The following is a 56979-nucleotide window of genomic DNA, read 5'->3' on the forward strand; positions in this document are numbered from 1 at the left end:
ACCTGGTCCGGGTGGCGGAATGGCAGACGCGCTAGCTTGAGGTGCTAGTGCCCTTTATCGGGCGTGGGGGTTCAAGTCCCCCCTCGGACACCAAAACGGTCACGTTTGAACCCCGGTCCCGGTTGGGTCCGGGGTTCGTCGTATCGGCGGGAAGGGGGCCGTGGGGCCGCTGTATGGCGTCCCCGGGCCGCACCACTTCCAGGTTGGCGCGTTGCGTGCCAGTGGACCGCCCCCGGCCCCTGGCGGCGCGCGGGCGGGTTTCGATCTTCGCGGCTTCGTCCTCGCTCGGCTCTGCCAGCCCTGCGGCAATGCCAGGGTCGAGCAGGTGGGCGAAGCCCTCAGTGAGGTCCGCGCCCTGCACCTGGTCATCCATGATCCAGAAGCGGGCGAAGACGGCTTGGTTGAGCTGTCGGCGGACATCGGGCGGTGCGCTGAGGTACAGCCGGTGCGCGTTGGCGCAGAGCAGTAAGAGTTGTCCCGTAAATGATCTCCGGATCGTCTCGGGCATGGTTGGCCACAGTGTGGCCCGCTGATCTATCCGGCGAGGGCGAGGTTGTGCAGCCGGGCAATGCCAAGCATGGCGTGGTGGACGCCATCGCCTTTGAGACGGCAGTCGCGGAGGATCTTCCAGGTCTTCATGCGGGCGAAGACGTGCTCGACGCGGGCGCGGACCTGCTTGTGGGACTTGTTGTGTTCCTCTTTCCAGGCCGGGAGTTCGCTCTGGCCGCGCTCGCGGCGGTGCGGGATGACCAGCCCGGTGCCCGGGTAGCCGCCGTCGGCGATCGTGAGGGTATTGCCGACGGCGGCTTTGGCGCCGGATTCCTCCCACGCCTTGCAGTCGTTGCGGTTCCCGGCGAGCGGCCGGCCGACCACGACGACCAGACGGGTGTCGGCGTCGATGACGACCTGGTGGTTGGTGGAGTACCGGTAGTTCTTCGACCGCTCGGCGATGGTGTGGTCGCGGGTGGGGACCAGGGTGCCGTCGACGATGAGCACGGTGTCCTTGGCGAACCGCTTGCGGGGCTGGAGGGCGAGCATCGGCCCGAGGTGGTCGATGATCCGGTCTGCTGCCGACTTGGACACCCCGAACAGCGGGGCGAGCTGCCGCATGGTGAGGTTCGTGCGCCAGTACGCGGCGACCAGCAGTGTCCGGTCCTCCAGCGGAAGGCTCCACGGCCGGCCCCTGCGGACCGCGTCCGCACCCTGGCGCCGCAGCACGGTCACCAGCTTGCCGAACTGCCGCGGGCTCAGCCCGGTGAACGGGGCTATCCAAGACGGCTCCGACACCGTGATCACACCAGCCACACCAAGATCATCTCAGTTGCAGACGCTACCCGGCGTCCCCGATCCTGTGTGCTCGGCAAGCAGGGAGGGCACATGGGACTGGTTCTTTTCCCGGGCGACGGAGACAACAGCAGTCCGGATGTCTCCTGGCCCTACAGCGGCTTTGCCGCGTTCCGGCGGCGTCTGGCCGAGACCGAGGGGTTCGTCCTCTCCGAGATGCGAGGCTTCGGCGGCGAGCGCCCGTGGAGTGAAGTGTCCACCGCCCTGGAGCCACTCCTGGATCATCCGGATGCCGGAGGTAACGACCTCTCGCCTGACGAGTGCGCGTCGATCCTGGTCCGGCTGGAGGCCATCACCGACCAGTGGGCACGAGAGGGCGACGACCAGCTCCTCCGGCAGCAGATCGAGGACGCCCGCCAGCTGGCGGGCGTCCTGCGGCTCTGCATCGAGAAGGACGTCCCGCTGGCCTTCCTCTGAAGCCCCCGACTGCGGAACCCACTTAGACGTCGTCTCATTTGGGGTGCTGGGTAGTCTGCACTGTGTGGTGATGGTCGAGCGCATGGTGCCGGACGAGCTGTGGGAACTGTTCCAGCGGGTGGTCCCTCCCGCTCCAACACGGCCGCAGGGCGGCGGCCGACGCCGGTACGGGGATCGTGAGGTACTGGCCGCGATCATCTTCGTGGCCACAACAGGCTGCACTTGGCGGCAGTTGCCGCCGGTCTTCGGCCCGTCGGGGCCGACCGCGCACCGGCGTTTCACCGAGTGGACCGCCGCCCGGGTCTGGGCGAAGCTGCACCGCGTCATACTCGACGAGCTGGGTTCGCGCGGAGAGCTGGACTGGTCGCGTTGCGCGATCGACTCGGTGAACATGCGGGCCCTGAAAGGGGGGACCTGACAGGTCCGAATCCTGTAGACCGGGGCAAGAAGGGCTCGAAGATCCACTTGATCACTGAGCGGACCGGTTTACCCCTCTCCGTCGGGATCTCCGGCGCGAACCTGCACGACAGCCAGGCGCTCGAGCCGCTCGTGTGCGGCATTCCGCCGATCCGCTCCCGTCGCGGCCCGCGCAGACGACGGCCCGCCAAGCTCCACGCGGACAAAGGCTACGACTACGACCACCTGCGCCGATGGCTGCGCAAGCGAGGCATCCGGCACCGCATCGCCCGCAAGGGCATCGAGTCCTCCACCCGGCTGGGCCGGCATCGCTGGACCATCGAGCGCACGATGTCCTGGCTGGGCGGCTGCCGCCGTCTACACCGCCGCTACGAACGCAAGGCCGAACACTTCCTGGCCTTCACCGCCATCGCCTGCAGCCTCATCTGCTACCGCAGACTCACCAAATGAGACGACGTCTTACGGGACAACTCTTAGGCCGTGCTCAGTCAGTTCGTAGGCCGGTCGCTCCAGCTCGCACCACACCACGCGGCCGACGTTGGTTGGGTAGCAGTTCCACCGTGAACACAGTGAAGTTACGGCGTCGGGCCAAGTCGGCGGTTGGTTGTGACGGTCGGCCACTTCGACAATAACGCCGTGCTCAAACAGCACCAGGCGCACGCGGATGAGGGCGAGATCAGCCAGCTCTACCCAGTGCGGGGAAGGGTCGGGCACGCCGGTCAGGTTCACGGCCTGGCCGATCAGCTCGGTGAGTACAGCTTCGCCGTTGTCGTTCAGCTGGCCGTGCTCCCACTCGGCGAGGGTGTAGCGGAGAAACATCGTGCCGATGTTCGCAGCCGTGGCAGTAGCGGCCAAGGTGAGGTCGGCTACCGCCTTGGGATGGGGCCGCTCAGTCATCGACCGCGGGGCGAAGATTGCCGACCCGTTCTTTGGCGTGCTCGGCCACGTCGCACAGCTCAACCACTTGAGCAGCAGCGTCCAACTCCAGCCGCTGCACCATATGGGCCAGCAAGATCGGGTGAGTTGAGATGTGGCTCATGGACGGCACGACGACGTGATGCGCCTCGGTGCGCTTGAGTTCTTCGGTCAGCGCGTTGAAGGCCGCCTGTGATCCGTTCTGGCATTCGTAGAACGTGGTGGCGTAACAGAAGGCCTCGACCTCCGCGAAGCTCCGCATCTGCTGCTCGATGTCGTCAAGCTTGTCGTCCGTCGCATCACTGGCTACCCGCATGTAGCCGTAGATCAAGGGCTTCACCGTTGTTCTCCGTACGCTTGATGAGCAGACCGGCGACGGGTTCGTACCTGCGGTAGGCGTCCAGGCATCGCCGGTCTGCCCGGCTTCTTGGTGGTCGCGTCAGAGCGCGAGGTTGTGCTCCGCGAGCACCGCTCGCGCGCACGGGAAGGCACAGCCGCACACGGCACGCAGGCCGAGGTCGTTGGTGTGCCCGTTCAGAACCACGGTGGCGAGCTGGTGAAGCACGTCGACTCCGCTACTCGCCTCGACCATGCCCCTCACCCCGCAGCAGGAGCGAAGAAGGTCAGCAGCCGGTCACGGATTAGTGCCGCGGACTGCTCGGGAGGTCGTTTGTTCACGTCCACCCGCAGCACGTCGAAGTCCGCCTGGATCAACCGCTCGGTGGCCTGTCGGTAGAAGTGTGTCTCAGCGTGCGAGCTGCCTGGCGAGAGCTGGAAACGGTTGTGTGGCCCGCGCTCCTGGAGCCGTTCCGAGATGACCTCGGGGTCGGCTTCCAGGATGACGGCGAGGTCGGGCCGGTCAGCCTCGGCATTCAGTCGCCAGAGGAACGCCGGGTCGATGCCGTCGAAGCGCTGCATCACGAGACCTGACGGGATGTACCTGTCACTCAAGACGACACGGCCGGCCTCGGTGTTGGGCCGGACTTCCGCCTCAAGGTGGTGGTAGCGGTCAGCCGCGTACAGGCACGCAAGGGTGTGACCAGTGGTCGTCTCGGTCAGTTCGCGGCACAGCGCGCCGATGGGACCTTCGCTTGGCTCAGCCGTGACGTGGACCTCTTCGCCAGCAGCCACCAGAAGTTGCGCGAGGTGCTGGACGATCGTGGACTTCCCTGCGCCGCTCGGCCCGTCGACGCTGACGAAGAGGCCGCGCTGGTGATCAGAGAAGGGCCTGAGACTCATTCTGGCCCCCTTCCGGCTTCTGGCCGGTGGCCGCCAGTTCGATAGCGGTCATCGCTTCGGTGGTGAGGCTGATCTGTTCGGCCGCCAGGTTCTCGTAGAGGCGTGTGCTGCTACCGGTTCCGGGGATCGGCGCTGCCACGGGCGACCGGTGCAACAGCCACGCCAACGCGAGTTGAGCCGGTGTCGCGCCGTACTCGGCAGCCAGCTCGTGAAGCACGCTGCGGGGTTCTGCGAGCCGACCCGTTGCCAGCGGGGCGTAAGGCACGAAGGAGATGCCGGTCGCCTCGCAGTGCCGGAGCACGTCTTCTGACGTCTGGTTGGCGACGTTGTACTTGTTCTGTACGGCCGCGACGTCAACCAGCTCGCTGGCTGTGCGGAGCTGTTCCACGGTCACCTTGGACAACCCGACGTGGTGGATTTTCCCTTCGGCCTGCATGTCCCGCAGCACGCCGAGCTGGTCTTCCAGCGGAACCGCGGGGTCGATACGGTGCAGGTAGTAGAGGTCGATCCGTTCGACCTGGAGCCGTCGGAGACTCATCTCGACGCACTGGCGCAGGTAGTTCGGCTGGCCACAGGGCGACCACTGGTTGGGGCCTTGCCGTGTCAGGCCGCCCTTAGTGGCGATGACCAAGCCTTCGGGGTACGGACGCAACGCCTTGCGGATGTACTTCTCCGCAGTGAATGGGCCGTAGGCGTCGGCGGTGTCGATGTGTGTCACGCCCGCGTCGACAGCATCGCGGAGTACCTGCATGGCCTGTTCCGGGTTGTCCGGTGCTGCCCAATGGCCGGGGCCGGTGTGCTGCATGGAGCCGAAGCCGATGCGCCTGCCGCTAGAAGAGAACATCTTCATCGACCTTCTCGGGAGGCTGGCCGCGCAGCTCTTCCAGGCTGTGCGCCTTGGTGGCGAGCAGCACGAACAACCGGGCGGCAACCAGTGCGTCATACGTCGCCCGGTGGGGCGAGAGGTCTTCCGGCAGTCCCTCGGCCAGGCTGAACACCTCGACCAAGCTGCCGAGTCGGTAGCTGTCCATGCCGGGCATCAACCGACGCGCGAGCTTGAGGGTGTCGAACACCTCCGGCGGTTCCCAGCCGGTGAGCTTGCGCTGAAGCACGCCAACGTCAACGTGGGCATTGTGCGCCACGATCGCCGGGTGACTCAGCGCCGTGAGGACATCGACCTTGACCGCCTCGAACGAGGGGCAGTTGGCCACGTCCTTGCTGCTCAGGCCATGAATTCGGGTGGCGAAGTACTTGATGGGCGTCTCCGGCTTCACCAGCCAGCTCATCGGCTCTCCGATGACCCCGCCGACCACTGGCACGGCGGCCAGCTCCACCAGGTCGGGCGGCTGCTGGCCGTTGCCCTCCACGTCGACCACCACGAAGTTGAGGCTCGTCCAGTCAGTCACCTTGCTTCTCGCCCTTCCAGCCGATGTCGGCACGGCCGTGCCGACGTTCACGGTGCGGGTGGCGCACGTCGTGAACCTGGAAGCCGAGGGCGTGTTGCAGGTAGTAGCGCGGCTGCTCGGTCTCCAGGCCGGACACCACGGCCGCCCGCTCGGTGATGTCCACGACTACGAGACCACGCGCCTCGGACAGGCCGCCCGCGACCTCCCGCACCTGCTGAGCCGTCGGCACCCGGTGGGCGCCGGCGCACAGTTCAAGTTGACTCAACGGGCAGATGTCGCACAGTTCTGGAATCCCGTAGTGGCCGTTGTAGTCGGGAAGACCGTGCGTGTAGGCGACCGCGCAGCTGGTCTTGCGGAAGAGCGGCGTCGCAGCGTCGAACGTGGCCAGCACCCGCTGCTCCAGCGTCTCGGGCACGATCTTCCGGCGCGCGGTGTCCGTGTACGGCTCGGGCAAGCCGTTGGCCTTGTAGTACTCGGCGATCTGGTCGCGGTAGAACAGGCCGGTGAACACCGTGGCGTCGGCGTGCTGGGCGAGCTTGTACGCCTGGTCAAGGTGTTCGTCTGTGTCGTTGAGGCCTGGCACCAGCGGACGCCAGTAGAGGACTGTGCGGTACCGCCGGTGCTCCGGCCTGCTCATGAGCTTCAAGGAGTCGGCGGCCACGCTCGACGGGTACGGCTCGACTTCTCGATTGTCGATGCCGCTGTACGTGAACAGCAGCGTGAGCTTGATGTGCCGGAGCTGGTTCAGGCGCTCGATGTCCTCGGGCTTCATCTGGTGGCGCGTGATGACGAGGACGTGGTTGGTCAACTCGCGCTCGTCCAGGTCCTCCAGCACGGCCAGCGTGTGCGGCCGGACGACCGCGAGGAACGGGTCGGTAGCCCGGTTGAACACCTGCACCGGTGTGATGTGCGGCTGAAAGTATCGGTGAGTGACCAGCTCCTCGACGGCATGAGCGTCGCTCATGAGCGCCCGCGGCACGCGCTGGTCCCACAGGCCGTAGGTGTGCCGGATGCAGTACGCGCAGTCCAGCGGACACCCCTGGATGTGGTTCAGGCTGAGGCCGCTCTTGCGGTACTCCACGACTTCGCGGGCGCGTTCCGGCAGTTGGTCGATCTGATCCCTGCTCAGCAGGGCAACACGGGTCGCCACTGGCTACTCCCAAGTCCCTTGACGGCGGACGCGGTTCGGCGTCCCCAACGGGAGAGTAGGGAGGAAAGACGGTGCTGAATAGAAAGTTTCTTGGTATTTCTCGAAATGCCACGAACGAGTGAGCGCCCGCGAAACCATCAGAACGGTATGCGCGATTCGCTTACGAGTCGAGGAACCTTTCGTGATGGGCGTCCACCTCGCCAGCGCGCCTCACTAGGTCTCCGAGCAGTGGTTCGAGGAACCCAGCTGTGGCCTCATCAGGAGCCAGGCGCTCAATATTATCCAGAAGGACTGAGACCGAGAGCTTAACGAGCATCAAGGGGACTTGAGGCCGGACGTCATAGCTGCTGAGATTTGGTGAGAACTCGCCATCTTCAAACAGAAGATGGTTTCGGTAAATGTCGTTCCAGTCGCCGTGCGTTTCGACTGAACCCATGCGATAGCCAATGTAGACGCTGGGCCCGAGCAGCTTGATACGCTCCTCTGCCGATGGGTAGCCGATGCGCGCTCTTCCCGGCAGCTTCGACACGTCGTCGATGCCGGCCGCTTTTGCTGTGGCAGCGATTGAGCGCCTCATCCGTTCTTCGATGGGCCACGGCTCGCCGTTTCGATCCTTTATGTTTCTCTGAATGTCCTGAAGGAGTTCACGTTCCGCCACCAGGCTGTTCATGACGTACTTATCAAAGCGGTCTCCCGTGCCGTCGTCGCCGATCAAGTAGACCAATGTGGCTAGAGTTTCGATGGCGTCCCTTGACACGCTCAGCTGCTGGAACGTCTCTCTTTCGTTCAGCTCACGGAGCGTCAATCGGAGCAACTTGCACGTACGAACTAGTAGTCCGCGCAAGATCGCGTCGTTCCGCCCTAGCGGCGTCGTTGGCTTCAGTGCCCCAATAATGCTGAACCAATGCGTCGCTTCACGAAGAAGGTAGAACGCCGCCTCCATGTACGGTGACTCTGTAGTTGTCCTTTTTAGGGCTTCCATATCTGGCGAGTAGACTTGCGAGAGTTGGGCATCTCCAATTTCTGCATATTGCATGTGATTATTTTACCCTCAGGTCGATCTTGAAGCATCTGATTTTTCGACCGTCATTGACTATCGTCGGCGTCCTGGGGAGCAAGATCGTCAATCACGCGATTGATGATCGCCCGCGCACTACGACCGTAGCTGGCGACTCCGGCCAAGTTGTCGAAGATGCCGCTGTACAGCGCCAGCTCTTGCGGCTGCGCAAGGTTCAGCTCGGCCGAGAAGGTCTCAACCATCACGCGGTCGGCATCGAGAATCCAGAAGCCGTGAGCTGGGGCAACCACGTACGCCGTCTCAAATCCGATGATGCCAAGCTTCACGTTGGGGAGCTGCGAGAAAGAGACTAGACGGTCGAGCTGCCCAAGCATGATCTCCGGCGGGCAGAGCCGGTAGCGGAGGGCGGCCTCGGTCAGCACGAAGTGGAACCGCTTGTCCGGCCGGTACAGGATGTCTTGCCGCTGCACCCGAGCGGCCACCGCTTCGTCAATGTCGTTGCGCACCTTGAACACGGTGATGCTCTGCGCGAAGCGGTAACGGGCGTACTCGGCGGTCTGGAGCAGACCAGGGATAAACGTGGACTCGAACGCCCGGAACAGCCGGGTCTTAGCGTCGAGGTCGGCAATCTCCTGCTGATGTGGCTTCAGGCCCACGCGGAGCTGGCGTTGCCACTCGGCGTGCTGGACTTCAAGGGTGTGCAGGGAGGCGAGCAGCGCTTCCGTCTCGCCCTCGCTGTTCGTGGCTCGCGTCCAGTCCCGGATGTCGTCGTCGGTCGGTGTCTGCCTGCCGTTCTCCAGCTTGCTGACCTTGGACGGCGGCCACGACAAGGACTCCGCGAGCGCACGGCCGCTCAGCTTGACGGCCGTGCGTAGCTCGCGGAGTCGCTTGCCGAGTGCATCACGCGCTTCGTGAACGCTAGTGATGCCTGTCGTTCGCTTCGGTGGCAAAGTCATCCCGTCGTACGGCGCGGTGCCAGGCGGCATCCCGCCAGTAGTTGTGCTTCACGATCACGGCGGGGTCTTCGATGAGTTCACCGCCAAGGAAGTTCTCATCGTCATCGAAGTGCATCCGCACCAGCTTGGACGAGTCGAACAACCAGTAGTCGTAGTCCGGCAGTTCAGAGGCGTCGTCACGCCTCAAGTACCGGATGTCCTCGCCGGCCTCGTTGGTGTACTCCGAGCAGAAGACGCCGAACCGGCTGTAGTCGGTCAGAGGCGTGCTCACGACTCGAACACGTGCGAACCGCCGGCCCGCCGCGGTCGCCTCCCGGATCATGCTCAACCAGTTCTGGAACCAGCCCATGTCCACCGGCTCACCCGCGACGAACTGACGCAGTGCCGCCGACTCGTTCGCGGACTTGTAGTGGTCGCGCGTCTCCAGCCGGAAGGCGGTGTGCTCGAAGGTGCGGAAGAGCTGGCCGAACTCGGGGCCGGGTTCGATCATGCGGCTCAGCGCTGGCCCTCCTGCTCCAGGTAGCGACGGGCGTACATCTTGAGCACGTCTTCGGGGATCTCGATCAAGGTCTCGTGGTCGGGCACGTCACCGACGTCAGCGAGCGCCTGCGGGTCGGTGACCTTCCAGCCCTGTGCGATGTAGGTCACGCGGTCGGTGCGGTCGGTGGCGAACAGGGTGGGCGACTGGCCCTCCTGGGACTCTGGGTCTTTGCCGAGAAACGTGGCGCGCATGGTGGCCCCCATTGCGAGAAACTTGGCGAACCGTTCTCGACCATGGTCCCGCAGGTCGCGGCCTCCGGTCAACGATGCGGGCGCAACCGGGAAGCCGTACGTACCGGTGCCTACCCTCAGCTTTTGAGCACCCGCGCTACATGGATTGGGAAGCACGACATGGTTATCGAGCCCTATACAGGCGGTTCCGTCATAATGCGAGGGCATCAAGCACGTCCCGCACGGCCATGACAGCGAATGGTTGAGCCAGTTGCGCCGGGCGTGGCTGTAATCATCGCGTACTTTTAGCAGGAACTGAGGAGAGTGTCGTAATACTGCCGCATTATGACCCCGGGAGGGCAGCAGGGTCATTACACCACTATCCCGGACGTCTGGTCCGCTTGCCCTAGTACTCCAGCAGTACTTTGACGTTTTCCCTGTTCAGGGGCAGTTTGGGTGAGTGTAGAGGGCTGCGTGGCGGCCCGTGTTCTCTTTCCCGGGCTGCCCCTCGAACGAGTGCAGCCGCCGCTGATAGTGACAGCGGCGGGCGACGGCTTGGCGTCGTCTGCGCCAGTGTGACCACCTCAGTGCGCGTGCGCTGATGAGGGACTGATGAGCGCGTGCGGCGGGTGGGTGGCCAGTTGCCAGGAGCCGCCGAACTTCTGCCACGGTGAGGGGCGCGAGGCAGGAACCGTTTCTGCTGCCCCCTTTGCCGCAGCATCGGCTGCCATGACGGCCAGGAAGGCGTGCGCCAGCATGGCCAGGGTGACGTGCCGCATCCAGCCGGTGTAGCGGCGGACTTCGTACTGGTCGAGGCCGCATTCGTTCTTGGCAGCCTGGAAGGCTTCCTCGATGGCCCAGCGCGTCCCGGCGACGCGGACCAGGTGCTCGACCGTGGTGCCGAGCGGTGCGTGGGCGAGGTAGTAGGCGATCTCATCGGGCTTGCTGATGCTGCGGCGTGCCAGTGCCCACCGCTGGTGGGTGGGCATTTCTCCGTCGAAGTCCTCGATGGAGGTGATCTGCAGGGCGGCCCAGTGGTAGTTGCGCGGGCCTTTGGCGCCGTCACCGCACGAGTGTCTCTCCCACGCTTCGTCAGGTGCCTGGGAGAAGAGATGGTCGATGCGTCCGAAGTGGGGCACCAGCTGGGATTTGGGGACCGCGAGCACATAGCCCAGGCCGGTCTCCTCCAGCATGCGGCGCAGCCGGTATTCCTGGCCGTAGGCCGAGTCCGCGGTCACCCAGGCGATCGGCAGTGGCGAGGCGATCGCCCGCAGCACCATCGCCTTGGCCAGGTCGGGCTTGGTGGCGAAGGTCCGCTCGTCGGGGATGTGGGCGGCGCGGCAGCGGTCGCGGTCGTCGGTCCAGGACTTGGGCAGGTACAACTCCCGGTCCACCAGGGCGCGTCCTTTCCTGGTGGCGTAGGCGGCGAACACGCCGACCTGGCAGTTCTCGGTGCGGCCGGCGGTACCGGAGTACTGGCGCTGCACTCCGGCCGAGGTGGTGCCCTTCTTGAGGAAGCCGGTGTCGTCGAGGATGAGAATCCCGTCGGGTTCGCCGAGTCGTTCGGCTACGTAGTGCTGGAGGTCGTCGCGGAGCTCATCGGCGTTCCAGCGGGCGCCGTTGAGAAGCCGCTGGAGGCGGTCGGGTGTGCTGTGTCCGGCGTACTCGGCCAGCTGCCAGCCGTTTTTGCGGCCGACCGGGCCCAGTAGCCCACGGATATAGTCACGCATCCGGCGACGTGGCTCGACGCGCCTGAAGCGGTGGCCAGTACGCAGGAACAGTTCCTCGAGCTCGTCGTTCCAGATCTCAACTGCACGCTCGTCGATCACGCCGGGAGGCTGCCCGGACCGCTGTCACTATCAGCGGCGGCTGCACTCGTTCGAGGGGCAGCCCGGGAAAGAGGACCGGTAGCTCCTCTCCGTCGTACAGCACGGGCGCGTCCCAATCGTCGGGGGCGCTCACGCCCTCCCGGTCGACGATCACAGCGCGGGTCGGCACCGGCAGTGCCGTCGCCGCCGCGACCACGGCCGCCTCCACGGTGTCGGCCTGCTCCGTCGTGATGCCGTCGAGCCACAATGTCTGGCTCTCGCAGCCGAACGGCTGGTACGCGTACTGGTCGACCACGTCGATGTCGGCGGAGAACCACCGGTTCATGGTGATGGACGCGATACGCAGACCCAGGAGCCGGCCGAGTTCCTCCGGGTCCATCAGGACATCGTCCCCGCTTTCTCCGCCTGCTTGATGGCCGAGTCCGGATTCCATCGGCCCAGGAGTAGCTCGCTCGCCACGGCGGCCGCGCTCTCCGCTGTGAGTCGTCAGGAGGTGCGAGTGTCGTCGGAGTTCTCGCGGTTTGCGAGGACCTCGGCCATGTGTGTCTGCGCCCAGTTTCTGAGCCCGCGCGTCATGTGGTGGAGCGAGAGGCCGAGGTCGGTCAGCTCGTAGGAGACGGTGACAGGGACGGTTGGCGTCACGGTACGGGTGAGCAGACCATCGTGCTCCAGCGACCGTAGCGTCTGGGTCAGCATCTTCTGGCTGACCCCGGCCAGAAGACGAGAGAGCTCGGAGTAACGCATCGCTTTCGGAGTGTCTGCGTGTGCTGCACCCGGCCGGCCAGGGCTGTCGTCACCGCCCAGCGCACAAAGGATCAGCACGACCCACTTGTCCGAGATTCGGTCGAGCAGCTGCCGGCTGGGGCACCCTGCCAGGAACGCGTTGTACTCCACTTTGGCCTGAGCCCTCTTCTGGGCCGCCTTCGTCGTCACTGATCGCACCTCTCACCGATGGGTGGGTTACGCACTCCAAAGTGCCTACTTCCCCACAGGAAGTTTCTCTCCAATGCTGATGCAGGGAGGCAGCAGGCGCCACCCCCCGAGTGCACGACGAAAGGCAACAGGATGAGCACACCCTCCCTCTCTCTTCCCGGCGGCACCTGGACTCTGGGTGACCTGACCGTCACCCGGTTCGGCTACGGCGCCATGCAACTGGCCGGCCCGTGGGTCATGGGGCCGCCCAGCGATCACGAGGGCGCCCTGGCCGTTCTGCGTGAAGCTGTCGGCCTCGGCATCACCCACATCGACACCAGCGACGCCTACGGACCGCGCGTCACCAATGAGTTGATCCGCGATGCACTGCACCCCTATCCCGAGTCGCTGCACATCGTGACCAAGGTGGGTGCGACCCGCGACGAACAGGGTGGCTGGCCCACGGCCCGGCGACCCGAAGATATGCGCCGTCAGGTTCACGACAACCTCAAGTCCCTCCGGCTCGACGTACTCGACCTGGTCAACCTCCGACTGGGTAACGCCGAAGGTCCCCAGCCCGGCTCGCTCGCCGATGCCTTCGAGTCGCTCGTGGAACTCCAGCAGCAGGGCCTGATCCGCCACCTCGGGGTCAGCAACGCCACCGAGGAGCAGGTCACTGAGGCACAGAGCATCGCGCCGATCGTGTGTGTGCAGAACATGTACAACCTCGCCCACCGCCACGACGACAAACTCATCGACAGGCTCGCCGCCGACGGCGTCGCGTACGTGCCCTTCTTCCCCCTCGGGGGCTTTACCCCGCTTCAGTCCTCGGCGCTCTCGGCGGTCGCCGCTCGATCGAAGGCGACACAGATGTCCGTCGCACTGGCCTGGCTGCTGCAGCGATCACCGAACATCCTGCTCATCCCCGGCACGTCGTCGACAGCGCACCTGCGCGAGAACATCGCCGGCGCGGGACTCTCCCTCTCTCCTGAGGACTTGACCGAGCTGGACGGCATCGGCCGCTGAATGCCCCGTAGCTGAACGGCCCACGAGCCACGACCGAAGTACCGTTCAGGTTTCGGCCCCGGTCACCTTCGCGCGACCGGGGCCGGAGCAGGACGATTCGCCCTCACCTGGTCGACATCAGATCATCAACCGTCAGGAACCTGTGTCCACCGACGGTGGCAGCTCACCCCACGTCGGTGACCGGGTAGGCGTCGAGGGGCCGGGAGCTGATGGTGAAGTTGATCGAGTCGGTCAGCCAGGGCGTCCCGAGCGCGTTGAGCGAGATCATCACGCTCGGCCTGACACTGAAGAAGCGAGCCACCGACGTGCTCGGCCCCGCCACAGGGGGCATCTCCTCTTCCGGCGGCTCTTCGAGTTCGACGACAAAACGGTTCCCTGCACTGCCTGTTCCCGACAACACCGACCTCGCCGAGTACCCGGGACGTCTCGATCCACACCTGCACCGGCAGACCCGACCACTCCGGAGAGAGCACCGTCGGCCTGCACGGACTGACACCACCGGGCACTACGATGATCCGCCCATGCCGAGCTCCTGCTCGAAGGTACGGGCCGGCCGCCGCGTTGCATCCGTTCTCCATCCGCATCGGGAAGTGTGTGCAGTGTGACATCGACGAATCAGACCTGGCGGTAGGGACGACCCATGGTGCAAGCCCCTTCGTTGAGGCGCTCCGCCGGCCCGGTGGCCGCGTGGCGCTCGGTGATGCTGGTCCTCGCTCTGGGTCAGGTGGTCAGTTCCGTCCTCAGCCAGCTCTACGGCGGTGAGTTCACGACAGCCGACCGTCCAGGCGAGCCGCCCATCGTTCCGGTCGGCTGGGCATTCTCGATCTGGACACTGCTTGAGCTGCTCTGCGTCGTCTACGCCCTGTGGGCGCTGCCCGAACGTCGCCCGGATCCCGAGGTTCGAAATCGCTTGGCGGTCCCGCTCTCGGTGGTCTTCGCCGGATTCAGCTGCTGGCTCGTGGCGGCGGAGGTCGCACCGGTGTGGGGAACGGTCGCGGTGTTCACCGTCATGATCTTCGGTCTTGTGCGGGCCATGTCAGTGGCACTGGAGCACCGTTTCGCCATCGCCACCTGGCGGCCTGTGCCCAGAGGGCTCTTGTGGTGGATGCTCGGCTTGTACACCGGGTGGTCGACCATCGCGGTCTGGGTGAACCTCACCACCGCCGTGGCCGGTTCCGGGGCGCCCGTCAGTGGCGGGGCGGGCGTGGCGGGGCAGTTGGCGGTGTTGGCCGGCGCTACCGCGACCGCCGTGGTCATCGTGCGCCGGACTCGAGGTCTGCTCCCCTACGCCCTCGCCGCGGGATGGGGTCTGCTGACCGCCATGCTGGGAGCTGCGAGCGCCGGGCAGCCCGTCCTGGCAGGCGCCGCAGGCGCCGGATTCGCCGTCGTGACCGGGGCCACCGCCGTCACGCGACGGGAGCGAGCAGCCCGCGCACCGGAGTCTGAGCCGTGAGGCTGGGGAAGCGGAGCATACCGCTCGTCACCGGAGGCGCACGCCTCGGCATACGAGCAGAAGCATCCGGCAGCGACTGCGGAAACGGGGTGCACTCCCCCAGGACGGAGACTCTTGCGGCGGCTTCCCCGGCTCCCCGTCGCAAGGGATGCTCAGTCGAGGCAGAACTCGTTGCCCTCGATGTCCTGCATCACCATGCACGACTCGTTGTCGTCATCGGCGAGCAGCAGCCGCACGCGCACCGCGCCGAGGGCGACCAGTCGTGCGCACTCGGCCTCGAGCGCGGCCAGGCGCTCCTCCCCCACCAGCCCGGTGCCGACCCGTACGTCGAGATGGACCCGGTTCTTGACGACCTTGCCCTCCGGGACGCGCTGGAAGAACAGTCGCGGGCCCACACCTGAGGGATCGCTGCAGGCGAACCAGGAACCCTGCTTCTCAGGCGGCAGCGAACGGTCGAAATCGTCCCAGGTGGCGTACCCCTCCGGCGGCGACGGGACGTCGTATCCCAACACCTCGCACCAGAAGCGAGCGACGCGCTCAGGTTCCGCGCAGTCGAAGGTGACTTGGAACTGCCTGACCGATGCCATCGGGCCACAGTAGCAGGGCCTCCCGTTGCCCAATCGGCCACCGCTCGATCTTCGGGAGTCCACACACCACACCCGACGGTCAGGCGGTGGCCGGACCCGTTACCAACGGTTGCGGCCGTGTCGTCAATGCTCCACCCGGCCCCGGAGACCCGCTGCGACAACAAGGATTCGAGGACCGCGACCTCATGTGGTCGCGGTGCTCGTTGCGTTGTCCCGGCTGATGGTGCCGAGGGCCCCACAGGGCGGACACCCCTTCGTGTCGGCTCCGGCTGCCTGGTGCGCCGTGCGGCGTCCCCGAGATCGTCGCGTAGCCTTGCGGGTCGAGCCACCAGGAAGGGAACACGCTTCCTCATGTCCCACTCGCCCGTCCCGCCCCGACCCCAGGTTCCCCCGCCGAGCGGCGCTTCCGGTCCACCGTCAGAGCGGACCGGGCCCCATCCCGGCTTCGACGGCCGGGAGTTCCGGGGCAACGGTTCGGGACAGCCGCCGCAGATGCCACCGCGGCCTCCGGGCGGCGGGCCGCGAGCAGGTCGGGGCAGGGTCGCACTCCTGGCCGGATCGGCAGTCGCCGTACTCGCACTGATCGGTGCCGCTGCCGTGACGTTGCCGGAAGACGACCAAGCGGCAACCAGCGAGGCCAAGCCGGTCTCGACGTCTTCCGGACCGCAGAGCGTCGAGGGCGAGGAACTGCTGCGCGTCGCAGCGCCCAAGGGGTCCCTGGACCTGAACTCCCGGGCCGTCTCCGCCGCGGGCAGCTGGGTCACCGACAGCTACTACGCCTCCGGCGCCGCGGACGCGGTGAACGGCTACCACACGGCGACGGGGAAGCCGGCATGGACCGTTCCCCTCGACGGCAACATCTGCGAGGCGTCACGCGACATCACCAGCACCGGCAAGGTGGCGGTTGTCTGGGCGGCCGACAAGAAGGTGCGGTCCAGATGCACGCAGTTCGGTGTCATCGACGTGAACAAGGGCGCCGTCCTGTGGCGCACTTCCATCCCGGCAGGCAAGTCCGGGCTGGGGCTCGACCTCAACGTCGGGATCAGCGAGGACATCGCCGCCGTCGGCGGACCCGACGGCACTCTCGGATACCGGACCGGCACCGGCAGACAGATCTGGGACGCACCGCTCGAGGGTTGTCTGGCCGAGGAGCACACCGGCGGCGGGGAACTCTTCACCATGCTGAGCTGTCCGGGCGAGTTCCGGGTGGCGAAGCGCAGCCCGCAGACCGGGCTGGCGACTTGGCAGTACACGCTCCCGAAGGGCTACCGCGGCGCGTGGATCGTCTCGGGGGACCCCCTGGTCCTGGCCGTGATGACCAAAGAGGACCTGCTCGACGCCGACCGGCTGCTGACGGTCTCCGGGACGGGGAAGCCGCTGGGCACGATCGACCTCGGAGAGGACTACACGGCTGGGTGTGCGGACAACGACGGCACGTGCGATGCGACCGTGGCGACCGACGACACGGTGTACATCGCCAGCGATCCGCCCGGCCTCTCCGCACCCAACCACATCGCCGCCTTCGACATTCGGACCGCGAAGCGGAAGTGGACATCGGCCGCACCGGAGACCCCCAACGCGGGAACCTTCATCCCCGTCCGGGCCGACGGAGACGGCCTCATCGCCTACATGCCGCCCGAGAACAAGCTGGGCAGCCGCGTCGTGCGCCTCGCACAGGCGGACGGGAAGCAGACGATCCTGCTGAGAATGCCGGACAGGCTCCTGGCGGGCGCCGAACGCGACATGATCAGCACCGAGGTCCCCGACCCGGCACTGTTCAAGGACGGCAGGTTGTACCTCCACCGCAGCGGGGCGTTCAACGAGTACACCGCCGGGACCCCCATGACGTTGATCCTCGGTACCCGATAGCCCGAGCGGAGCACCTCCGGGCGGCCACCGCCGGGCAGGAAGGACCGAATCCTCCGCGTAGCCGCACGCGGGCCGTCCAACCGACGGCTGCCGTCTGCGGAAGCCCGCACCAGTCCGCGCAGCCGGCTCCCCGGCCGTCGTCAGCGGCAGGGCCCGCGAAGGCTGTGCCGACGGGCGATGCCACGGACCACCCGAACAGCGATGCTGCGGGGCCGGATCCGTCCGGTCGCGCTCCCCCTGCGCCGGGAGCCGCCCCGACTGTCAGTGCCAGATGATTGACTCTGCGCATGGGTAGACCAGTCGACGACGACAACGCCTGATTGTCGGGGGCACAGAGGGGGCAACGCATGACCACGGGGGATCCTCGGAACCGCATTCCGGCCTATCCCGGTGTCGACCGTTTCGTCGACGCCTTCGACAAGCTCGTGGTGCAGCCGCGACGCAGCCGCAGCCGAGTACCGGTCGTACTGCTCCACGAGCCGGGCGGCGGCGAGGCGGGGCGCCGGATCGTCGCGGGGCTCCGCTCACGGATGCGCGGCCGCAGCGAGGTCCTCGCCCCGCACGCGCACATCCCGCGGATACCGGACGGGGCCGACCCGCCGCCGCTCCACCTCTTCGAGCTGATCACGAACCAGCTCAGGGAGACCATGCCGCCGGGCACCGGTGAACTGCACCTGCACAGCTACCGATTACTGCGTTCCGTCGTCACCGCACCGGCGCTCGACGGACTCATGGAGCGCCGTCACGCCGAACTGCGCAACCACTGCTACGCACAGCATCGCCAATGGTCGCCCCTGGCCCAGGCGCTGTGGTGGCTCGGCGGTCGTGACCAGGCCAACGGCGGCACGCTCCTGGAACTGCTGTGGAACTTCGTGGCGGGCCCGCTCTTCCAGCGGCTGCCACGGGCCCTCTACGGCCGGCGAGCGAAGCGTCGCATGCTCGGGAAGGCTCGCAACCCTCGCTGGTACGCACGCTGGGTGCGCCAGCAGCAGGGCAGTCCGCCCACCGACTTCTTCCGCTCCGCTCTCGACCTCGTCCAGGGCGAGCTGGTCAACGAGCCCGAGCGCATGGACCGGGTGCTCATGCAGGCCGTGCTCTCCGATCTCGACCATGCCTGCCGGTCCCGTCTCCTCAACCCGTGGCGCCGCCGTCGCACCAGCCGCTTCGTGCTGCTCTTCGACGAGGCGGGGCCCGAGGACTCCCGCGTCCAGCGATTCCTGCGCGAGCTGCGCTCCGCCGTGGACGACCTGCGCTGCACCTCGGTGTTCGCGGTGGCGGGCGGCGTACGTTCGCTGGCCGCGCGCATCCCCGACATCCAGGCCACGGGTCTCGCCCAGGCGGGCGCCGAGCTGATCAACATCGAGCGCCGCGGGATGCCGCCGGACCAGCCGACCGGCCTTGTCGTACCGGTCGCCGAGGGCCCCGAGGACGATCAGGCCGCGGTGTACTGGCTCGGACGCTGGCCGACGTTGGTGACGCCGTCGCCGCGCTGGGGTCCCGGTGCCGAGGTGGCCGGGGCGCTGGGCGCGGCGACGCTCGCCCTCGCGGTCACCGGGGCCCTCGTCCTCGTACCGGGCACGTGGAACCGCGAGCAGGACGACCCCTGCCAGGGCTCCACCTTCCTCGGCACCGACGGCCAGTGCGTCGGGGTCGGCGAGGGCTCCGCCGACTTCGGCAAGGGACCCAGCGAGCAGGCGGTGCGTGCCGTGCTGGAGCAGATCGAGCAGCAGAACGAGGAAGTCGACGGGGAACTCTCCGGCCGGCCCGCCGGCGACCCGCGCCCCGGACGCCGCACGGTCGTCTACTTCGGCCCGCTCACGGGGGGCAAGGACGCCGAGGACCCGGTCCGCGGGGGCACGTTCGCCGAACTGCGGGGCATCGCGGTGGCACAGCGGCACATCAACGCGCAGGCTCTGCGCTCCGGCGAGCGGGTCCCGCTTCGGGTCCTCGCCGCCAACGCCGGGGACCGCTTCAAGGACGCGCCCGCCGTCGCGGAGCGGATCGTGGAACTCGCGGCGAGCGACCCGACCATCGCGGGCGTCGTCGGTTTCGGCCAGAGCCGCCGCAAGACGTACGAGGCGATGCGCATCCTCGACGAGGCGGGCATCCCGATGGTCGGCACCTCCGGCACGGCCGACGAACTCCTGCAGCAGGGCACGCACTACTACCAGACGGCGGCGACCGACGCGCGGGCCGCCGAACTGATGGCCGCGTTCGCCTCCGGCGCCGGGATCACCGCGGGCGGCCGGCCGGTGAGCCGGGTGAGTCTGGTCGCCGACACGACCGACGCCTACAGCAACAGCCTCGCCGCCTCCTTCCGTGCCTCGTACGGGCCGGGGCGCACGGACGTCCTCCTCTACACGCCCACCGACGCGCCGGAGCCGGAACCGATACCCGGCGCCCTCGGCGGGCGGCCGGTCCCGACCGTGGAGGACCTGGCCCGCGAGGTCTGCCGTGCGGTGAGCGAGGAGCCGCGGACGGCGGTGGTGTGGTCGGCGCGGGCCAGCCAGTTCCAGCTGTTCCTGGCCGAGATCTCCCGTATGTCCGGCAACTGCCCGCAGCTCAGCGTGCTCGCGGGAGACGACGTCACCAACGCGCTGATGGAGGACCAGCGTCCCTGGGACCACTTCAAGGGCCTGTCCCTGTTCTACGTCTCGCACGGATACGCGCCCACGCTGGCGGCGAGGAGCCCGGAGGCGGCGGCTTTCCTCGCCGCGTACGACCGCGCGTACGGCAGTGACCGCAGCGCAAGGAGCAAGGCCATGCGTGAGGACGGCCATGTCGCCCTCGCCTGGGACGCGCTGCGCTACCTCGCCGAAGGCATCGACCAGGCCTGGCGCACCACCGGTGGACACGACAGCCGTCTGGACCGTGGACTCGTGCAGGGCGTGCTCTACCAGGGCCTGGGGGGAGGCGGCTTCGACGGCGCCACGGGCCGCATCGACGCGCACGGGGCGGCGAGCGGCGGACGGCTGACGGAGGACAAGCTCCTCGCGGTACTGCGGGGCACTGACAGCGGGCCCGTGACGGAACTGCTGTGCGGCGTGGTGACACGCGGCGACGAACGCACCACGTGGGGCCCGGAGAAGGGGAGGAAACTCCCCTGCCCTTGAGAACTCCACACGCAATCCCACTGCCGGCGGGGATCGTTGGCGATGTTCCGGCATCCGCCGGGGCGGCCGCGGGCCCGCCGTGTCACGGCGGACCCGTGGCCGATCAGACGCGATGTGGTGGAGCGGTCCCGATGTCAGCAGTCATTCTCGCGCAGTGAGTGCAGATGTGCGCTGGACTTGCGGGCGAAGGTGAGGGAGTCGACGGGGTTGTCGTGCTCGGCCTGCCAGTGGTGGTCGAGCCGGCCGCCCCGGGTGCGGGCCACGGCCGAGATGAAGCGCCGGTAGTCGATGTCTCCGTCCCCGACGTCCACCATGCGGTAGCCGTCCCGGGCGGAGATGTCGCGCTCACCGTCCTTGACGTGGAACAGGGGGTAGCGGTCGGGCTGTTCGAGGACGTAGCGCAGGGGGTCGAAGGGGGCGGGGGTGCCGTCGGCTCGCCGGGAGAAGCGGAACTGGCCGGCGTAGGCCCAGTAGATGTCCATTTCGAGGTACACGAGGTCGGGGTCGGTCTCGGCGAGGAGGACGTCGTAGAGGCGTACACGGGGCTTGTCGGTGGCGAAGGAGAACTCCTCGGCGTGGTTGTGCTGGTAGAACTTCATCCCGCGGGCTTTGGCCGCGGCGCCGTACTGGTTGAACTCCTCGGCGCAGCGCTTCCAGCCGTCGACGGTGGCCCCGTAGCGCCAGGGACCGGATGCGGTACCGATGTGTGCCAGGCCGAGGGCCTGGGCGTCGTCGAGCACCTTCTCCAGGTTCTGGGCGAAGGTGTACGCGCCGGGGTCGTTGTCGTTGTGGTAGCCGACGTGGCTGCCGATGGCGCGCAGTCCGTGGTCGCGGGTGAGGCGGCGGAGCTGCCGGAGGGTGATGGGGCCGGCGGAGCCCTGGGTGTAGCCGGCGTACTCGACCTCGTCGTAGCCGTATCTCTCGAGTTCGGCGAAGACGGCGGCGAAGCCGAGGGTGGAGACCTTGTCGCGGAGCGAGTAGAGCTGGATGCCGAGCCTGCCGGGCGGCAGTACGGGGCGGCCGTGGCCCCTACCGCGGGCGGCGGCGGTGGGGGCGGCGGCGCCGAGCAGGGCGGCCGCGGTGGCACCGGCCGCGACGCCGAGCATGCCGCGTCTGCCGATCTTGTGGGCGAGCTCGGGATCGGTGTGCTTGCTGGGGCGGCTCACGGTGGATGACTCCTCGCTGTCAGTGGGGTGTGGTTCAGTGAAGTCCTGCGAGCGAGAGCAGCAGGGATTTCACGTCGGTGGCCGCGACGCGGCCGGTCAGGGCGCGGGGGGTGGAGCACAGGATGAGCGGACCGTGGTCGGTGTCGTCGCTCGTGGGGAGGCGGCCGTGGCTCCCGCGAATAGGTGAGGGGTCCAGGGGCACGACGGCCATGCGGTAGCGCATACCGAGCTTCTTGCGGGCGAGGGCCGTGGCTGCTTTGACGCGGACGTAGGGGTCCTGGGGGTCCATGAACAGTTCGACGGGGTCGTAGCCGGGTTTGCGGTGGATCTCGACGAGCCGGGCGAAGTCGGGGGCGTGTGCGTCGTCGAGCCAGTAGTAGTAGGTGAACCAGGCGTCGGGATCGGCGACGGCGACGAGTTCACCGGAGCGCGGGTGGTCGAGGCCGTGGGTCTTCTTGCCCTCGTCGTCGAGGAGTTCGGCGATGCCGTCGAGGCCGTGGAGGGCTTCGCGGGTGGCGCCGAGGTCTTCGGGACGGCGTACGTAGACGTGCGCGATCTGGTGGTCGGCGACCGCGAACGCGCGGGAGGCCGTCGGGTCGAGGTATTCCATGCCGTCCTGCGTGTGGACTTCGAGGAGTCCGGCTCGGCGCAGTGCCCGGTTGATGTCGACGGGCCGGGCGACGCGGGTGATGCCGTATTCGGAGAGGGCGACGACGGTGCGGCCTTCGGCGTGTGCGTCGTCGAGGAGGGGCGCCAGGGCGGTGTCGAGGTCGGTGGCGGCCCGGTGGGAGCGCGGGTCGTCGGGGCCGTGGCGCTGGAGGTCGTAGTCGAGGTGGGGGACGTAGCAGAGGGCGAGGTCGGGGGTGCGGGTGCGGAGGATGTGGCGGGTGGCGTCGATGATCCAGCGGCTGGAGACGATGTCGGCGCCGGGTCCCCAGAAGTGGAAGAGGGGGAAGGTGCCGAGCCGGTCGGTGAGTTCGTCGTGGAGGGCGGGTGGGCGGGTGTAGCAGTCGGGTTCCTTGCGGCCGTCGGCGTAGTAGACGGGGCGGGGGGTGACGGTGATGTCGGTGTCCGCGCCCATGGCGTACCACCAGCAGATGTTGGCGACGGTGTAGCCGGGGTGGGCGCGGCGGGCGGCGTCCCAGAGTTTGTCACCGGCGACGAGGCCGTTGTGCTGGCGCCAGAGAAGGACGTCGCCGAGTTCGCGGAAGTACCAGCCGTTGCCGACGATTCCGTGTTCGGCGGGGAGGGTTCCGGTGAGGAAGGTGGACTGGGCGGTGCAGGTGACGGCGGGCAGGACGGTGCCCAGGGGGGCGTAAGAGCCGGTGGTGGCGAGGCGTTTGAGGTGGGGCATGTGGTCGAGGAGGCGTGGGGTGAGGCCGACGACGTCGAGGACGAGCAGGGGGATGGGGCGGGTGGTGGTCTCGGGGGTGGTGTCGCTCATGGGAGTTCCTTGAGGCCGAGGTCGGTGAGCAGGTCGCGGGCGAGAGTGAGTTCGGCGGCGATGCCGTCGGCGAGCTGGGCGCGGCTGCGTGGCCTCTGTGTGTCGGGGAGGGCCTGCCAGGTGTAGGTCTCGACCTCGAGATGGCGGGTGAGTGGGGTGGGGCCGCCGGCGAGGCGGGCGAGGGTGTCGCGGAGCACGGGCAGGGTGGAGGTGAGCGGCGGGGCGGGGGGTGCGTGGAGGGGGACGTGGAAGTGGGCGCGCCAGGGGGCTGCGTCGGGGAGGGCATCCGCGGCGAGGGCTTCGTGCAGGTCGTCGGTGCCGCGGAGTCCGGCGGCGGACGGGGTCCCCCCTGCTCGAAGAGCTCGGGGAAGGGTGCGGGTCTGGTGGAGGAAGCGGGGTTCGGCGAACGCGGCGAGTGCTGCGCGTACGTCGGGGAGGTGGGGGTGTTCGGCGTGGAGGGCCGCGGAGAGCTGGGCTTTGGGGATGGTGACGCCGGCGGCGGTGAGTGCGTCGAGGGCGGGGCCGGGTTGTTCGAAGGAGGTGGCGAGGTGGCAGGTGTCGACGCAGATGCCGATGCGGGGGTGGGCGATGTCGGTGAGGGGGCCGATGGCGTCGGCGGTGGTCTCGACGATGCAGCCGGGTTCGGGTTCGAGGGCGATGCGGACGGACTTGCCGGTGAGTTCCTCGAGGGCGTCGAGGCGTTCGGCGAGGGTGGTGAGTGCGGTGCGGGCGGCGGTGGCGGAGTGTTCGTCCCAGCGGGTGCGCCAAGCGAGCGGGAGGGTGGAGACGGATCCCTCGGTGACGTCGTCGGGGAGGAGGGCGGCGAGGAGGCGGGCGAGGTCGGTGGTGTGGCTGAGGCGTTCGGGTTCGGCCCAGTCGGGCCGGTAGACGCGGTGTTTGACCTCGTCGGCGCCGAAGCCCTCATAGGGGAAGCCGTTGAGGGTGACGACCTCCAGTCCGCGTCGGTCGAGTTCGGCGCGCAGGCCGCGCAACGCCGCGGGGTCGGAGGTGAGGGCGCGGGCGGCTTCGTGGGCGAGCCACAGTCCGATGCCGAGCCGGTCGCGTCCGAGGCGTCTGCGGACGGGTTCGCAGTGGTCGCGGAGCTGGGCGAGGACGCCGTCGAGGGTTTCGGCGGGGTGGACGTTGGTGCAGTAGGAGAGGTGGACGGTGGTGCCGTCGGGGTGGCGGAAGCGCATGGGGGCGGCCTCCTCATTCCCCGCCGCGGAGGATGGAGTTGCCCTCGTGCAGGGCCTCGGGCGGGGGGACGTCGAGCTGGAGGCGGCCGCTCTGGCCGTAGAAGGCGACGGGGTTGCGCCACAGCACCCGGTCGACGTCGTCTTCGGTGAAGCCGGCGGCGAGCATCGCGTCGGCCGTCTTCCGGGTCTTGAGGGGGTCGCTTCTGCCCCAGTCGGCGGCGGAGTTGACGAGGACGCGTTCGGGGCCGTGGTCCTGGAGGACGGCGACCATGCGATCCTCGTCCATCTTGGTGTCGGGGTAGATGGAGAAGCCGAGCCAGCAGCCGCTGTCGGCGGCGACAGCGACGGTGGTCTCGTTGAGGTGGTCGAGCAGGACCCGCTCGGGGGCGAGGGCGGACGCGTGGACGGCGTCGACGGTGCGGTGCAGGCCGGCGAGTTTGTCACGGTGGGGGGTGTGGACGAGGGCGGGCAGTCCGTGGTCGGCGGCGAGCTGGAGCTGGGCGGCGAGGGCGGTGTCCTCCTCGGGGGTCATGGAGTCGTAACCGATCTCGCCGACGGCGACGACGTTGTCCTTCTCGAGGTAGCGGGGCAGTGCGTCGAGGACGGGGCGGCAGCGGGGGTCGTTGGCCTCCTTGGGGTTGAGGGCGATGGTGCAGTGGTGGGCGATGCCGTACTGGGCGGCGCGGAAGGGTTCCCAGCCGAGGAGCGAGTCGAAGTAGTCGAAGAAGGAGGCGGGTGAGGTGCGGGGCTGGCCGAGCCAGAAGGCGGGTTCGACGACGGCGCGGACACCGGCGGCGTACATGGCCCGGTAGTCGTCCGTGGTGCGGGAGGTCATGTGGATGTGCGGGTCGAAGATGCGCATCAGGACTCCTCCGTGGGGGACGTCAGGGCGAGGACGCGGTGGAGGTCGGCGGGGACGGGCCGGTTGGCGGCGGCGCGTTCGGCCGCGTAGTCGGTGAGCATGCGGGCGAGTTCGGTGTCGCCGCGGGAGCGGTGCACGAGGCCGTCGACGGTGTCGACGGGAACCCCGGTGAAGAGGCATTTGAGGAGGGCGTGGCGCCAGGAGTGCGGGGGGAGGTGGCGGGTGGCGTAGGGGCCGACGGCCGCGGCGACGAGGCGGGTGTCGTTGGTGCGCAGTGCGTCCTCGACGAGGGGGATGCCGTCGGCGGGACCGGGGGCGAGGTGATGGAGGGCGAGGAGGACGGCGCGGCGTTCGGCGGCGGTGCCCTGCCGGTAGAGGCGGGTGAGGGTGGCGGCGCCGGGGCGGGCCGCGTGGAGGAGGTGGGTGCGTACGGAGTCGGCGTGTGCGCTTCCGCAGTGGCGGCCGGCGGAGGCGAAGCGGGTCTCCCATGCGTTGACGGTTCGGGCGGTGGTGGGGTCCTGGGGCGCGGCCGCGGAACGGGCGGCTTCGGCGAGGGCTGCGTGGAGCCAGGACCGGGCGGCGTCGTCGAGGCGGGTGACGAGGTCCTCGAGGATCACGATCGCCATGCCGGTGCTCCGTTCGCGGGGACGCGGGGGCGGAGGAACTCGATGGAGCGGCGTGCGAGTTCCGGCCCGGCGTGGGAGTGGCGGGGCAGTTCGACGACGGTCAGTCCGCGGTAGCCGGTGGCGGCGAGGGCTTCGAGGACGGGCGGGAAGTCGATTTCGCCGTCGCCGAAGGGGAGGTGTTCGTGGACGCCGCGGCGCATGTCCTCGATCTGGACGTGCCGCAGCCAGGGCGCGGCCTGTGCAACGCAGTCGGCGGGCGGGGCGGGCTCCAGGCACTGGCAGTGGCCGATGTCGAGGGTGAGGCCGAGGGGTTCGGGATCGCCGAGGCGAGCGCGGAGGTGGTGGAAGTCGTCGAGGGTGGCCAGGAGGTGGCCGGGTTCGGGTTCGATCGCGAGGGGGACGCGGGCGGTGGCGGCGGCCTCCAGGACGGGGGTGAGGGCGGACGCGAGGCGCCGCCACGCGGTGTCGGGCGAGGTGCCCCGGGGGGTGGTGCCGCTGAAGCAGTGCACGGCGTGGGCGCCGAGGTCGGCGGCGACCTGCACGGCGCGCACGAGGAGCCCGGTGCGGGCGGTGCGGGCGTCGGGGTCCGGGTCGAGCAGGGACGGTCCGTGCTTGTGGCGCGGGTCGAGTACGTAGCGGGCGCCGGTCTCGACGGTGACCGCGAGCCCGAGGTCGGCGAGGCGGCCGGCGAGCCGGCGGGTGCGCGTGCCGAGGTCGGGGGCGAGGGGGTCGAGGTGCATGTGGTCGAGGGTGAGGCCGACGCCGTCGTAGCCGAGGTCGGCGAGCAGGAGGAGGGCGTCGTCGAGGCGCAGGTCGGTGAGGCCGTTGGTTCCGTAGCCGAGACGCAGGCTCATGTGGGGCTCACCTTCCGTGCGAGTCGGCGGGCGAGGGGGGCGAGTCCCAGGAGGGCGAGTCCCGTGCCGGGCGCTCCGGCGCGGGCGGCGAGGGCGGCCTGCAGCGGGATCACGGCGCGGATGCCGGCGGCGACGGCGCGCTGGGTGAGGAGCGGGGACGGGTTGAGGGCGGCGTGGAGGAGGGGGGCGAGGGCGGTGCGGGCGTAGACGAGGCCGGTGAACGCGACGGGTGTCTGCTCCACGGGGGGCCGTCCCCGGGCGGCGGCGTGCAGGGCGTGGCGAGTGGTGGCGGCCGTGACCGCGACGCCGGTCGCCAGCGCCGCGAGGGGCGCGGTGGTGGAGCCGCCCTGGGTCTCGTGGCGGGACACGGTGGTGACGGCGTACGTGTGGGCTGCGAGGAGTCCCGCGTGCGGGAGTGCGGCGCGCAGGGCCGGGGTGGTGTCCCGGGGTCGGGTGGCCGCCGCCCCGAGGAGGAGGTCCAGGGCGCGGGCGCAGGCCATCGCGGCGGGGCCGACGGCCGTGTGCTTCAGGCGCAGGTCGTACGCCCAGACCGCGACGGCGAGGGTGGTGGCGACGGTGAGCGGGGCCCGGCCCGCGCGGGCGGCGAGCGCGAGTCCGGTGGAGGTCAGGGCGCCCGCGGCGGCCAGAGCGGCGGCCGCGCTGACGCGGCCGGACGGGATGGGCCGGTGGGGGCGGTCGACGGCGTCCTCGTCCCGGTCGCTCCAGTCGTTGAGGGCCATGCCCGCTTCGTAGAGGCAGAGGGAGGTGCCGATGGCGAGCAGGGTGCGGCGGGAGGGACGGGCCCCGGCGGCCGCGACGCCGGCGAGCGCGTCGCCGGGGACGGTGAACAGGGCGGACACGCGCAGCAGTTCGGCCCACGCGGTGAGCCGCCCGGGGCGCGGGCCGCCGGTGGGCCGGCCATCGGCGTGCGGGCCACCCGTGGGCGCGCCGCCGGAAGCCGCACCATCGACAGGCGTCGCATCAGCACGCGGACCGCCCGGGCGCCGACCGCCCGCGGGTGTTGTGTCGACGCGCCGACCGCCGGCATGCGGACCGCCGACGGGTGTTGTGCCGACGCGCTCAGCACGGTCCGGGCCACCGGAACCCCCACCGTCGGCAGGCGTCGCATCAGCACGCGGACCGCCCGGGCACCGACCGCCCGCGGGTGTTGTACCGGCGCGCCGACCGCCGGCATGCGGACCGCCGACGGGTGTTGTGCCGACGCGCTCAGCACGGTCCGGGCCACCGGAACCCCCACCGTCGGCAGGCGTCGCATCAGCACGCGGACCGCCCGGGCACCGACCGTCCGCGGGTGTTGTGTCGACGCGCTCTGCACGGTGCGGGCCGCCGGAGCGCCGGCTGTGGGAACGCGGAACGTCGGTGGGCGTCGTACCGGTACTCGGACTTTCCGCGCCCGGATCGCCGGAACCAGGGCCGCCGGGGTGGGAACCGCCAACAGCTGTTGTGTCGGCGCGCGGGCCCCGGGAGGCGGGACCGCAAGGACCAGCACCATCGGCAGGTGCATGGCCGAAGCGGCCGCGCCCGGCATCCCCCGCTCCCCCGGCGGCCGTGCCTCCGCCCCGGGCGGGCGCCGTCGTGGGCGGCGGGAACTCGGGGGCACGCCGGGCACGCTCGTCCGTGCCGCCGTGGCCGAGGCCGGCCGAGGCCGGGACGGACGGGCAAGGGCGTTCGTGCGGCACGCCGTCGCCACCCGCCTCACGGTCCGGGCCCGGACCGTCGGCGGCACGCTCGTCTGTGCCCCGGCCGGGGCCGACCGGCGTGCCGCGCAGGGCGCCGAAGAGGACCGCGAGGCCGGCCGCAGCCGGCGCGCCGAGAAGCCCCAGGGTGCGCGCGGCTCCCGGCGTCGCGGGGGCGGCCGGGGAGCGGCGCCGCGTCATCGGACGTTCCGGAGGTGGCCGGCGAAGGCGACGAGGGTCGCGTACTGGTCGGCGAGCGCCGCGGGGGCCGCGGGGTCGGGGTCCTTGAAGTAGAAGGCGAGTTGTGGGAGTGGGCCGGAGAGGCCGGCTTCGTGGGCGCGGGCGGTGAGCCGGGCGAGGTCGAGGACAAGGGGGGCGGCGAGTGCGGAGTCGCAGCCCTGCCAGGTGGTCTGCAGGACCATGCGGCTGCCGAGGAAGCCGTCGAAGGCGACGTGGTCCCAGGCGGTCTTCCAGTCGCCGAGGGCGGGGACGTCGTCGATGTGTACCTCGCCCTCGGGCGTGGTGCCGAGAGTGTCGGTGAGGACGCGTTCCTTGCCCGCGTTCTTCGCGGCGGCCGCGGCGGGGTCGGCGAGGGCCGCTCCGTCCCCGCCGCCGAGCAGGTTGGTGCCGGACCATGCCCGTACGGTCAGGGCGCGCTGGACGAACATGGGGGCGAGCACGGAGCGGAGCAGCGTCTGGCCGGTCTTGCCGTCGCGGCCGGCGTGGGGAAGTCCGGCGGCGCGGGCGGCGTCCTCGAGGGCGGGGGTGCGCAGCCCGGTGGAGGGGGTGAAGTTGACGTAGGGGCTTTTGGCCTCGATGGCCGCGGCGGCGTAGAGGGAGCTGGCGGGCAGGCGGGCCGAGCCGGGTGCGGGGGCCGGTTCGGTGGAGGCGGCGTTGACGACGACGGCGCGGGCGAGGTCGTGGCGCCGGACGAAAGCGGTGATGTCGGCGGCGAAGGCGGTGATGAGTTCGTCGTCGGTTCGGGTGTCGCCGGGGAGGGGGCCGCCGGTGCGGATCTCCTCGTCGGCGGCGGTGAGTTCGGCCCGCAGCGCGGTGGGCAGTCCGTGCGGCAGGACGCCGCCGGCGGCGAGGTGTTCGGCGCGTTTGGGCAGGGGACAGGCGGTGGTGTCGTGGCCGCCGAAGACGAGGGATGACAACGATGGCAGACCTGCCGCGGCGAACGGCGGGGTTTCCGTCACCATGCCGGTGGCCGGGTGGAGTCCGGCGGCCACGGCCGCGCATCCGGTGATCGCTGTGGTGGCGACGGATCCGCGGGCTCCGATCAGCCAGACTCCGGTGCGGCGTTCGTCGGTGTTCGTCACGGGCTGCCTCCCTGCGTGCTGTGGTGGGGCGGCGGGCGGGGGTACGGCGTCTCCCCGCCCGCCGCCGGCTTGTGGTCCGGCAGGGGCCGCCCTACGACGACGAGGGCAGCTCCTTGAGCTGGATGTTGCGGAAGGAGACCTGGTCGTCGGCGCCGTGGTTCTGGATGCCGATGTGGCCGTCCTTCAGGCTGCGTGCCGGGTCGGTGTTGGTGAAGTCGTTGATCTTCGCTCCGTTGAGGAAGACCTGGAGCCGTTCGCCCTGGACCTTGATCTCGTAGCTGTTCCACTGACCGGGCGGCCGCAGCACCCGGTCGCGGGCCTTGAGGTCGGCGGACTTGAATCCGTAGACGGCCCCGGTGGTGCGGTCGGGGGCGTCGGTGGCGTCGATCTGGATCTCGTAGCCGTTGTTCACGGCCGACCAGGGGTCGTCGGAGGCGGGGAAGCCGACGAAGACTCCGGAGTTGTCGTCGCCGTCGAGTTTCCAGTCGAGCTTGAGGGAGTAGGACTTCAGCTCCTTGGCCTGGTACCAGAGCATGCCCATGCCGCCCTCGGTGCGCAGTTCGCCGTCGACGACGTTGAACGTGCCGGGTCCGGCCTGCTTCCAGCCTTCGAGGGTGTGGCCGTTGAACAGGTCGCGGTAGCCGGTGGCGGGCTTGCAGTCGGCGTTGACCTGGCCGGAGGCGTAGCGCAGTCCGCCGAGCAGGTGCTGCCGGAAGGCTGGCTCCGCGTAGGACTCCTTGGTGTGTCCGCCGCCGGTGTAGAAGGAGCGGCCGCCCTCGTAGGTCTGGCACCAGGCGATCGGGTGGTCGCCCAACATGGTGCCGCCCTGGTAGGTGGTCTCGTCCAGGGTGGCGAGGATGCGGGCCTGGCCGCGGGGGTTGGTGCGGTAGTTGTACCACTCGTCGGTGCGCTCCCAGGCAGTGTCGAGGTGGGAGGTGGCGGGGTGGTCGTGGTCCTCGACGCGGACGGTGGCCTTCTGGATCTGCGGGTGGGAGTGGAAGTGGGCGCCGACGAGGCCGCCGTAGAACTCCCAGTCGTACTCGGTGTCGGCGGCCGCGTGGACGCCCATGTAGCCGCCGCCGGCGGCGACGTAGTTCTCGAACGCCTTCTGCTGCTCGGCGCCCAGGACGTCGCCGGTGGTGGAGAGGAAGACGACGGCGTCGTAGCGGGCGAGGTTGGCGGTGGTGAACTGGCCGGCTTCCTCGGTGGCGTCGACGGTGATGTTGCTGCCGGTGCCGAGTTCCTTCAGAGCGGCGATGCCGGACGGGATGGAGTCGTGGCGGAAGCCTGCCGTCTTGGAGAAGACGAGGACCCGTTTGGCGTTCCGGTCGACGGGGGTGCTGGAGAGTTCGAAGTCGTCGACGTCGTAGAGGGCTCCGACTCCGCCCTTGAAGACGAGGAACAGTTCGGTGGTCTTCCTGGGTACGGCGCGCAGCGGCACGTCGACGTCCTGGAAGGTCTCCCAGCCGCCGGTGACCGGTACGGGGGCGGAGCCGAGGAGGGTGCCGCCTGCGGAGCCGGTGCGAACCTCGAGGAAGCCGCCGGCGCCGCCGGAGGAGACGCGGGCGGTGAGCTTGGTGGTGCCGGTGAGGTTGTACGGCTTGAAGGAGATCCAGTCGCCGTCGTGGACGTCGCCGACGGTCCTGCCGCCGTTGGCGGGTGCCTTGTCGATGACGCTGATGCCGGACTGGGCGGTGAAGTGCTCGGCCTGGCGGTGGCGGGGCTGGAGCTGCGCCTGGTCGTGGCCGGTGAGTGCGGCCTGGCCGCCGCCTCCGCCGTCGGTGTACTCGGCGTCGAAGACGCCGAAGATGTTGGCGTTGGGGTCGTGGCCGCCGTCTGCGGAGGTCTTGATGGTGCCGGTGCAGCCGTTGGCGGAGGTGACGGGGTGGCCGTGGCTGTCGTGCCCGAGGATGTAGGTGACCTTGACCTTGGCGCAGTCGACGGTGCCGTCCTCGGGGTCGGTGACCCTCACCTTGAAGGGGACCTCGTCGCCGAAGCTGAACAGGGCTCCCTCGGCGGGGAGTTCCAGGGTGACCTTGGGTGCGGTGTTGCCGACGACGACCTGGACGCCGGCCGATCCGGTGCGTCCGGTGGGGTCCTCGGCGGTGACGGTGGCGGTGTAGGTGCCGTTCTTGCGGTAGGTGTGGGTGGGATCGGGGGCGGTGGAGGTGCGGCCGTCGCCGAAGTCCCAGCTGTAGGTGAGGGCGTCGCCGTCGGCGTCGGCCGTGCCGGCCGAGGAGAACGCGACACGGAGCGGCGCCTTGCCGGAAGTCTTGTTGGCGGTGGCCTCGGCGACGGGTGAGCGGCCGCCGGTGGCGTTCTCGATGCGGTAGAGCGCGGAGTGCTCGTCGCCGCCGAACCAGGCGGTGCCGTAGTCGAGGACGTAGAGCGCGCCGTCGGGGCCGAAGCTCATGTCCATGATCTGCGTCCCGGTCCAGGGGACGGGGGTGACGGACCGGACGGTGCCGTCGGCGCCGTGTTCGATGCGCTTGATCCAGCGGCGGCCGAACTCGCCGGCGAAGAAGTCGCCGTCGTAGGCCTCGGGGAACTTCACCGGGGAGTCGAGGTCGGGGTCGTAGTGGTAGACGGGTCCGCCCATGGGGGACTCGGAGCCGGTGCCGAACTCGGGTACGGAGCCGCCGTCGTAGGGGATCCAGGCGGGTTCGGCGGGCGGGAGGTCGACGAGACCGGTGTTGTGCGGCGAGTCGTTCTCGAGGGCGGCGCAGTCGTACGTCGCGCCGGACACCTTGGTGGCGAAGTCGTAGTCGACGTACGGGTCGTTGTCGCCGGTGCAGAACGGCCAGCCGAAGTTCCCGGGTTTGGTGATGCGGGCGAACTCGACCTGTCCGGCCGGTCCGCGCTCGGGGTCGGCGGCGCCGGCGTCGGGCCCGTACTCGCCGACGTAGGCGATACCGGTCCTCTTGTCGACGCTGAAGCGGAACGGGTTGCGGAAGCCCATCGCGTAGATCTCGGGCCGGGTCCTGGCCGTGCCCGGGGCGAAGAGGTTGCCGTCGGGGACGGTGTAGCTGCCGTCGTCGGCGACCTTGATGCGGAGGATCTTGCCGCGGAGGTCGTTGGTGCTGCCGGAGGTGCGGCGGGCGTCGTAGGCCGGGTTGCGGTCGGGGCGGTCGTCGATGGGGGTGTAGCCGTCGGAGGCGAACGGGTTGGAGTCGTCGCCGGTCGACAGGTACAGGTTGCCCTGGGCGTCGAAGTCGATGTCACCGCCGACGTGGCAGCAGATGCCGCGGGTGGCGGGAATGTCGATGACCTTCTTCTCGCTGGCGTTGTCGAGGGTGCCGTCGGCCTTGAGCACGAAGCGGGAGAGCCGGTTGACGCCTTCGTACTCGGCGAAGTCGGCGGCGGTGCCCTCGTCGGGGGCGTCGCCGGCGGGGGTGTCCAGCGGGGGTGCGTAGTAGAGGTAGATCGCCCGGTTCTGGGCGAAGCCCGGGTCTATGCCGACGCCCTGTAGGCCCTCCTCGTCGTGCGAGTAGACGGGGACGTTACCGATGACGCGGGTGCTGCCGGCGGAGTCGGTCATGCGCAGCTCGCCGTCGCGGGAGGTGTGCAGGACGCTGCGGTCGGGCAGTACGGCGAGCGACATGGGCTCGCCGACCTCGGGCTCGCCCTTGGCGAGGGTCACCTGCTGGAACTCTTCGGCCGCGGCGGGTGCCGCGTCGTCGGCGGGCGCGAGGGCGCCGGCGGGGGCGGCGAGGGTGAGGGAGGTCGCGGCGAGCAGGCCGCAGGTGAGGAGCGCGAGGCCCTTTCTGACTCGGGTTCGTCGTGCTCCGGGACGTGTTGTGTGCACGTGTGTCCTCCGGAATGAGCGGTCGTACGGGCGGGTGGTGCTGCCGTGCGGAAGGTCCGGGGACCGGCGTGCGCCGTCACGCTGGTCGTGTCACTCGTTCAGGACGTGAGCCGTGTTTCAAAGACCGTGTCCTGTACACCTCAGGGACGGTAGCCGGGTTCGTCCAGCGCCGAAAGCCCTTGTGCGGCGGGGAAGTTGAACTTCTTCCCGCATCAGGACAAAGCCGCTGCCAGGCAGGCCGGACCGCCCGGTGGCGGGTGCCGCCACCGGGCTCCGACCTGCGGAAACGGGCTAGTCGTTGCCTCCGAAGGCCGCGTCGAACGACGCCGACGGCGGGTCGAAGTCGTACCGCTTCAGAGTGGCAAGCGCTTCCGGCGCGCCCGCCAGCCGGTCCATTCCCGCGTCCTCCCACTCGACGGACACCGGCCCGTCGTAGCCGATGGAGCGCAGCATGCGGAACACGTCCTCCCAGGGCACGTCGCCGTGGCCGGCGGACACGAAGTCCCAGCCGCGCCGCGGGTCGCCCCAGGGAAGGTGGGAGCCGAGGCGGCCGTTGCGGCCGTCGAGCCGGGTGCGGGCCTCCTTGCAGTCCACGTGGTAGATCCGGTCGCGGAAGTCGTAGAGGAAGCCGACCGGGTCGAGGTCCTGCCAGACGAAGTGGCTGGGGTCGAAGTTCAGCCCGAACGCCGTCCGCCGGTCCACGGCCTCCAGCGCGCGGTGCGTGGTCCAGTAGTCGTAGGCGATCTCGCTCGGGTGGACCTCGTGGGCGAAGTGCACGCCTTCGGCGTCGAAGACGTCGAGGACCGGGTTCCAGCGTTCGGCGAAGTCCTCGTAGCCGCGTTCGATCATCCTCTCGGGCACCGGGGGGAACATGGCGACCAGGTGCCAGATCGACGATCCCGTGAAGCCGATGACGGTGCGGACGCCGAAGGCGGCCGCGGCCCGGGCTGTGTCCTGCAGTTCGCGGGCGGCGCGCCGCCGTACGCCCTCGGGCTCGCCGTCGCCCCAGATCCGGGCGGGCACGATCGCCCGGTGCCGTTCGTCGATCGGGTCGTCGCAGACGGCCTGGCCGACGAGGTGGTTGGAGATCGCCCAGCACTTCAGCCCGTACTTGTCGAGCAGCGCGCGCCGCCCGTCCAGGTACGAGGGGTCGGCGAGGGCCTTGTCGACCTCGAAGTGGTCGCCCCAGCAGGCGAGTTCGAGACCGTCGTAGCCGAAGTCGCGGGCGAGCCGGCAGACCTCCTCCAGGGGCAGGTCGGCCCACTGGCCGGTGAACAGGGTGAAGGGACGGGGCACGGCGAGGACCTCCTCGGACGGCGACCCGCGGACCGGCGGTCCGCGGACGGGGCACACCTGCGGGGAGCACCCCCGGGCTCCCCGCAGGTGCACGGGCCGGGTGGGGCGTCAGACGGCGGACGCAGGGACGGGGGTGTAGACGGCGTTCTTCGCGGCGCTCTCCTCCACGGCGGCGAGCACCCGCTGCACCTGGAGTCCGTCGGCGAACGACGGTGCCGGTGCGGTGTTCCCGGCGGCGACGGCGTGCACGACGTCGCGCGCCTGGTGCACGAAGGTGTGCTCGTAGCCGAGGGCGTGGCCGGGCGGCCACCATGCCTCCAGGTACGGGTGGCCGGGTTCGGTGACGAGGATGCGCCGGAAGCCGGCCGACGCGGCGGGTTCGGTGTGGTCGTGGAAGGACAGTTCGTTGAGGCGTTCCAGGTCGAAGGCGAGGGAGCCCCGTTCGCCGTTGATCTCCAGTCGCAGTGCGTTCTTGCGGCCGGCCGCCATCCGGGTCGCCTCGAAGGAGGCCAGCGCCCCGGAGGCGAGCCGCCCGGTGAACAGGGCGGCGTCGTCGACGGTGACCGGGCCGCGCCGGTCGGTTCCGGTGGCGGACAGCCCCGTCGGGACCCCGGCGAGCAGCGGCCGTTCACGGACGAAGGTCTCGGTGAGCGCGGACACCCCGACCAGCGGCTCGCCCGCAAGGTACTGCGCGAGGTCCACGGCGTGAGCGCCGAGGTCGCCGAGCGCCCCGGAGCCCGCGTGCTCGCGCTCCAGCCGCCAGGTCAGCGGGAAGTCGGGGTCGACGAGCCAGTCCTGGAGGTAGGTGACCCGCACATGGCGGAGCGCGCCGAGCCGGTCGTCGGCGATCAGCCGGCGGGCGTACGCGATCGCCGGCACCCGCCGGTAGTTGAAGCCGACCACGGCCACCTGGCCGCGTGCGGCGGCCGCTGCGGCGGCGGCCACCATCGCCTCGGCCTCGGGGACCGAGTTGGCCAGCGGCTTCTCGCACAGGACGTGCTTGCCCGCCTCCAGGGCGGCGACGGCGATCTCCGCATGGCTGTCACCCGGGGTGCAGACGTCGACCAGTTGCACATCGTCCCGGGTCACGAGGGCGCGCCAGTCGCTCTCCGCCGCCGCCCAGCCGTGCTTTGCGGCGGCGGCCCGGACGGCGACCGCGTCGCGGCCGCCGATCGCGGCGAGGACCGGCCGCAGCGGAAGGTCGAAGACGCGCCCCGCGGTGCGCCAGCCCTGTGAGTGGGCGGCACCCATGAACGCGTATCCGACCATGCCGACGCCGAGTGTCGGCGGTGCGGCCTCGCTGTCGCTGTCCCTCTGTTCCTTGCCGGCCATACGGGTTCCTCCTCGTCGGTTGCTCGATGGGGGCGGCGGAACGTCAGTTGAAGCCCGTGGGCAGGTACTGGTCGACGTTGTCCTTGGTGACGACGGCCGAGTAGAGGGTGACCGAGGCGGGGACCTCGAGCTCCGCCATGCCGCCGATGCCCTTGCCCTGGCCGAGGGCGCGGGCGAGGTCGATGGCGGACGCGGCCATCGTCGGGGGGTAGAGGACGGTCGCCTTCAGCACGCCGTTGTCGGCCTTGATGGCGTCCATCGCGGACTTGGCGCCGGCGCCGCCGACCATCAGGAAGTCGTCCCGGCCGGCCTGCTGGATGGCACGGAGGGCGCCCACGCCCTGGTCGTCGTCGTGGTTCCACAGCGCGTCGAACCGCTTCTGCGCCTGGAGCAGCTGGGCCATCCTGGCCTGGCCGGACTCGACGGTGAACTCGGCGGCCTGGCGGGCGACCTTGCGGATGTTGGGGTAGTTCCTGAGGGCGTCGTCGAAGCCCTGGGTGCGCTGCCTGGTGAGTTCCAGGTTGTCCATGCCGGCGAGTTCGATGACCTTGGCGTTCGGTCTGTCCTTGAGCTGCTCGCCGATGAAGCGGCCCGCGTTGAGACCCATGCCGTAGTTGTCGCCGCCGATCCAGCAGCGGTAGGCCTGCGGGGAGGCGAAGACGCGGTCCAGGTTGACCACGGGGATGCCGGCCTTCATGGCCTGCAGTCCGACCTGGGTGAGGGCCTTGCCGTCGGCCGGCAGGATCACCAGGACGTCGACCTTCTTGTTGATGAGGGTCTGGATCTGGCCGATCTGGGCGGCGGTGTCGTTGGAGCCCTCGGTGATCTCCAGGGTGACGTCCGCGTACTTCCCGGCGCGCTGCTTGGCGTTGGCGTTGATGGCCGCGAGCCAGCCGTGGTCGGCCTGCGGGCCGGCGAAGCCGATGGTGACGGGCTTGCCGGGCTCGTCGTCGGCGGCGGGCGCGTTGCCGGTGGCCGTGCCGGCGTTCTTCGGCTCGTTGCCGGTGCAGGCGGTGAGGAGGGCGCCGGCGGAGACGGCGGCGGTGCCGAACAGCAGTCCTCTGCGGCTGGTGGCGGGGATTTCTGGCATGGCGGTTCAACCCCTCTGGGTTCGGGCGTGCGGGTGGGCCGGGACGTGCGGGGCGGCTCCGGGGCGGGGGCGAGGAGGTGTCAGCGGCGCGGGATCACGTCTCGCCGTTGCGCAGGGTGCTGCGCTGGACCAGGACGGCGGCCACGATGATCGCTCCCTTGGCGATCTGCTGGACGGCGCTCTCCAGGTTGTTGAGGGCGAAGATGTTGGTGATGGTGGTGAAGACGAGGACGCCGAGGACGGAGCCGACGATGGTGCCGCGGCCGCCGCTGAGCAGGGTGCCGCCGATGATCGCCGCGGCGATGGCGTCGAGTTCGTAGAGGTTGCCGTTGGTGTTCTGGCCGGAGCCGGAGAGGACGATGAGCAGGAAGGCCGCGATGCCGCAGCACAGTCCGGACAGCAGGTAGAGGTGGAGCCGCTGGCGGCGTACGTCGATGCCGGCGAGCCGGGCCGCTTCGGCGTTGCCGCCGACGGCGACGGTGCGGCGTCCGAAGGTCGTCCGGTTCAGCAGCAGCCAGCCGAGGACGGTGACGGCGGCGAAGACCAGCACCAGCGGCGGGATGCCGAGGAGGTAGGAGTCGGGGACGCCGAGGTCCAGCACCGGCTGGACGGTCACGATCTGCGTCTTGCCGTCGGTGATCTGCAGGGCGAGGCCGCGGGCCGAGGCGAGCATGGCGAGGGTCGCGATGAACGGCACCATCCCGCCGTAGGCGATGAGCAGGCCGTTGACCAGTCCGCAGCCGACGCCGACGACGATCGCGGTGAACAGGATGCCCGCGAAACCGTACTCCTGGGTGGCGACGGTGGTCGCCCACACGGAGGCGAGGGCGACGATCGCGCCGACGGACAGGTCGATGCCGCCGCTGGTGATGACGAAGGTCATGCCGACGGTGACGACGCCGATGACGGACGCCTGGGTGAGCACCAGTTGGAGGTTGGAGGTGTCCAGGAAGGCGTCGGGTCTGGTGATGCCGCCGACCGCGACGAGCACGGCGAGGACGCCGAGGAGCGAGAGGTTGCGGACGTCGGCGCGCAGTCCCGGGGCGGGCCGGGCGGCCTTGGCGGCCGGGGGCGGGATCGCGGGCGGCGGCGGGGCCTCGGAGGCGGGCTGCGTCATGAGCTCGGGCTCCCTTCCATGACGAGGTCGAGTACGCGGTGCTCGTCCAGCTCCCCGGCGGGCGCCGTGTGGACGACGCGGCCTTCCCGGAGCACCAGCACCCGGTCGGCGAGGCCCAGCACCTCGGGGATCTCGCTGGAGACGAGGAGGACGGCGAGTCCTTCGTCGGCGAGCCGGCGGATGACGGCGTAGAGCTCGGCGCGGGCGCCGACGTCGACGCCGCGGGTGGGTTCGTCGAGCAGCAGGACGCGGCAGCCGCGCAGCAGCCAGCGGGCGAGGACGGCCTTCTGCTGATTGCCGCCGGACAGGGTGCGGATGCGGGCGTCGGGGTCGTCGGGGCGCAGCGACAGCTCGCGGGTGGCCCGGCGGGCTTCGCGGCGCTCGGCGCCGCGGTCGAGCCAGCCGCCCCGGGAGAAGCGGGAGAGGGAGGACACGGACACGTTGCGGGTGACGGATTCGAGCATCAGCAGGCCCTGGGCCTTGCGTTCCTCGGGGGCGAGGCCGAGGCCGGCGCGGACGGCGGAGCGCACGCTGCCGGGCTTGAGGGTGCGGCCGTCGACGGTGACGCGGCCGGTGCTGGGCTTGCGGGCCCCGTACACGGTCTCCAGGATCTCGGAACGCCCGGAGCCGACCAGTCCGGCGAGCCCGAGGATCTCGCCCGGGCGCAGTTCGAGGTCGACGGGTGCGAACTCGCCGTCGCGGCTGAGGCCTTCGACGCGGAGCACGGGGGCGGCCCGGGGCGGGGCCGCGGGGTGGTCGGGGAAGACGTACTCGACGTTGCGGCCGGTCATCATGGCAACGATGTCGCGCGTGGGCGTGGCCTTGGCGGGCAGTCCCCCGGCGACGGCACGCCCGTCCTTGAGGACGGTGACCCGGTCGCCGATGCGGCGGATCTCCTCCAGACGGTGGGAGATGTGGACGACGGCGACGCCGTCGGCGGTGAGGTCGGCGACGATGCGGAAGAGGTTGTCGGTCTCGTCGGGGTCGAGGGCGGCGGAGGGTTCGTCCATGACGATGAGGCGCACGTCGTGGGAGAGGGCGCGGGCCATGGAGACGATCTGCTGCTGGGCGGCGGAGAGGCCGCCGACCCGGCGGCCGGGGTCGATCTCGGGGTGGCCGAGGCGGCGGAGCAGCGCGGCGGCGGCGCGGCGGGCCTCGCGGCGGCGGACGACGAACCCGGCGGCGGTGGGTTCATGGCCGAGGAAGACGTTCTCGGCGACCGACAGGCCCTCCACCAGGTCGAGTTCCTGGTAGATGGTGGCGATGCCGAGGCGCATGGCGGCGATGGGCGACCTGAGCGCGACGGGTTCGCCGCGCCAGGTGATCCGTCCGTCGTCGGGCTGGTGGGCTCCGGCGAGGACCTTGATGAGGGTGGACTTGCCTGCGCCGTTCTGGCCGAGCAGGCAGTGGACCTCGCCGGCCTGGACGTCGAGGTCGACGCCGTCGAGGGCGCGGACGCCGGGGAACGACTTGGTGATGCCGGACATCGTGAGCAGCGGTGGTGCGGACGGGTCCTGCGGTGAAGGCGGTGTGGGTGGTTCTGGCGCCATGGCGGATCCCCTCGGCGGGTGCGGCCGGTGAGCGGGCAGGGTGGAACCGGGTGCGTGGTGCCGTGGTGCGTTGCGGGCCGACCGGTCCGGGCGGATCAGGCCGGGGAGAACAGGTGGTCGCTGATGAGCCGGGCCGCGCCGATCACTCCGGCGGTGGGGCCCAGTTCGCCCAGCACGATGGGGAGGTTGCCGGTGGCCAGCGGCAGGGACTGCCGGTAGACCTGGGTACGGACGCTGGCGAGCAGGGTGTGGCCGAGCCCGGTGACACCGCCGCCGATCACGACCAGTCCGGGGTTGAAGAAGCTGACGAGTCCGGCGATGACCTGGCCGACGCGGTTGCCGCCCTCCCGGATCAGCTCGAGTGCGGTGGAGTCGCCGGCGGCGGCCGCGGTGGCGACGTCGGCGGCGGTGAGCCGGCCCACGGTCTCCAGGCGCGCGGCGAGCTCGGGCGACTGTCCGTTGCGGGCCGCCTCCTCGGCGTCGCGGGCGAGTGCCGCGCCGCTGAAGTGGGCTTCCAGGCAGCCCCTGTTGCCGCAGGCGCAGGCGCGTCCCTCGGCCTCGACCCGGATGTGGCCGATGTCGCCGGCGCTGCCGGTGGTGCCGCGGTGGACCTCGCCGCCGACGACGATGCCGCAGCCGATGCCGGTACCGATCTTGATGCAGAGGAAGTCGCCGACGGAGCGGGCCACGCCGGCGTGCTGCTCCCCCATCGCCATCAGGTTCACGTCGTTGTCGACCATGACGGGGCAGCCGAGTTCCTGGCTGAGGGCCTCTCGCACCGGGAAGCCGTCCCAGCCGGGCATGATCGGCGGTGCGACGGGGACGCCTTCGGGGTAGCGGACCGGTCCGGGTACGCCGATGCCGGCACCGTCGAAGCCTTCGGCGAGTCCGGAGACCTTCAGTTTGGCCGCCATCGCGAGGACCTGCTCGAAGACGGCGACCGGGCCCTCGCGTACGTCCATCGGCTGGTTGAGGTGGCCGAGGACCTCCAGTTCGGCGTTGGTGACGGCGACGTCGACGGAGGTGGCGCCGATGTCGACGCCGAGGAAGCGCAGGTTCGGGGCGAGCCGGATGTTGTGGGAGCGTCGGCCGCCCCGGGAGGCGGCGAGGCCGTCGGCGACGACCAGTCCGGTCTCCAGCAGCCGGTCGATCTCGACGGCGAGCTTGGAACGGGAGAGGTCGACCTGGTCGCCCAGCTGGGCGCGGGAGTTGGGGCCGCCGTCGCGCAACAGCCTGAGCAGTCGCGCCTGGTGCGCGTTGGCGGGTCGAGCCGTCATGCGTCTCACGCGCCCCTCCCCTCCTCCGGCCGTCGGCACGGGGGATCCCGGTCAGCCGTTCCGTCGGGCTTTCGAGGGGAACGTAGCAGCGCTTTCTCCGAGGGGGAAGAAGTTGGGCAGCAATCCACCACAACTTTCTCCACACCCAGGACAAAGCGCGGGCGGGGTGGCGAACGCGGCGCCGGGCTGGGCGTGGTCCGCGCGGTGCCGTCAGGGTTTGAGGTGGCTGAAGCCGACCTCGTAGCGGTCGACGGAGACGATCCGCTGGCCCTCCCGGCGGGCCGTGTCCACGCGGAGGCGGTCGGCCTTCTCCTCACTGGCCAGCATGGTCTCCTCGTCCTCCCACAGGGTCAGCGAGACGGACCTCCCCGTGGCCCGGTCGACGAACCAGTACACGCCGAGGAAGCCGGGAAGTCCCCGGACCTGCTGGACGACCGTTTCCGCGTGCGCGGACAGATCGCCCCCGGGGGGCACGGGCGACCCCTCGTACCTGCTCAGTCTCGCGAACATCGCAGCTCCCCTTCCTCCGCGGCCGAGGCCGGGCGGTCGGCAGCCCCAGGACCAGCGTGCCCCGTCCCCCGGCCGCCCGCACGCCGCGGCGCCGGACCCCGCGGGCGCCCGGGGCGCTCGGGCAGGGGCGCTCGGGCCACGCGGGGCACGGGAGCCGGTCGCGGGTGGCGGTCCCGAGGTGGGCCGGTGGCCGGACCTGCCGACGTTTCCGCGGTCGTGTGCGGAGCGGGGCCCACGGCCCTCGGCCGGACGCCGTGGGTGAGGGCCCGTCACGGGCGTCCGGGGCCGGCCAGGGTGCGGTCCGTCTCCCGCGGCGACCAGCGGGCGGTGAGCAGCAGTGCGATGTCGTCCGGGCGGTCCGTGGCCTGGCGCGCTCCCCGGATCAGCCGGTCGGCGGTGTCGGCGATCGTGATCCGGCTGACCCGGCTGAGGGTGGAGCGCAGCCGCTCGACGCCCGCGTCGATGTCGGTGCCCGCCTCCTCGATCAGCCCGTCGGTGAAGAGGGCCAGCACCGCCCCCGGGCCCAGGGTGAGTTCGGAGACCGGGTAGTGCTCCTCCGCGTCGACGCCGAGGATGAGCCCGCCGGGCAGGTCGAGCACCTCGGTCGTGCCGTCGGGCCCGCGCAGCAGCGGCTGGGGGTGCCCGGCGCGCACGGCCTGCGCGGTTCCGGTCGCCGGGTCGAGGAGTACGTAGCAGCACGTGGCGAACTGCGCCGGGTCCAGATCGATGAGGAGCCGGTTGGTCCCGCTCATCACCTCGTCGGGTTCCCGGTCGGCGAGGGCGAACGCCCGCACCGCGCTGCGCAGCTGGCCCATGATGGCGGCGGCGGGGACGCCGTGGCCCTGGACGTCGCCGATGACGAGGGCGAGGCCGCGGTCCGTGTCGATGACGTCGTACCAGTCGCCGCCGACGTCCATGCCCTGCGTACCCGGGAGGTAGCGGCCGACGGTCTCGACGTCCTTGACGACGGGCAGTCGGTGCGGCAGCAGGGCGGCCTGGAGCCCGCGGGCCAGCGCGGACTCGTTGTCGTAGCGCTGGGCGCGTTCGAGGGCCTGCGCGATGAGTCCGGCGAGGGCGGTGAGGACGGTGCGTTCCTCGGGGGTGAAACCGCGCGGGTGGTCGAAACCGAGGATGCAGGAACCGACGGGCCGGCCGGATGCGATCAGCGGCAGGAAGGCACGCGCGCCGACGGATGCGTCGATCGCGAGCCCGGGATAGGCCGCGGCCAGCTTGTCCATGGACTCGAAGAAGATCGGGCGACCGGTGGTGAGGGTTTCCACGCCGGGGATGCGGGCGTCGAGCCCGACCCCGTCGAAGGGCGCGAGGAAACCGGCCGGGAAACCGGTCTCCCAGGCCAGGTAGAGATGGCGCTCGTGGAGGACGTAGATGGCCAGCTGCCGGCCGCCGAACGCGGGCAGCAGCTCCTCCGTGACGACCGCCGAGACCTGGCGGGCGGTGACGGCCTCGGTGAGGGCGATCGCGAGGGCGACCGGCCGGTACAGGGCACTGGCGCGGTCGGCGGGCGAGGCGAAGGTGCCCAGGCCGGCGCCGGGGAAGCTGACGGAACCCGGTGTGTAGTCGGGGCGCTCGGCGGCCGCGAGGGTTCCGGTCACCCCTTCCCGGCCGGGGAAGAGGGAGACCGTGACCCAGTCGTCCTCCGCGCGGCCGGCGCGGAACTGGACGGGCGTGAGCGCGAGCAGCGCCGCCCGGTAGTGGTCCCAGTAGCCCGGGCGGTCGAGCCACGGCACGGCCTCCCACAGCACCCGGCCGACGAGCTGGTCGCGAGGCGTCCCGATGAGGTCCTCGGCGCTGTGGTTGGCGTAGGTGATGCGGCAGGAGCGGTCGAGGGAGAACAGCCCGTCCGGGAGCCGGTCGCCGGCCTCCCCGGCGACCACTCCGGTGCCGAGGTCGATGAGGGACCCGGTGACACGGCGCGCGCCGATGCCGGGGGCCGCACGGACCGGGCGGCCGGTCAGTTCCACCAGGGACGGCGGGTCGTCGTCGCGGCAGATCCGGATCCGGCGCACCACGTTGCGGCCGGTCTGGGCCGCCTCGCGGGCCACCGCCCACAACTGGTAGGCGTCCTCGGGCGTGACGTGGGCGGTGAGCCCGCCGATGGTGCCCGGGAAGCCGGCGGGGTCGACTCCGAGGATGGCGCAGAGTTCCTCGTCGGCGATGAGCGCCCCGCTGCCGAGGTCCCAGTCGAACGTACCGATGCGCACGGGACGGGCCGTCGGGTCGGGGGGCTGGACGGCGAAGGGCTCACCGTCCCAGCGGACGGGGGTGCCGTCGTGGTGGAGTTCGCCGAGGGCGGCGCCCAGCCGCTTGCCCGCGTCGGCGAAGCGCCGCCGGTCGGCCTCGGCGACCGGTTGCCCCGCGGTGGCGGGGCCCAGGGCCACCAGAACGCCGAAGCGCTCGTCGCCGCTCCTGACCGGCGCGTAGAGGGAGCTCAACGGGAACGGCAGACCGGCCATGAGCTGTGGGAAGCGTTGCATGGCCTCTTCGCCGTCGGCGAGGTGGATGAGCTGGGAGCGGCGGTGGCACTCGGCGACGGGGAAGGGCCTGTTGACGTGCATGCGCCACCACGGACGCATCAGCTCCCCGGGGAGTCCCACGACCACGGCGAGGCGCAGCAGACCGGGCGTCCCGGAGCGCAGATACACACCGCCGGCATGGCCCCCTACCGCGCCGATCGAGTGGACCGCGGCCTCGGCGAGCACCAGTCCGAGCTCGTCCAGGGGGTGGACCGCGCCGCCACTCGTCCCGCGCTCCGGCCCGCGCTCCGTGCGCGCGCCGGGCCTGGCCGCGCCGTACCGGGTCACATAGAAAGGATGCGCCAGGGCCGCGGGGGCGCGCACCTCAGGCCTCGGGCGCGGGCGGAGCGGGCGCCCGGACCCCGCCTCGCGGCCGGCCGGGCGGCGTCGGGCTCCGGCAGCGTACGGTCCGACAGCAGCTGGTCGGCCGCGATGGGCTACGGTCCGCAGACCGCCGAGCGCGTTCCTCAGGGGCAGCGGACGACCTGGCCCGCGTACGACAGGTTTCCGCCGAACCCGAAGAGGAGCGCGGGTGCTCCCGACGGGATGTCGCCGCGTTCGAGCAGCCGGGCGAGGGCCATCGGGATCGAGGCGGCCGAGGTGTTGCCGGACTCGACGACGTCACGGGCCACGACGGCGTTCACCGCACCGATCCGCTCGGCGACGGGCTCGATGATCCGCAGGTTGGCCTGGTGCAGTACGACGGCGGCGAGGTCCTCGGGCGCCACCGAGGCCCGTTCGCAGACCTGGCGGGCGATCGGCGGGAGCTGGGTGGTGGCCCAGCGGTAGACGGACTGGCCCTCCTGCGCGAAGCGGGGCGGAGTGCCCTCGATCCGAACCGCGTGCCCCATCCCGGGGACCGAGCCCCACAGCACGGGACCGATGCCCGCGTCGCGCTCGTCGCAGGCCTCCACCACCGCGGCGCCGGCCCCGTCGCCGACGAGGACGCAGGTGGTGCGGTCGGTCCAGTCGGTGACGGCGGACATCTCGTCGGCGCCGATGACGAGGGCGCGGACGGCGGAGCCGGCCCGGATCGCGTGGTCGGCGGTGGCGAGGGCATGGGTGAAGCCGGCGCAGACGACATTGAGGTCCATGACCGCCGGGGAGCCCATCCCGAGCCTGGCGGCGACGCGGGCCGCGGTGTTCGGGGAGCGGTCCGTCGCGGTCGAGGTGGCGACGAGGACGAGGTCGATGTCGGCGGGGGCGAGCCCGGCGGCGGCGAGGGCCTTCGCGGCGGCGTGGGCGGCCAGCTCGTCCACCGGCTCGTCGGGGCCCGCGATGTGGCGCGTCCGGATGCCGACCCTGCTGGTGATCCATTCGTCGCTGGTGTCGACCATCCGCGCCAGGTCCCCGTTGGTGAGTACCCGGGCGGGCCTGTGGTGCCCGAGCGCGGCGATACGAGTGCCGGTCATGCCCGGGCACCCCCTTTGTGTCGAGGTCAGGAACGATCCAGTCTCGTCGGCGACCGGCGGGTAGGAGGGCGGCCGAACCGACAGGATTCACCCGCGCGTGTTGGAGGCTCCGCCCAGTCGGCGGCAGCCGGGCGGACGCGAGGCGGGCTCAGCGCACGGGGGGTTCGTGGATCCCGAAGGGCGAGCCCTGGTCGTCGCGGCAGAACCGGAAGCGGCCGAAGCGCGTGACGCCGTCCTCCGTCTCGGCGTCGGGGCCCTCGACCGTGCCGCCCAGTTCGACGATCCGTTCGAGCGCCGACGCGAGGTCGTCGACCTTGAAGAAGACGTACGGCACGGCTTCGGCGTCGGCCCCGTGCACCCCGCCGGGGACGGTGGGCGTGGTGACCGCGAAGCCGGTGCCGCCCGGCACGTCCTCGAAGGTCCAGCCGAAGAGCCCGCCGTAGAAGGTGCGGGCCTTCCTGGGGTCCTCGACGCCGAGTTCGAAGAACGAGATCTCCCCGGCCATCAGCGGCTCCTGTCGTCCGACGAGGGATGTCGCCGTCCACGCTGCCACAGGTCCTGCCGGCGGCGACGGCACGGGACCGCGCATACGGGCACGGCCCGCGCCGGGCGCGGCGGACCGTACAGGACAATGAGATCGTCGCCGAAGCTCTCGCGCCCCCGCACGAGGCCGCACGGCGCACCGCGAACGCTCCAACGCACAGAGTCGGGACTGATCACCATGGGACGGGTCACCGAGCGCCGCCGCACCATCCGGATCAGGAACGGGTCGGTGACCGCCCGGTCGGACACCCTCGTCGCCGAGGAACCACTCGAGATCCGGCTGAACGGCCGACCGCTGGCGATCACCATGCGCACCCCGGGCGACGACTTCGCCCTCGCGGCCGGCTTCCTGGTCAGCGAGGGCGTGGTCGGCTCCGCCGCGGAACTGCGGTCGATCGTGTACTGCGCCGGCGCCAGGGACGACGGCACCAACGCCTACAACGTCGTCGACGTGCAGCTCGCGCCCGGCGTCCCCGTCCCCGACATCACGCTCGAACGCAACGTCTACACCACGTCCTCGTGCGGTCTGTGCGGCAAGGCCAGTCTCGACGCGGTGCGCACCACCGCCCGGTTCCCGATCGCCGACACCCCCCCGGTCCGGATCGGGCCCGGACTGCTCTCCGTCCTCCCCGACCGGCTGCGAGCGGCGCAACGCGTCTTCGACCGGACCGGGGGCCTGCACGCCGCCGCGCTCTTCTCCGAGGAGGGCGAGCTGCTCGACGTCCGCGAGGACGTCGGCCGGCACAACGCCGTGGACAAGCTGATCGGCCGCGCGGTGCGCGAGGACCTGCTGCCGTTGTCGCGGGCGATCCTGCTGGTGTCGGGCAGGGCGTCGTTCGAGCTGGCGCAGAAGGCGGTCATGGCGGGGATCCCGGTGCTCGCGGCGGTCTCCGCACCGTCCTCCCTGGCCGTCGACCTGGCGGCGGAGACCGGGCTTACCCTGGTCGGCTTCCTGCGCGGGCCGGACATGAACGTGTACGCGGGCGAGGAACGCGTCGCCCTTCACTCCCGGGTGTGACGGACCCGGCCCGAGGGGAACGCCGCTCGCGCCGGCCGGGTCCTCGCCCGCGGGACGGCCTCAGCTCGTGGAGACCCGGGCCGAGCCGGACCCGATGGCGGCCTCCGCCGGCCGCGGGTCCGCCGCCCGCCGCCGGGCGATGACCGCGCAGACCATCAACTGGAGCTGGTGGAACAGCATCAGCGGAAGCACGGTCAGGCTCGCCTGAGCGCCGAAGAGGACGCTCGCCATCGGAAGCCCCGCCGCCAGGCTCTTCTCGGAGCCGGCGAACTGGATGGCGATCCGGTCCGCGCGGCCGAAGCCGAGGCGCTTCGGCCCGTACCAGGTGAGCGTGAGCATCACCGCGAGGAGTGCCGCCTCGACGAGCAGCAACGCGCCCAGCCGCCCCGGGGTGACCTGGTGCCAGATGCCGGAGACCATGCCCTGGCTGAACGCGGTGTAGACGACCAGCAGGATCGAACCGCGGTCGACGATGCCCAGCAGCCGGCGCCGGCGCGCGAGGAAGCCCCCGATCCAGCGGCGCAGCAACTGCCCCGCCAGGAACGGCGCCAGCAGCTGGAGCACGATCCTCAGCAGCCCGTCCGCCGAGAGACCGCCGCTGCCGTTGCCGAGGAGCAGGGCGGCCAGCAGCGGGGTGAGCACGATCCCGGCGAGGCTTGAGAAGGATCCGGCGCAGACCGCCGCGGGGACGTTGCCGCGGGCCATCGAGGTGAAGGCGATGGAGGACTGGATCGTCGACGGCACCAGGCACAGGAAGAGCAGCCCGTCGTGGAGCGACGGGGTCAGCACCGCGGGGACGAGACCGCCCGCGGCGAGGCCCAGCAGTGGGAAGACCGCGAAGGTGGCGGCCGACACCGTCGCGTGGAGCCGCCAGTGCCGCAGCCCCGCCAGGGCCTCCCTGGCCGACAGCCGGGTTCCGTAGAGGAAGAAGAGCAGGGCGACGGCCCCGGTGGAGGCCCCGCCCGCGACGGTGGCCGCGGTTCCGGAGGCGGGGAGCAGCGCGGCGAGGAGCACGGTGCCGAGCAGCGTGAGGACGTAGGGATCGACCGGCAGCCGGAACGGCGGGCGGAGGGAGGCGCGGCGGCTCATGTGCTCCACTTGTTGCTCTCGGTGGGGACGTGCCTCTCCATGCTCCATGCCTCCCCGGCGATCGGGAATCCCGTACACCGCTCTGACTGTCATCACAAATCTCGATGAGCGGCTAGCATGGGGACGTGTACGACCCCGGCCTGCTGCGGACGTTCCTCGCCGTGGCGCAGACCCTGAGCTTCACCCGGGCGGCACGCCGGCTGGGCGTGCGGCAGTCGACCGTCAGCCAGCACGTGCGGCGGCTCGAGGAGGCGGCGGGGCGGCAGCTGTTCACCCGGGACACCCACAGCGTGGAACTCACCGAGGACGGCGAGGCGATGCTGGGCTTCGCCCGGACCATCCTGGAGGCTCACGAACGGGCGGCCGCCTTCTTCACGGGCACCCGGCTGCGGGGCCGACTCCGCTTCGGGGCCTCCGAGGACTTCGTGCTGACCCGTCTCCCCGAGATCCTGGAGTCGTTCCGCCGCGAGCATCCCGAGGTCGACCTGGAACTGACCGTCGAGCTGTCCGGCACGCTGCACGAGCTACTGGGGGCGGGCCGGCTCGACCTCGTCCTCGCCAAGCGCCGCGCCGGCGGCACCCACGGCGACCTGGTCTGGCAGGACACGCTGACCTGGATCGGCGCGCCTCGGCTGAGGCTGGACCCGGAACGTCCGGTGCCGCTGATCGTGTTCCCACCGCCCGGCATCACCCGGGCGCGGGCGCTGGAGGTACTGGAGGCGCACGGCCGGGCGTGGCGCATCGCCTGCACGAGCGGGAGCCTGAGCGGACTGGTCGCGGCGGCGCGCGCGGGGCTGGGTGTGATGGCCCATACGCGCGGGTTGATCCCGCCCGGTCTGGTCCCGGTCCCGGCCCGTGCGGGACTGCCGGAGCTGGGGGACGTGGACTTCGTCCTGTTGCACGGCCACCGGGCAGGCGCGCGCCACGGAACCCGGGAGGCGGCGGACGCGCTCGCCGCCGCGATCCTCGCCGGCGTCGACCGGCTGCACCGCCCGGCGGACGGCACGCGCTGACCCGGCGCCCTGACGGCGGCAGGCACAGGCTGCCGGCGGTCGGCAGCCACGCCCGGCGACCGACCGCGACCGCGACCACCGACGGAACCGGAGGGGCCCGGCACCGGGCGGCAACCTCCGAACTCCGTCCGCGGACACCCAAACCGGACACAGAAGGCAGACCGGGGCGTGTTTGCCCGGTACAGATTCGGTGCAGATTCGTGCGAGTGTCATTTGCTCTTCGGCCAGAACACGGCCCGCCCGTAACGGTGTTGGCCGAATTCATGCGGCTGACCAGCGTCGATGCGAAACATACCGAGTTGCTGAAGGCTCTCCCGCACGAACGCCCGGTGGGGTACCGTCACCGGCGCTGTGCGGAGCGCCACAAGGAGCAGGTCATTGCGTGAGTTCACGGTTCCCCCCTTGGCGACGGCACCCCCTGTCGGCGGGCTGGCGGATGCCGTGTTCGACCACGCCCTGACCGACCCCGGCCGGGTGGCCCTCGGCCGCAAGGACGAGGACGGCGCGTGGCACGACGTGTCGTCCGCAGCGTTCCGTGACGAGGTGCTCGCGCTCGCCAAGGGGCTGCTCGCCCAGGGGGTGAGGTTCGGCGACCGCGTCGCGATCATGTGTCGCACCCGTTACGAGTGGACGCTGTTCGACTTCGCGCTGTGGGCCGTGGGCGCCCAGTCCGTACCGGTGTACCCCACCTCGTCCGCCGAGCAGGTCCTGTGGATGATGCACGACGCCGAGGTCTCGGCCTGCATGGTCGAGCACGAGGACCACGCCATGACCGTCGGCTCGGTCATCGACCGGCTGCCGCACCTCAAGCGGCTGTGGCAGCTCGACAGGGGGGCGGTCGACGAGCTCTTCGCGGCGGGCGAGCACATCGACGACGACGTGGTGCACCGGCACCGCAGGGCCGTGACCCCGGAGTCCATCGCCACGGTGATCTACACCTCCGGCACCACCGGCCGGCCCAAGGGGTGCGTGCTCACGCACGCCAACTTCATGTACGAGACCGAGACGCTGGTCGGCCGCTGGGAGCCCGTGTTCCACTCCGAGCCGGGCGACGAGGCCGCGACGCTCCTCTTCCTGCCGCTCGCGCACGTCTTCGGCCGGATGGTGGAGGTCGCGGCGATCCTGGGACGGGTCAAGCTGGGCCACCAGCCGGTGCTCCAGGCCACCGCCCTGATCGCCGACCTCGCCTCGTTCCGGCCGACGTTCATCCTGGCCGTCCCGTACATCTTCGAGAAGGTCTTCAACGCCGCGCGGCGCAAGGCGGAGGCCGCGGGCAGGGGCGGGCCGTTCGACAAGGCCGTCGACGTGGCGGTGCGGTACGCGGAGGCCGTGGAGCACCGCGCCTTCGGCCTCGGCCCCGGCCCGTCGGCGAGCCTGCGCCTGCAGCACCAGTTCTTCGAGAAGGTCGTCTACACCAAGGTCCGGGAGGCCATGGGCGGCCGGGTGCGGCACGCGATGTCCGGCGGTTCGGCCATGGACCGCCGACTCGGGCTGTTCTTCGCGGGCGCCGGCGTCACCGTCTTCGAGGGATTCGGCCTGACGGAGTCCTCCGCCGCGGCCACCGCGAACCCCCCGGAGCGCACCAAGTACGGCACGGTCGGGCAGCCGATCCCCGGTACGACGGTGCACATCGCCGAGGACGGCGAGGTGTGGCTGCACGGACCGCAGGTCTTCTCCGGCTACCTCAACGACCCCAAGGCGACGGACGCCGTCCTCAAGGACGGCTGGCTGGCCACCGGGGATCTCGGGGCCCTGGACGAGGACGGCTATCTGACGATCACGGGCCGGAAGAAGGAGATCCTGGTGACGTCCGGCGGCAAGAGCGTGTCGCCGATCGGCCTGGAGGAGCGGGTGCGGGCGCACCCGCTGGTGGCCCAGTGCATCGTCGTCGGCAACGACCGCCCCTACATCGCGGCGCTGGTCACCGTGGATCACGAGGCCGTCGAGCACTGGCTCGCGATGCGCGGCCGGCCGGCGATGAGACCGGCGGACCTGGTGCGCGACCCGGACCTGGAGACGGAGATCCGGCGGGCGGTGGTGGCGGCCAACACGCTCGTCTCGCAGGCCGAGTCCATCCGTACCTTCCGGATACTGGCGCATCCGTTCAGCGAGGAGCACGGGCTGCTGACGCCGTCGCTGAAGCTGAAGCGCAAGGCGATCGAGACGGCGTACGCGACCGAGGTGGACGCCCTCTACCGCTGAGGTGTTCAGGGCACGGGACCGTCCGTGGCGGAGAGAGCGGCCTTGAGGACGGGACGGCTGCTCGGGGTGCCCGGCGGTGCCTCCCGGGTCACCGGGACACAAGGGGACAGAGCCGAACGCGATGTTCACATTCATGCACCACGTTCAGCAATGTGCAATAGGGTCGCGGCAGGCGGACCGCCGGTCGACGGTTGCGGTCGATCCCGCTGCGGGGGCTGCCCGGAACGCCGGACGTTCCCCTCGGGAATGCGTCCGCCCGAATGATCGTTGACCATGGAGCAACACCCGACCGACGTAAGGATCGACCGCTCGTGAGCAAGGTCCCCTCCATCACCCTCAACAACGGCGTCGCCATGCCGCAGCTCGGCTACGGCGTGTGGCAGGTGCCGGACGACGAGGCGGCGAAGGCCGTCGGCGCGGCCCTGGAGGCCGGTTACCGCAGCATCGACACGGCTGCCGTCTACGAGAACGAGAAGGGTACCGGCAAGGCCGTCGCGGCCTCCGGGATCCCCCGCGAGGAGCTGTTCGTCACCACCAAGCTCTGGAACGGCGACCAGGGCCACGACTCGACGCTCCGCGCCTTCGACGCCTCACTCTCCCGGCTCGGCCTCGATTACGTGGACCTGTACCTGATCCACTGGCCGGTGCCGTCCAAGAACGCGTACGTGGACACGTACAAGGCGTTCGAGACCATCCTCGCCGAGGGCCGCGCCAAGGCCGTCGGCGTCTCCAACTTCCTGCCCGAGCACCTGGAGCGGCTGCTCGGCGAGACCTCGGTCGTCCCGGCCGTGAACCAGATCGAGCTGCACCCCCAGCTCCAGCAGGGCGAGTCCCGGGCCTTCCACGCCAAGCACGGCATCGCCACCGAGGCGTGGTCGCCGCTGGGCTCGGGCCGCGGACTGCTGGAGGTGCCGACGATCGTCGCGGTCGCGCAGAAGCACGGGAAGACCCCGGCACAGGTCGTGCTCCGCTGGCATCTGCAGCTCGGGAACGTCGTGATCCCCAAGTCCGTGACGCCCTCGCGGATCCGGGAGAACATCGACGTCTTCGGCTTCGAGCTGGACGACGACGACCTCGCGGCGTTCGCCGCCCTCGACGAGGGCCGGCGCCTCGGCCCCGACCCGGCCACGTTCACCATGGGCGCCTGAGGCACCGGGGCGCACTCCGGAGCCGGTGCGGCCGCCGCGGAGGCGGCCGCACCGCCGTTCCTCCGAGGCGCAACGGCCGTCCGGTGCCTCGGGGGTGGTCGTCCCGTTCACGTGGAGGACGCTCATCCCGCGGCCGTCCCGTTCGCCCGCGGGCGTGGACGCGCACCCTACCCCGACCCGAACCCGCCACCGGCGACCGGCATTCGCCGCCATCGGCCACCCAAATTCTGCTTATGCTTCTGCCGTGTTCGATTCCCGGTACATCAGGACTTTCCACGAGGTGGTCAGGACCGGCTCGTACTCGGCGGCCGCCCGTTCGCTCGGCTACACCCAGCCCGCGGTCAGCCAGCAGATGAAGGCGCTGGAGCGGGATGTCGGCACCCCCCTCTTCACCCGGGTCGGGCGCGGCATCAGGCTCACCGAGGCCGGAGAGGCGCTGACCCGGCACGCCGGGACGATCCTCGACAGCCTCTCGGCGGCGCAGCAGCAGATCGACGCCATCGCCCGACTGCGCTCGGGACGCGTGCGGGTGTGCGCGTTCCCCAGCGCCTGTGCGACCCTCATCCCGGAGACCATGGCCGCCGTCGCGGCCGAACACCCGGGCATCCGCATCGAGTTGACCGAGAGCGAACCTCCCGAGTCACTGCGGCTGGTGGCCCGCGGCGATTGCGACATCGCCCTGGCCTTCAGTTATCCCGGCCACACCGCCGAGATCCCCGACGAGCTGGCCGAAGTGCCCCTGCTGGAGGACCCCCTGACGGTACTGCTGCCCACCGGCCACCCACTGTCCAGACGGCGGGCCGTACGGCTGGCGGACCTCGCCTGCGAGCGGTGGATAGCCGGCTGCCTGCGCTGTCGCGCCAACTTCCTGCACGCCTGCGCCGAGGAGGGGTTCGCACCCGACATCGCCTGCACCACGGACGACAACCTGGTGATGCAGAGCCTCGTGGCCTCGGGTGTGGGCATCGCCATGGTGCCGCAGCTCGTGCTCTCGTTCCTGTGCCACGCCAAGGTGACGGGGAGGATCGTGGAACCGCACACCCGTCGCCGGGTCGGCGCGTACGCGCTGCGGGAGCAACTGCGCATCCCCGCCACCGCGCTGGTGCTGGACCGTCTCGTCGCAGTGGCCGAGCGCAAGGCCGGCTGCTGAGCCTCCGTGCCGCCGCCCTCGGCGCCCGCTCCTGGCCGAACGCTCCCACCGGCGCCCGGGCTCCTTCTCCCCATCCATAAGCGGACGTTGAGGACCCTGCAAGCGATCGCTCCTGGACGTCTCCGGACGGCCGGGCGGACGCTGCGGGCATGACGACTGCGAACCCCGCCACCCTCACCGCTCCCGCCACGACCGCCAGGCTCCGTTCCCTGGTGACGGACATACGGGAGACCGTGAACCGCGGCCTTCCTCCCGAGCCCACGGCCTACATGGTGGCGGAGAGGCTCCTGCCGCACCTCGGCCGGCCCGATCTGCTCACGGCGGCGCAGTGCGAGGGCGACCCGGCGAACTACCGCCAGCACGTGCTGCACGCCGAGCGAGACGGCAGCTTCTCGGTGGTCGCCCTGGTCTGGCTGCCCGGACAGTGCACGCCCGTCCACGACCATGTGTCGTGGTGCGTGACGGGGGTCCACCGGGGCGAGGAGCACGAGCGACGCTACCGCCTGGTCCCGCACGGCACGACCGCCCGGCTCGTCGCCACCGGGGACGTGGTGAACCCGGCCGGGACGGTCGCCGCGTTCGCCCCGCCCGGCGACATCCATCTCGTCCGCAACTCCGGGACGGATACGGCCCTGTCCCTGCATGTGTACGGCGCCGACATCGCCCGCCTCGGCACCAGCATCCGGCGCGTCTACGACCTGCCCGCGGACCGGTGACGGCCCTCGCGGGCCCCCGCGCCCGGCGCGCCACCTCCCCGGAGCGGCCCACCGGGCCGGTTCCGGGGCTGGCGCTCGCCGCCGCCGGAGTGGCCTCGGCCTGGCTGGTGCACCGGGCCGTGCCCGCTCTGCCGATGCTCACCGCGGCCGTCGTCCTGGGCGCCGCCGCCGCACACACCCCGTGGCTGGCCACGCGGGTCCGGGGCCGCTGCCGCGGGGGCCTGACACTGGCCGCGAAACGCCTGATGCGCGCCGGGATCGTCCTGCTCGGGCTCAAGCTGGGCCTGGCGGACGTGCTGGGGCTGGGGTGGGCGACGGTGGCGATGGTGCCGGCCGTGGTGGCTGCCGCCTTCTGCGGCACGTGGTGGCTCGGGCGGCGACTGGGGCTGCCGGGCGACCAGCCGCTGCTGATCGCCGCGGGCTACTCCATCTGCGGGGCCTCCGCGATCGGGGCGGTGGGCTCCGTGCACGACAGCGACGACGAGGACATGGTCACGTCCGTCGCACTCGTGACGCTCTGCGGCACCCTCGCCATCGCCGTCCTGCCCCTGCTGCACGGACCGCTGGGACTCACCGACGTCCAGTTCGGGCGGTGGGTGGGTGCGGGCGTCCACGACGTGGGCCAGGTGGTGGCCACCGCCGGCACGGCCGGACCGGCGGCACTGGGCGAGGCCGTCCTGGTGAAGCTCCTGCGGGTGGCGCTGCTGGCACCGCTGGTCGCCGTGCTCGTCGTCGCGGCCCGCCGCCGCGGCCGGGGCACCCCCGGATCCGGGAGGCCGCCGCTCGTCCCGCTGTTCGTCGTGGGGTTCCTCGCCATGGTGGCCCTGCGCAGCACCGGTCTGCTGCCCGCGCAGGTCCTCGCCGCGGCCGGTGCGCTCCAGGAACTGCTGCTGGCCGCAGCACTGTTCGGCCTCGGCAGCGCGGTGCATCTGCCGTCCCTGTCCCGCACCGGGCCGAGGGTCGCCCTGCTCGGGCTGACCGCCTGGGCGCTGATCGCGACGGCGGCGTACGCGGGGGTGCTGCTCACCGCCTGATCCTCCGGTCCGCTCCCGGCACGCCGCGGCCCGGCCCCGGCCGGCGGCTTCGTGCGCCCCGGTTCCGGAGCCCCGGAGCCCCGGACCCCCGTCCGCCCTTTACCGGAGCGCCCGGGCCCCTGTCCGCACGGCCCGGGAGCGCCACCCGGCGCCTGTCCGCCCCGCTACCCGTCCCCCGGCTCCTATTCGCGCCGGGCCGTGTGCACGGTGCGGGCCGCCAGCATGAAGCAGTCCGGGCGGCGCATCAGTCCCTCCTCGTCGTCCGCGTCCAGCAGCCGGTCCAGCACGGCGACGTCGTCGGCGTCCAGTCGTCCCGCCAGGGCCTGGCGCTGCCACGAGAGGCCGGAGACCAGCCCCTCGCGCACGGCGTCGGTCACCGGAGCCGGCAGATCGAGGAGGAAGGAGCGGGTGAGGGCGGGCGTGAGTCCGGCGGCGGCGAGCAGGGCACGCCAGTTCTCGACCTCCGGCTTCGCACCGGGCAGGGCAGCGCGCATGTCGGCGAACCAGGTGGCCGCGGCGGCCTCGAGGCGGCTCTCCAGGCCGGGCCGCCCGATGCCGATGTCGCGCGGCAGATGGCGTGCCGGCAGTCCGCCCTCGAGGAGCGCGAGCAGCCCGCCGGGCCGGAGCAGACCGGCGAGTCCGGTGAGCGCGGCGCGCTGGTCGCCGACGTGGTGCAGGGAACCGCTCGCCCAGATCAGATCCGCCGGACCCAGCTCGGCGATGCCGTCGGGGAGTTCGGCGACGTGGGTGCCGAATCGTTCGCCGAGGCCGGCGCGGTCGGCGCGGGCCCGGGCCAGCTCCAGCAGGCCGGGGGTGGCGTCGACGGCGACCACCTCCGCCTGCGGGAAGACCTCCGCCAGCAGGACGCCGACCGCTCCGGGGCCGCTTCCGACGTCGAGGACACGGCGCACCGATCCGGCGGGGAGCACGTCCCGCACCCAGTGAGCGATCTGCTCGTACAGCGGGAGGCTGAGTGCGGCCTCGCGTTCGAGCAGCGTGGCGAACTCCTCCCAGTCGATGTGCGTCGTGTCGTGGCCGTCGCCGTGGCCGTGGTGCGCGTGGCCGGCGGGGGTTCCGTGGTCGTGAGGACTCATGGCGTCAGAGTGCGCACGGAAGGGCCGTCCTGGCGAGTCTTCTTGCCGTTCCGGCAAAACGGTGCGGTCCCCCGGCGCCGGGCGGGGGCGTACGCACCCGCCCGGACCGGTGCGGACGGACCCGCGCGGCACGGATCGCAGGTGGATCCACGAGGCCCTGGTCGGTGCGCCCGGGATGCGTGCCGACCGAGCGGAGTACCGCCCGGCCTCCGCGACACGGGCCCACCCGGTGCGCCCGGCCACGACGCCCACCGGGTCCGCGGCGGGACGGTCCGGACGGCGGACCCACCGACGAAGCACCCGGTCGGCGGGGGACGACGCCCCGGCCTGGGCGGTCCGGGTGGGCGACGCGCTCAGGGAACGGCGGCGCGGCGCAGGGCGATGACGCGATAGCGCGGCTCGGGTCGGGGTTCGTCCGGTGCGGGCAGCACACGGAGTTCCGCGGCGAGCCTCTCGGCGACCGGACCGCGGGCCGTCAGTCGGGAGGCGTACTCGCCCCGGAGCAGCGCCTGGGCAGTGC

Annotated in this window: 52 protein-coding genes and 1 tRNA gene (1 of these 53 cut by a window edge); 14 read left to right on the forward strand and 39 right to left on the reverse strand. The window is 70.9% G+C overall.

Going from position 1 to position 56979, the window contains the following annotated elements; translation table 11 throughout:
- Nucleotides 1-5 precede the first annotated feature (5 nt).
- A tRNA-Leu gene (locus tag O7595_RS04625) sits at nt 6-93 on the forward strand.
- A gap of 441 nt (nt 94-534) precedes the next feature.
- On the opposite strand, the gene O7595_RS04630 is transcribed toward O7595_RS04625, so the two are convergent.
- Nucleotides 535-1305 carry a transposase gene (locus O7595_RS04630; RefSeq protein ID WP_269727447.1) on the reverse strand — a complete coding sequence of 257 codons (771 nt, stop codon included), beginning with the start codon at nt 1303-1305 and terminating at the stop codon, nt 535-537.
- Nucleotides 1306-1377: 72 nt separating this feature from the next.
- Here O7595_RS04630 and O7595_RS04635 point away from each other — a divergent pair, with 72 nt between their 5' ends.
- Entirely contained in the window at nt 1378-1761 is a 384-nt protein-coding gene (locus O7595_RS04635; protein ID WP_269727448.1) for a hypothetical protein, read from the forward strand.
- Nucleotides 1762-1831: 70 nt separating this feature from the next.
- Nucleotides 1832-2628, forward strand: a protein-coding gene (locus tag O7595_RS04640; RefSeq protein WP_269727288.1) for an IS5 family transposase whose coding sequence is annotated in 2 segments (ribosomal slippage) — nt 1832-2167 and nt 2170-2628 — 795 coding nt in all. Because the reading frame shifts where the segments join, the coding sequence is not laid out codon by codon here.
- A 9-nt stretch (nt 2629-2637) separates the two neighbouring features.
- On the opposite strand, the gene O7595_RS04645 is transcribed toward O7595_RS04640, so the two are convergent.
- From O7595_RS04645 to O7595_RS04710, 14 genes are all read right to left on the reverse strand, one after another.
- The gene (locus O7595_RS04645; protein ID WP_269727449.1) at nt 2638-3075 is read right to left on the reverse strand and encodes a hypothetical protein; all 438 of its coding nucleotides are present in this window, start codon (nt 3073-3075) and stop codon (nt 2638-2640) included.
- The gene (locus tag O7595_RS04650; RefSeq protein WP_269727450.1) at nt 3068-3433 is read right to left on the reverse strand and encodes a recombinase family protein; all 366 of its coding nucleotides are present in this window, start codon (nt 3431-3433) and stop codon (nt 3068-3070) included. The genes O7595_RS04645 and O7595_RS04650 overlap by 8 nt, the downstream gene beginning before the upstream one ends.
- Nucleotides 3434-3532: 99 nt before the next feature.
- A complete protein-coding gene (locus O7595_RS04655) occupies nt 3533-3685 on the reverse strand; it encodes a hypothetical protein (protein ID WP_205035130.1) in 153 nt (50 codons plus the stop codon).
- A gap of 5 nt (nt 3686-3690) precedes the next feature.
- Nucleotides 3691-4332 carry a dTMP kinase gene (gene tmk, locus O7595_RS04660; protein WP_269727451.1) on the reverse strand — a complete coding sequence of 214 codons (642 nt, stop codon included), beginning with the start codon at nt 4330-4332 and terminating at the stop codon, nt 3691-3693.
- On the reverse strand, nt 4310-5182 hold the full coding sequence (locus O7595_RS04665) for an aldo/keto reductase (RefSeq protein WP_269727452.1): 873 nt from the start codon (nt 5180-5182) through the stop codon (nt 4310-4312). Before O7595_RS04665 ends, tmk begins: the two co-directional genes overlap by 23 nt.
- The gene (locus tag O7595_RS04670) at nt 5163-5738 is read right to left on the reverse strand and encodes a 3'-5' exonuclease (RefSeq protein ID WP_269727453.1); all 576 of its coding nucleotides are present in this window, start codon (nt 5736-5738) and stop codon (nt 5163-5165) included. The genes O7595_RS04665 and O7595_RS04670 overlap by 20 nt, the downstream gene beginning before the upstream one ends.
- Nucleotides 5731-6888 carry a radical SAM protein gene (locus O7595_RS04675; RefSeq protein WP_269727454.1) on the reverse strand — a complete coding sequence of 386 codons (1158 nt, stop codon included), beginning with the start codon at nt 6886-6888 and terminating at the stop codon, nt 5731-5733. Before O7595_RS04675 ends, O7595_RS04670 begins: the two co-directional genes overlap by 8 nt.
- 160 nt (nt 6889-7048) lie before the next feature.
- Nucleotides 7049-7924 carry a DUF5677 domain-containing protein gene (locus O7595_RS04680; RefSeq protein WP_269727455.1) on the reverse strand — a complete coding sequence of 292 codons (876 nt, stop codon included), beginning with the start codon at nt 7922-7924 and terminating at the stop codon, nt 7049-7051.
- A gap of 50 nt (nt 7925-7974) precedes the next feature.
- A complete protein-coding gene (locus O7595_RS04685) occupies nt 7975-8892 on the reverse strand; it encodes a helix-turn-helix domain-containing protein (RefSeq protein ID WP_269727456.1) in 918 nt (305 codons plus the stop codon).
- Nucleotides 8825-9352 carry a DUF6879 family protein gene (locus O7595_RS04690; protein ID WP_269727457.1) on the reverse strand — a complete coding sequence of 176 codons (528 nt, stop codon included), beginning with the start codon at nt 9350-9352 and terminating at the stop codon, nt 8825-8827. The genes O7595_RS04685 and O7595_RS04690 overlap by 68 nt, the downstream gene beginning before the upstream one ends.
- Before the next feature lie 5 nt (nt 9353-9357).
- Complete coding sequence (locus tag O7595_RS04695; RefSeq protein WP_269727458.1) at nt 9358-9606, reverse strand: hypothetical protein; 249 nt, start codon at nt 9604-9606, stop codon at nt 9358-9360.
- A gap of 551 nt (nt 9607-10157) precedes the next feature.
- Nucleotides 10158-11399: an IS701 family transposase gene (locus O7595_RS04700; protein WP_443071818.1), complete on the reverse strand. Its 1242-nt coding sequence runs from the start codon at nt 11397-11399 to the stop codon at nt 10158-10160.
- The gene (locus O7595_RS04705) at nt 11380-11781 is read right to left on the reverse strand and encodes a hypothetical protein (RefSeq protein ID WP_269727459.1); all 402 of its coding nucleotides are present in this window, start codon (nt 11779-11781) and stop codon (nt 11380-11382) included. Before O7595_RS04705 ends, O7595_RS04700 begins: the two co-directional genes overlap by 20 nt.
- A gap of 107 nt (nt 11782-11888) precedes the next feature.
- Nucleotides 11889-12335, reverse strand: coding sequence for a winged helix-turn-helix transcriptional regulator (locus tag O7595_RS04710; protein WP_269727460.1), 447 nt, complete (start codon nt 12333-12335; stop codon nt 11889-11891).
- A gap of 132 nt (nt 12336-12467) precedes the next feature.
- Here O7595_RS04710 and O7595_RS04715 point away from each other — a divergent pair, with 132 nt between their 5' ends.
- Complete coding sequence (locus O7595_RS04715) at nt 12468-13340, forward strand: aldo/keto reductase family oxidoreductase (protein WP_269727461.1); 873 nt, start codon at nt 12468-12470, stop codon at nt 13338-13340.
- A 163-nt stretch (nt 13341-13503) separates the two neighbouring features.
- On the opposite strand, the gene O7595_RS04720 is transcribed toward O7595_RS04715, so the two are convergent.
- Nucleotides 13504-13662 carry a hypothetical protein gene (locus tag O7595_RS04720; protein ID WP_269727462.1) on the reverse strand — a complete coding sequence of 53 codons (159 nt, stop codon included), beginning with the start codon at nt 13660-13662 and terminating at the stop codon, nt 13504-13506.
- Nucleotides 13663-13980: 318 nt separating this feature from the next.
- Here O7595_RS04720 and O7595_RS04725 point away from each other — a divergent pair, with 318 nt between their 5' ends.
- Entirely contained in the window at nt 13981-14793 is an 813-nt protein-coding gene (locus O7595_RS04725) for a hypothetical protein (protein ID WP_269727463.1), read from the forward strand.
- Nucleotides 14794-14945: 152 nt separating this feature from the next.
- Here the strand turns inward: O7595_RS04725 and O7595_RS04730 are convergent, their stop codons facing one another.
- Nucleotides 14946-15380, reverse strand: a complete 435-nt coding sequence (locus O7595_RS04730) for a VOC family protein (protein ID WP_269727464.1) — start codon at nt 15378-15380, stop codon at nt 14946-14948.
- 597 nt (nt 15381-15977) lie between these two features.
- Here O7595_RS04730 and O7595_RS04735 point away from each other — a divergent pair.
- On the forward strand, nt 15978-17249 hold the full coding sequence (locus O7595_RS04735; protein ID WP_269727465.1) for an outer membrane protein assembly factor BamB family protein: 1272 nt from the start codon (nt 15978-15980) through the stop codon (nt 17247-17249).
- A 347-nt stretch (nt 17250-17596) separates the two neighbouring features.
- Nucleotides 17597-20362, forward strand: coding sequence for an ABC transporter substrate-binding protein (locus tag O7595_RS04740; protein WP_269727466.1), 2766 nt, complete (start codon nt 17597-17599; stop codon nt 20360-20362).
- 134 nt (nt 20363-20496) lie between these two features.
- Here the strand turns inward: O7595_RS04740 and O7595_RS04745 are convergent, their stop codons facing one another.
- The 19 genes from O7595_RS04745 to O7595_RS04835 all read right to left on the reverse strand — a co-directional run bounded on the left by O7595_RS04745 (nt 20497) and on the right by O7595_RS04835 (nt 45957).
- Nucleotides 20497-21528: a sugar phosphate isomerase/epimerase family protein gene (locus O7595_RS04745; RefSeq protein ID WP_269727467.1), complete on the reverse strand. Its 1032-nt coding sequence runs from the start codon at nt 21526-21528 to the stop codon at nt 20497-20499.
- Between the two features lie 34 nt (nt 21529-21562).
- Nucleotides 21563-22972 (reverse strand): nucleotide pyrophosphatase/phosphodiesterase family protein, encoded by a 1410-nt coding sequence (locus O7595_RS04750; RefSeq protein WP_269727468.1) that lies wholly within the window; start codon nt 22970-22972, stop codon nt 21563-21565.
- Nucleotides 22969-24168 carry a metabolite traffic protein EboE gene (gene eboE, locus O7595_RS04755; RefSeq protein WP_269727469.1) on the reverse strand — a complete coding sequence of 400 codons (1200 nt, stop codon included), beginning with the start codon at nt 24166-24168 and terminating at the stop codon, nt 22969-22971. Before eboE ends, O7595_RS04750 begins: the two co-directional genes overlap by 4 nt.
- A 13-nt stretch (nt 24169-24181) precedes the next feature.
- On the reverse strand, nt 24182-25030 hold the full coding sequence (locus O7595_RS04760; RefSeq protein WP_269727470.1) for a TatD family hydrolase: 849 nt from the start codon (nt 25028-25030) through the stop codon (nt 24182-24184).
- Nucleotides 25030-25656: an EboA domain-containing protein gene (locus O7595_RS04765; RefSeq protein WP_269727471.1), complete on the reverse strand. Its 627-nt coding sequence runs from the start codon at nt 25654-25656 to the stop codon at nt 25030-25032. The genes O7595_RS04760 and O7595_RS04765 overlap by 1 nt, the downstream gene beginning before the upstream one ends.
- On the reverse strand, nt 25644-26510 hold the full coding sequence (locus tag O7595_RS04770) for a sugar phosphate isomerase/epimerase family protein (RefSeq protein ID WP_269727472.1): 867 nt from the start codon (nt 26508-26510) through the stop codon (nt 25644-25646). Before O7595_RS04770 ends, O7595_RS04765 begins: the two co-directional genes overlap by 13 nt.
- Nucleotides 26507-27379, reverse strand: coding sequence for an SCO3242 family prenyltransferase (locus O7595_RS04775; RefSeq protein ID WP_443071819.1), 873 nt, complete (start codon nt 27377-27379; stop codon nt 26507-26509). The genes O7595_RS04770 and O7595_RS04775 overlap by 4 nt, the downstream gene beginning before the upstream one ends.
- A gap of 1025 nt (nt 27380-28404) precedes the next feature.
- Nucleotides 28405-29529, reverse strand: coding sequence for an inositol-3-phosphate synthase (locus O7595_RS04780; RefSeq protein ID WP_269727473.1), 1125 nt, complete (start codon nt 29527-29529; stop codon nt 28405-28407).
- 91 nt (nt 29530-29620) lie between these two features.
- Nucleotides 29621-33334, reverse strand: a complete 3714-nt coding sequence (locus O7595_RS04785; RefSeq protein WP_269727474.1) for a ThuA domain-containing protein — start codon at nt 33332-33334, stop codon at nt 29621-29623.
- A 291-nt stretch (nt 33335-33625) separates the two neighbouring features.
- Nucleotides 33626-34630 (reverse strand): sugar phosphate isomerase/epimerase family protein, encoded by a 1005-nt coding sequence (locus O7595_RS04790; RefSeq protein ID WP_269727475.1) that lies wholly within the window; start codon nt 34628-34630, stop codon nt 33626-33628.
- Nucleotides 34631-34738: 108 nt separating this feature from the next.
- Nucleotides 34739-35962: a Gfo/Idh/MocA family protein gene (locus O7595_RS04795; RefSeq protein ID WP_269727476.1), complete on the reverse strand. Its 1224-nt coding sequence runs from the start codon at nt 35960-35962 to the stop codon at nt 34739-34741.
- Nucleotides 35963-36005: 43 nt separating this feature from the next.
- Complete coding sequence (locus O7595_RS04800) at nt 36006-37052, reverse strand: substrate-binding domain-containing protein (RefSeq protein WP_269727477.1); 1047 nt, start codon at nt 37050-37052, stop codon at nt 36006-36008.
- A gap of 94 nt (nt 37053-37146) precedes the next feature.
- The gene (locus O7595_RS04805; protein ID WP_269727478.1) at nt 37147-38169 is read right to left on the reverse strand and encodes an ABC transporter permease; all 1023 of its coding nucleotides are present in this window, start codon (nt 38167-38169) and stop codon (nt 37147-37149) included.
- Nucleotides 38166-39656 carry a sugar ABC transporter ATP-binding protein gene (locus O7595_RS04810; protein WP_269732364.1) on the reverse strand — a complete coding sequence of 497 codons (1491 nt, stop codon included), beginning with the start codon at nt 39654-39656 and terminating at the stop codon, nt 38166-38168. Before O7595_RS04810 ends, O7595_RS04805 begins: the two co-directional genes overlap by 4 nt.
- Nucleotides 39657-39814: 158 nt before the next feature.
- Nucleotides 39815-40996: an ROK family transcriptional regulator gene (locus tag O7595_RS04815; protein ID WP_269732365.1), complete on the reverse strand. Its 1182-nt coding sequence runs from the start codon at nt 40994-40996 to the stop codon at nt 39815-39817.
- Between the two features lie 210 nt (nt 40997-41206).
- Nucleotides 41207-41506: a hypothetical protein gene (locus O7595_RS04820; RefSeq protein ID WP_269727479.1), complete on the reverse strand. Its 300-nt coding sequence runs from the start codon at nt 41504-41506 to the stop codon at nt 41207-41209.
- A 269-nt stretch (nt 41507-41775) separates the two neighbouring features.
- Nucleotides 41776-44364 (reverse strand): SpoIIE family protein phosphatase, encoded by a 2589-nt coding sequence (locus O7595_RS04825; RefSeq protein WP_269727480.1) that lies wholly within the window; start codon nt 44362-44364, stop codon nt 41776-41778.
- A gap of 143 nt (nt 44365-44507) precedes the next feature.
- Nucleotides 44508-45452, reverse strand: a complete 945-nt coding sequence (locus O7595_RS04830; RefSeq protein ID WP_269727481.1) for a beta-ketoacyl-ACP synthase III — start codon at nt 45450-45452, stop codon at nt 44508-44510.
- A 148-nt stretch (nt 45453-45600) separates the two neighbouring features.
- Entirely contained in the window at nt 45601-45957 is a 357-nt protein-coding gene (locus O7595_RS04835) for a VOC family protein (RefSeq protein ID WP_269727482.1), read from the reverse strand.
- Between the two features lie 216 nt (nt 45958-46173).
- Here O7595_RS04835 and fdhD point away from each other — a divergent pair, with 216 nt between their 5' ends.
- Entirely contained in the window at nt 46174-47013 is an 840-nt protein-coding gene (gene fdhD / locus O7595_RS04840; protein ID WP_269727483.1) for a formate dehydrogenase accessory sulfurtransferase FdhD, read from the forward strand.
- Between the two features lie 60 nt (nt 47014-47073).
- Here fdhD and O7595_RS04845 read toward each other — a convergent pair whose 3' ends face one another.
- Nucleotides 47074-48102 (reverse strand): bile acid:sodium symporter family protein, encoded by a 1029-nt coding sequence (locus tag O7595_RS04845; protein WP_269727484.1) that lies wholly within the window; start codon nt 48100-48102, stop codon nt 47074-47076.
- Between the two features lie 125 nt (nt 48103-48227).
- Here O7595_RS04845 and O7595_RS04850 point away from each other — a divergent pair, with 125 nt between their 5' ends.
- The 6 genes from O7595_RS04850 to O7595_RS04875 all read left to right on the forward strand — a co-directional run bounded on the left by O7595_RS04850 (nt 48228) and on the right by O7595_RS04875 (nt 55365).
- Nucleotides 48228-49115, forward strand: a complete 888-nt coding sequence (locus O7595_RS04850; RefSeq protein ID WP_269727485.1) for a LysR substrate-binding domain-containing protein — start codon at nt 48228-48230, stop codon at nt 49113-49115.
- A gap of 402 nt (nt 49116-49517) precedes the next feature.
- A complete protein-coding gene (locus tag O7595_RS04855) occupies nt 49518-51317 on the forward strand; it encodes an AMP-dependent synthetase/ligase (RefSeq protein ID WP_269727486.1) in 1800 nt (599 codons plus the stop codon).
- 311 nt (nt 51318-51628) lie between these two features.
- Entirely contained in the window at nt 51629-52465 is an 837-nt protein-coding gene (locus tag O7595_RS04860) for an aldo/keto reductase (protein ID WP_269727487.1), read from the forward strand.
- 244 nt (nt 52466-52709) lie between these two features.
- Nucleotides 52710-53615 (forward strand): LysR family transcriptional regulator, encoded by a 906-nt coding sequence (locus O7595_RS04865; protein WP_269727488.1) that lies wholly within the window; start codon nt 52710-52712, stop codon nt 53613-53615.
- 149 nt (nt 53616-53764) lie between these two features.
- Nucleotides 53765-54331 carry a cysteine dioxygenase family protein gene (locus O7595_RS04870; protein WP_269727489.1) on the forward strand — a complete coding sequence of 189 codons (567 nt, stop codon included), beginning with the start codon at nt 53765-53767 and terminating at the stop codon, nt 54329-54331.
- On the forward strand, nt 54328-55365 hold the full coding sequence (locus O7595_RS04875; protein ID WP_269727490.1) for a YeiH family protein: 1038 nt from the start codon (nt 54328-54330) through the stop codon (nt 55363-55365). Before O7595_RS04870 ends, O7595_RS04875 begins: the two co-directional genes overlap by 4 nt.
- A gap of 182 nt (nt 55366-55547) precedes the next feature.
- On the opposite strand, the gene O7595_RS04880 is transcribed toward O7595_RS04875, so the two are convergent.
- A complete protein-coding gene (locus O7595_RS04880; RefSeq protein WP_269727491.1) occupies nt 55548-56459 on the reverse strand; it encodes a class I SAM-dependent methyltransferase in 912 nt (303 codons plus the stop codon).
- 353 nt (nt 56460-56812) lie between these two features.
- On the reverse strand, nt 56813-56979 hold the 3' portion of the coding sequence (locus O7595_RS04885) for a class I SAM-dependent methyltransferase (protein WP_269732366.1). It continues 568 nt past the right edge of the window; only the last 167 of its 735 coding nucleotides appear in the window; its start codon lies beyond the right edge, outside the window; the stop codon is at nt 56813-56815.

Origin of the sequence: Streptomyces sp. WMMC940 (assembly GCF_027460265.1) — a bacterium.
Taxonomy (GTDB): Bacteria; Actinomycetota; Actinomycetes; order Streptomycetales; family Streptomycetaceae; genus Streptomyces.

Coding starts and splice junctions, on each gene's coding strand:
- O7595_RS04655 (WP_205035130.1), bottom strand. CDS start 3,685: ATGGTCGAGGCGAGTAGCGGAGTCGACGTGCTTCACCAGCTCGCCACC.
- O7595_RS04715 (WP_269727461.1), top strand. CDS start 12,468: ATGAGCACACCCTCCCTCTCTCTTCCCGGCGGCACCTGGACTCTGGGT.
- O7595_RS04805 (WP_269727478.1), bottom strand. CDS start 38,169: ATGACGCAGCCCGCCTCCGAGGCCCCGCCGCCGCCCGCGATCCCGCCC.
- O7595_RS04765 (WP_269727471.1), bottom strand. CDS start 25,656: ATGGCGATCGTGATCCTCGAGGACCTCGTCACCCGCCTCGACGACGCC.
- O7595_RS04695 (WP_269727458.1), bottom strand. CDS start 9,606: ATGGGGGCCACCATGCGCGCCACGTTTCTCGGCAAAGACCCAGAGTCC.
- O7595_RS04800 (WP_269727477.1), bottom strand. CDS start 37,052: ATGCCAGAAATCCCCGCCACCAGCCGCAGAGGACTGCTGTTCGGCACC.
- eboE (WP_269727469.1), bottom strand. CDS start 24,168: ATGCGCTTCCGCCACCCCGACGGCACCACCGTCCACCTCTCCTACTGC.
- O7595_RS04830 (WP_269727481.1), bottom strand. CDS start 45,452: ATGACCGGCACTCGTATCGCCGCGCTCGGGCACCACAGGCCCGCCCGG.
- O7595_RS04680 (WP_269727455.1), bottom strand. CDS start 7,924: ATGCAATATGCAGAAATTGGAGATGCCCAACTCTCGCAAGTCTACTCG.
- O7595_RS04870 (WP_269727489.1), top strand. CDS start 53,765: ATGACGACTGCGAACCCCGCCACCCTCACCGCTCCCGCCACGACCGCC.
- fdhD (WP_269727483.1), top strand. CDS start 46,174: ATGGGACGGGTCACCGAGCGCCGCCGCACCATCCGGATCAGGAACGGG.
- O7595_RS04845 (WP_269727484.1), bottom strand. CDS start 48,102: ATGAGCCGCCGCGCCTCCCTCCGCCCGCCGTTCCGGCTGCCGGTCGAT.
- O7595_RS04770 (WP_269727472.1), bottom strand. CDS start 26,510: ATGAGCCTGCGTCTCGGCTACGGAACCAACGGCCTCACCGACCTGCGC.
- O7595_RS04740 (WP_269727466.1), top strand. CDS start 17,597: ATGACCACGGGGGATCCTCGGAACCGCATTCCGGCCTATCCCGGTGTC.
- O7595_RS04880 (WP_269727491.1), bottom strand. CDS start 56,459: ATGAGTCCTCACGACCACGGAACCCCCGCCGGCCACGCGCACCACGGC.
- O7595_RS04705 (WP_269727459.1), bottom strand. CDS start 11,781: ATGGACCCGGAGGAACTCGGCCGGCTCCTGGGTCTGCGTATCGCGTCC.
- O7595_RS04820 (WP_269727479.1), bottom strand. CDS start 41,506: ATGTTCGCGAGACTGAGCAGGTACGAGGGGTCGCCCGTGCCCCCCGGG.
- O7595_RS04815 (WP_269732365.1), bottom strand. CDS start 40,996: ATGACGGCTCGACCCGCCAACGCGCACCAGGCGCGACTGCTCAGGCTG.
- O7595_RS04795 (WP_269727476.1), bottom strand. CDS start 35,962: ATGGCCGGCAAGGAACAGAGGGACAGCGACAGCGAGGCCGCACCGCCG.
- O7595_RS04750 (WP_269727468.1), bottom strand. CDS start 22,972: ATGAGCGACACCACCCCCGAGACCACCACCCGCCCCATCCCCCTGCTC.
- O7595_RS04665 (WP_269727452.1), bottom strand. CDS start 5,182: ATGAAGATGTTCTCTTCTAGCGGCAGGCGCATCGGCTTCGGCTCCATG.
- O7595_RS04810 (WP_269732364.1), bottom strand. CDS start 39,656: ATGTCCGGCATCACCAAGTCGTTCCCCGGCGTCCGCGCCCTCGACGGC.
- tmk (WP_269727451.1), bottom strand. CDS start 4,332: ATGAGTCTCAGGCCCTTCTCTGATCACCAGCGCGGCCTCTTCGTCAGC.
- O7595_RS04730 (WP_269727464.1), bottom strand. CDS start 15,380: ATGGCATCGGTCAGGCAGTTCCAAGTCACCTTCGACTGCGCGGAACCT.
- O7595_RS04835 (WP_269727482.1), bottom strand. CDS start 45,957: ATGGCCGGGGAGATCTCGTTCTTCGAACTCGGCGTCGAGGACCCCAGG.
- O7595_RS04690 (WP_269727457.1), bottom strand. CDS start 9,352: ATGATCGAACCCGGCCCCGAGTTCGGCCAGCTCTTCCGCACCTTCGAG.
- O7595_RS04635 (WP_269727448.1), top strand. CDS start 1,378: ATGGGACTGGTTCTTTTCCCGGGCGACGGAGACAACAGCAGTCCGGAT.
- O7595_RS04760 (WP_269727470.1), bottom strand. CDS start 25,030: ATGCGCATCTTCGACCCGCACATCCACATGACCTCCCGCACCACGGAC.
- O7595_RS04645 (WP_269727449.1), bottom strand. CDS start 3,075: ATGACTGAGCGGCCCCATCCCAAGGCGGTAGCCGACCTCACCTTGGCC.
- O7595_RS04685 (WP_269727456.1), bottom strand. CDS start 8,892: ATGCCGCCTGGCACCGCGCCGTACGACGGGATGACTTTGCCACCGAAG.
- O7595_RS04725 (WP_269727463.1), top strand. CDS start 13,981: ATGGTGCAAGCCCCTTCGTTGAGGCGCTCCGCCGGCCCGGTGGCCGCG.